The following is a 57,671-nucleotide window of genomic DNA, read 5'->3' as shown; positions in this document are numbered from 1 at the left end:
ACGCGTTTTCATTAGCCTTTGGACCGCCTTTACCTGCAAATCTTCCAGTATAGCCACTTCTTCATACAATGTTTTTGATTTCTTTATCCTGCTGATTTCTTCGAGCTTCCATAGTAAATCGTATACCAATTTGTCCATAACGGGCATAAAATAGTCAATGGCAGCATTCACCCTTTCGCTGATGAAATTAAAGTCCGCGGTTTCATCCCGGAACAATTTGTCGAGTTGGGATTTGAACTTTCCCGCCGGCTCTAATAGCTTCCAGATGATACCTGACATCTGTGCAGCCCATTCGGCATGACCGGTTTTTGTGGACTTCTCCGCATCCGGCTGGTAGCTGAATTGATGGTTTCGCCATTCCTGAGCCAACTCATCCCAGGTAAAACCTGATTTTAAATAGTCGTGAATGAATTTCCTGGTTTCAGATTTTAACGTATGCTCTAACACGGTGTCGTCGGCTTTGTGCGTCGCATAGTCCATCACATCCTGGTCATTCGAAATACCATTCATCTGCAGTGGAGAAAGCAAAATAAGCCCGTTTAACGAACGAAGTCGCGACAAGGCGACATAGGCCTGCCCGGGCAGAAAAACCTGCGATACGTCAAGCGCTGCCTTGTCAAACGTCAATCCCTGGCTTTTATGGACCGTGATTGCCCATGCCAATTTAATCGGATAATGGACAAAGGTTCCTAAAATCTCTTCTTCTATTTCCTTACTCTCGTGATTGACAGCATATTTAATGTTTTCCCATTCATAGCGTTCAATTTCAATCGTCTTATTTTCATCCGGAAAATGGACAAGGATTTCAGCCTCCGACAGCGATTGGACAACGCCCATCTTTCCGTTGAAATAATTTTTCTCTGCAGACGGATCATTTTTCACGAACATTACCTGTGCGCCAACCTTAAGTTGCAGATTGGCATCTACGGGAAAGATCTTTTCAGGAAATTCCCCGGTAATCTCTGGTGTATATGTAAACACTTTGCCTTGTAAATTGGCTAGTGAACGCGCATTTATTTCATCGGCTTTGGCGTTGTGTGTTGTCAGGACAATATAACCCTTGTTTTTTTCAAGATCGAAATCGCGCTTTACGAATTGGTTTAAAACGCCGACATCTTCTTTGGAAATGCTGTTGTTCCGCAGGTTATTCAATATGCCGATAAATTCGCCATCGGTTTGCCTGAAAATTTTTGACAACTCAATGTATAACGGCGGATATTGCTGAACCACATGGGAATGAAAAAAGAATTTCCCTTTGTAATATTGCTTGAGGATACGCCATTCGTCTTCCTTAATGACCGGTGGAAGCTGTAAAAGATCCCCGATGTATAAGCCCTGAACGCCTCCGAATGGCCGTTTGTTGCGGCGGACACTCTGCATCATAAAGTCTATCGCGTCAAGCAAATCTGCGCGAAGCATGCTCACTTCATCGATGATCAGCAGTTCCATATTCTGGATCACTGCCTTCTTTTGACTGCTCATCCTGAAATGCCTGTTCAGCGTATTTTTGTTTTCGAACTTTACTGTTTCGGAAAAATGGGTGTTTAGGTGATCCGGAATGAACCCAGCGAAAGGAAGCTGGAACATGGAATGAATGGTGACTCCACCTGCATTTAAAGCGGCGATGCCCGTTGGTGCCACCACGACGGTGTGTTTATGGGTAGTCCTAATGATTTCCCGAAGGAGTGTTGTTTTCCCGGTTCCCGCCTTTCCGGTAAGGAATACCGATTGTTGGGTCTGGTTTATGAAATTCAGCGTGTAAGCAGCGGCGTCTGTAATGGTATGCATGGCGTATATTTAAGGATATAAAACTATAAAAATATCTGTAAAATACTGTCTAATAACGCCATAAAAAAAGCCTTTACGCTGTGATCACGTAAAGGCCGGTATTTTATCCGTATAAAAAATTACTTAGTCTCTTTCTTTTCTGATACCAATCCTTTTTTTCCAGCTGCTTCATACTTGTCATTCAGCAGCTTAACGATATCTTTTGTAATGTCATACTGCTCTTTGGAGTACAGCAACGCCCCTCCATCCCCTGCTACATAGATGTAGTCGTAACCGTTTTTCTTCCCATAATCCGTTATGAAACTCTTGATGCTTTTCACCAATGTGTCCATCTCAGAACCTTGCTCCTGACGCAATTTTGCATCCACCTGCTGCGCCATATATTGCAGCTGCTGTTGTCTTTGCTGAAGCTCTGCGCCCTTTTGCTCATACCATTCCTGGCCATTCGCTTTGGCGTTTTTCTTGAAATAATTTACGTCTGCATCAAAACTTGCCTGTAATTCGTCCAGTTTTTTGCCTTCTTCCTGTGATTTAGCCTTAAATTTTTCGGTAAGGTCTTTCGCTTCGGTATATTCCTTCATTAATTTTTCAGAATCTACACTGGCTGTTTTTATTCCTTTAGCTTCTGCAGCTGTAGTTTCTTTATTGCAGGAAATAAATGCTGCTGATAACAACAGGATCGCAATTGATTTTTTCATGTAAGTCATTTGTTAATTTTTTCGTTGCCAAAAATAGCAAATTTTTATGAGCTTCGGTAGCTGCGATTTTGCAATAACATTTACCTATAAAGATTTACTATCGATAATTAAGTACTTATTGTTTCCAGCTATAAAAACTGACGCAATTAAAAAGCTTTTAGGACACTATTAAAAAACCGGCGGGGCAAATTATACTTTACGCCATAAACGTTAAATACAGCGTCTAATTTTGCTTTTTAGTGCTTCTAAACACATAAATGTGTGATGAAAATTCAAAATTTCGCTTTGCGTGTCGGTTTGATCTCAATCCAATCAAAAAAGCTTTAAAAAAGTTCATTGATCCTGTTTTGTACTTTTCAGAAAGCAAGCTGACGTAAAACGCGTCAAATTTCATCGGTAGTATTTTCTCCAACCTGAATTCCTGCGTTTCAAAAAGTCCCTTGACAGCTGTTTTGGAAAAATGTGTGAGATGCCGGGGCACATCGAACGCTGCCCAATATTCGCCGTAATATGCTGCATCGAAGGATTTGAAATTTGGAACAGCAATCACAACGGCGCCATTGGGTTTAACCAGCCGCGACAAATCGCTGATTTGCCGTTCAACATCAGGGACATGTTCTAAAACATGCCACATCGAAATGATATCAAAATCGCCGTCGTCCAAATCACTTTCAGCGTTGACGAACTGGGCGCCTTTGGCTATGGCGGTATTTTTTGCCTTTGCGTTTGGCTCAATCCCGACAACGTCCCATCCATTCTTCTTTGCGGTTAGCAGAAATTCTCCTGTACCAGCGCCGATGTCCAACAATCTCCCTTTCGATTTTCCCAATGCGTTGATGAGCGAGAGTTTGTTTTGTAGCGCAATAGATTTTACAACATGGTATGCTTTCTCAAACAACGAGCGTTTCGCGTCCGTGTGGGAAATATAGTCTTCACTTTCATAATACCGTCCCAGCTGCTCTGGTTGTGGCTTGGGAAGTGTAACCAGCATGTCGAGGGAATCATCCCGCCATAGTTCGAAGGTTTCTCCGGAAACGGAGTGGTCTTTAACGGAAAGATAATGTGTAAGGTTTGGTTCCATTATTGTTTGTAGTACGCTTGTTTAAGGTTTTTGAGATAATTTATGGCAACATTTCTGTAGAGCGATGTTTCGGATAAACAGTCTTCGTTGCGATCATTAATCATTGAAATTGCGATGAACTTTGGCCAATTTGCGTCATCCGAGTCGGTATCAAAATGTGTCTGCACAAAGTCTGAGACGCGGAAATACTTTTCGAATTCGACGTTATCATATACGATTACTTTGTATTGCGACCCATCGATGGTCACAGAAAACTCAGGCGCCTTGATATCAAGAACAGCATATTTGTTCGAAAGATAATTCTGAAAAGAGGTCTCTTTGTGGATATTCTCAAACACAAATGCATTCAAGGAGTCGTGGCCTAAAATTTCCTTCCCGTTGGGGAGCACGAGATATCCTTCAATTACAATCTTATTTCTGGAAGCGCATGATACCGCAACCGCAAACATGAAAAATATACAAGCTGTTTTGAATACCATTCGTTTGATGGGTTCCACGTGAAACATCGCCGTCATCTTCCCATGTAAATTAGCAATACTGAAATATCACTTGGTGAAACGCCGCTGATGCGGGAAGCTTGTGAAATGGTAACCGGACGTATCTTAGCCAGCTTTTGTCGTGCTTCTATTGACATCGACTTGATCACACTATAATCAAAATGATCCGGGATTTTCATGTCCTCTAACCGGGTTAATTTATTGGCGTTGTTTCTTTCTTTGTCAATGTAACCAGAATACTTCACCTGAATTTCTGCCTGTTCCAAAACTTCCCTATCGATTTCGTTCTGGCTCAAATACTCCTGAACCTTTGACAATTTAAGCATGTCTTCGAGGTCAATCTGCGGCCTTGAAAAAATCTTAAACATTTTATCTGACTGGTTTACTAGCGCGCTTTCTTTAGATTCCAGTATCGGGTTAATCTCTGCTACTGTGACACTGGTTTCTCTGTAAAAGTTAACCATTTTCTCAGATGCCGTTTGCTTAAATTCCATGCGTTTCATCCGTTCCGCTGAAGCGAGCCCTATTTCAAACGCCTTTGGTGTCAACCTGAAATCGGCATTATCCTGGCGAAGGAGCGTGCGATATTCAGCACGGGAAGTAAACATCCGGTAAGGTTCCTCGGTACCTTTGGTAATCAAATCATCGATAAGCACCCCAATGTAGGCTTCGTCTCTTTTTAAAATTAAAGGATCCTTCTCGTTGATTTTTAAGTGGGCATTAATCCCAGCCATCAAACCTTGCGACGCCGCCTCCTCGTATCCGGTTGTCCCGTTGATCTGTCCGGCAAAATAGAGCCCTTCGACAAGTTTGGTTTCCAACGTGTGTTTTAGCTGTGTCGGTGGAAAATAATCATATTCGATTGCATAACCCGGTCTAAAAAACTTCACCTTCTCAAACCCCACGACACTCCGCAGCGCTTTAAACTGGACATCCTCCGGCAATGACGTAGAAAATCCATTTACATAAACCTCTACCGTATTCCATCCTTCCGGCTCTACAAAAAGTTGATGCCTTTCCTTATCAGCAAAACGATTAATTTTATCTTCAATAGATGGACAATACCTTGGGCCTATACTTTTAATTCGTCCGTTAAACATTGGTGAACGATCAAAACCTTCCCGTAAAATATCATGAACAGCATCAGAAGTATAGGTCATATAGCACGATTTCTGATGCGTCAATGGCTTCGTTAAGTCAGAATAAGAAAATTTATCCGGTCGTGCATCCCCTTTTTCCTCATTCATTTTTGAATAATCAAGCGATCTGCCATCTACCCTTGGCGGCGTTCCTGTCTTCATTCTTCCTGACTCAAAACCTGCAGCAACCAAATCCTCGGTAATGCCAAAAGCCGCACTTTCGCCAGCCCTGCCGCCACCAAACTGCTTTTCCCCAATATGAATCAATCCATTAAGAAAAGTGCCGTTTGTAAGCACAACAGCTCTTGACCGAATCTCTACGCCCAACGACGTTTTAATGCCTTTTATCCTGCCGTTCTCTATGATTAACCCCCTCACCATCTCCTGATAGAAATCGAGGTTCGGTGTTTGCTCCAGCATCAACCTCCATTCTTCAGCGAACCGCATCCTGTCGCTTTGAACCCTCGGAGACCACATTGCTGGTCCTTTAGATTTGTTCAGCATCTTAAATTGAATGGCTGTCCGGTCTGAGACGATCCCTGAATACCCGCCCAAGGCATCAATCTCACGCACAATCTGTCCTTTCGCGATTCCCCCCATTGCAGGATTGCAAGACATTTGTGCGATATTCTGCAGACTCATAGTGACCAAAAGTGTCTTGGATCCCAAATTGGCCGAAGCAGCCGCAGCCTCAGAGCCCGCATGGCCAGCCCCAACCACAATTACATCATATTCTTCCTGAAACATTTGTTATGTTTTAATATTGTTCCACGTGAAACATTATACGCGATAAAACAATCTAGCGTTCCACGTGGAACATTGCGATTTTCTCATTTTCTTTTTGGCGCATCAGCAACACGTCCTCGTCAGACTTGTCTTTGTACCCGCTGAAATGGAGTATACCATGCGCCATCACTCTTAAAAGTTCCTCTGTAAAAGAAACGTTAAATTCAACCGCGTTCTCCCTAACACGCTCCACCGAAATAAAGATATCCCCGTGCAGCTCGTTCCCGAGCGAATAGTCAAAGCTAATAATGTCAGTAAGCGTGTCGTGGTTTAAATATTGCACGTTAATTTTATGTAGGTACGCGTCGTCACAAAATATGTAATTAACATCACCCTCCTTCTTCGACTCCGATTGGATAACTGCTGAAATCCAGCTTTCGTGTCGGGGTTCATCTTCCAGGGAAAATGCGGTCTCGTAATTAAAACTAATCATCTTTCTTAAAATATTCCTGAACCTTCTGGTTAAAATTGGCGCGCAAAGGTAAGCTTTGTCGGTTTAAAATCTCCACACTATTTAAATATTGTTGCAATGCTGGGCTCAACGCATTGGTCTGGTTATTAAAGTCCTTTTTACTGGTCTCTGACTGGCGCTTCTTTTCCTCGCCCTGTTGCTGCATTGCTTTATCAAGCTTCAGGAGCTCCTGCTTGACGTTTAAGATCTTCTGTAATACCTCGTTCTTAAACCCTTTGTTCAAAAGCTGTTTTTCAATGTCCTTCATCTGATCGAGCGTTTTCTGGCCATTGCTGCCCATTCCATTCTTTTCAAGCTCTTTTTGCAAGGCTTCGCGAAGCTGTCGCTGCTCCTTATAAATCTCCATGATTGCTTTGGCATTGCCCTCGCCTTCTCCCCCTTCACTTTCAGTATCGCCCCCTTTGCCATCCTTTCCACCTTTGTCAGGTTTGCCGTTTTGACCGGGCTTGCCACCTTCACCAGATTTTCCTTTGTCGCCAGATTTGTCTCCAGGCTTATCACCTGGTTTATCACCTGGCTTTTCACCCGGTTTATCCCCAGGTTTGTCTCCAGGCTTCATTCCCTGTTTCATCTTTTCACCCAAATCACCCTGCTTCATAATGATATCCGGAAGCTGCATTCCTTCTCCCTGTCCTGGTTTCGGTTTGCCAGCGCCCATACCCGACATCGACATCTGCATACCGTTAAGGATATCGCTTAACATGTCGGCTAATTTGTTGGCAGAACTGACCGCGTATTGCTGATGAGAAACCCCTTTGGGCACCATACCTTCCACCAGCGTTTCCAATGATCGGTCTAAGTTGTAATGTACATTCCCAATTTCCTTCGTAATATTCTCCCCAATTTTCGGGTTGCGAAGCGACATCGCAAACAGGCTGTCGTCTACATGCCTAAACTGTTGCCTAAGGTCTTGCTGGATCTTCAGGCTCTTGTTAAATGACGGCGCTGACCGCTTTAAATCCTTAAATTGTTTCATCAAATCTTCTTCCGAAAACGAGAATGCAAGTAGATTATCTAAAATCTGCCGAAGCATTTTCAGGTCCTCATCCATCTGCTCCATTTCGCCCCCTTCCATACTTTCGCTCATCTTGGCCCCCATCTCCCGCATCTTCTTTGACGCACTCTTTTGTTTTGGCTTAGCTTTCGATTTATTGTTCTTTTTCAATTCTTCGGAAGCATTCTTCAAATCCTCATCGATATCTTTTTGTTTTTGCGCATCATTTGGGATGTCCATCGGGGACTTCAACTCCTTGTTCCCCTTATCCAGTTCTTTCATGTCCTCCTGGATCTTATCAAACTCCTTGTTGATTTCCTCTTGCCTCTCGGCATTATTCTCCTGGTCCTTTTCAGAAAGTGCATCCTGCTTCTCGGCAAGTTTCTCCAACTTGTCCGCCAACTGCTCCGCTTTCTTCTGGACATAATAACGTTTGGTCAATTCCACCAATTGCTGTAAATTCTTCGTCTGATTTTTTGAATTCTGTTTGAGCTTATCCATTTTCTCCATAAGGTCCTCCTGCTTAATCTTGTCATTCAGTTCCTTCAATTCATCCAGTAGCTTCTGCGTTTCTTCAGACACTTTCTGAACATTCTCCATCTTCTCCAGCAAATCTTTTTTATCCTGATCTTTGGGATCCGATTTAAACTTTTCAAGATTCTCCTTCATCTTTTCGGAAAAACGCTTCATCATCTCATCCTGCTCTTTCTGCTTCTTGATGAAATCGTCCACCTTCTTTTGGTCTTTAAAATCGAGGTTGTCTTTCTCTTTCGCAAGCTTTTGCAACTTCTCCAATTCGCTAATCTGTTTGTCCTGGTTCTTTAGCGATTTCTCCATTCCGTTGATATTGCTGTTTTGCTCCTGGAACATTTCGTCCTGTTTTTCTTCCTCGGTAGTAATCCGCTCTGAGAAAACAGACGACTTCGTGCTCTTGTAGTGGTGCACAGCGTCATTGTCAAAAACTTCGAAATAGTATTCGTACGACACGCCTTCTTCTACAGGAAGATTACCGGGGAAACTAAAAACGAATTGATCAAAAACGTCCTTCTTGACATTCAAACCAGCCTTCGTGCCATTTTGCGGACTGTTTTTCGGATAATACACGATCTGTAGTTTTGAGACGCCGTAATCATCCGAAACCTGTCCAATAACCACATTACGGTCTACTTTAAGGCTGTCAGGCGCATTTCCAGCATTGATGGTCGGAAACTGATCCTTGATGACTGAAATCTGATAATTCAGTTTTTCATAGTGCTTCACTTTCGAATTCGACGTAAGTATCTGGTAATCTATATTTTGAGATATCGTACGCGTCAGGCTGAAGTTGTTTTCATCCGCAGCGAAAGGCACTGCAGCGTTTGCGTCCGACCACTCTACTTTCTGTGTAGCCAATGTCGCAACCTTCCATGTAACGCGGGTACCTTCCGGTACAATGGCGTTGCCAGTTCCCTGCACCAATTCCGCTTTTTTTCCAAGATACGACGGAAAATTCAACACCATCTGAAAATTTGCAATCGTGGGAACCGCAACGACATCAAGCGTGTAATCCAGTGACGAAATCTCATTTGCCTCCACGTGGAACGAAATGTCCCGAACCGGCTTTTCGAATCGGAATTGAAAGATGCCCGGTGCTACCGTTTCCATTGAATAACTTTCATCGCCGATAAAGATCATCGAATTTTCAGGAACGATACTGCCTTCCGTCTTTACCTGCAAAACAAAATCGTTTCCCTGCTCTGTCTGCAAACTTTTGTTTTCCACAGTGAACTTAAACGGCGCCGGCGGAAGGAATTGCTGTTTAAAATGCACCACGCGATTTAAACTTTGGGAAATCATCCCACTATTGCCTGATATGTAGAAAAAAATAAAAAATAAAATCGGGATAATGGCAAGCGGGAGGTATTTTTTATTCTTTCCAAAGTTTACGGCATTGCTGAACGGCACAGGCTTCAAAGAATTGGCTTTCTGTTCTATTGAGGCCAGCAACAATTCAGATTTGTTATTATCATTCGAAAGCTGCAGAAAATTCGTGAGTTTATCGCTGACCTCGGAAAAATGACTTCCAATGATTCTGGAAGCATCATTATAGTCGATTCCCTTCCTGATGTTTAGTAATTTTGACACTGGAAAAAAGATGTATCGGACCAGTAAAAAAACCTCCACGGCGACAAAAAGCCAGAAAAGAACCGTACGGCCCACTGGTTTAAGCCAAAGGAAGTACTCTACAAAAAGCGTGAACAGCAGATAAATCAGTCCAAGACCTGTAAAGAAAATCAATCCCCGGAGCAGTTCGTTGGTATAGTATTTTTTAATAAAGACTTCTAACTTCTGGTAAATGAGCGACGTAGTTTCCAATTCTTTCGGCATTTTATTTATAACCGATAAAAGTAGTAATTATGAGGTTAGCAAAATGTTAAAACAATTGGTCAATTAGCAGATCATAAAATAAGCGAATGAGCACAAATTTGCTAATTCTCTAATCCGCTAATTATCTAATTGAAACCGTATCTTTGCCAAAAATTTCTAAAAAATGTCGAAGCCCATCCGCGTGCGTTTTGCACCAAGTCCCACTGGCCCGCTTCATATCGGAGGCGTCAGAACAGCACTGTTTAATTACCTGTTTGCTAAAAAACATGGTGGTGTTTTCTACTTACGCATCGAAGACACCGATCAGAATCGCTTTGTACCCGGCGCTGAAGCGTATATTCTGGAAGCGCTGGAATGGCTGGGAATTGCTCCATCTGAAACCGTTGGTAAAAATGAAAAATTCGGACCATACCGACAAAGTGAAAGAAAACACCTTTACAAACAGTATGCAGACCAATTGGTGGATTCTGGCTGGGCGTATTATGCCTTTGACACACCGGAAGCTTTGGATACGCACCGTAAACAACACGAAGCGGAAGGGAAAACGTTCATTTACAACCACCACAATCGTGAGAAACTGGACACTTCCCTCGTGATTTCGAAAGAACAAACGGAAGCAAGAATTGCTGCCGGAGAAGATTTCGTGATCCGATTTAAAACACCTGTTGACGAGACATTGCATTTAAACGATATCATTCGGGGCGATATTAAATTTGAAACGAACCTGCTTGACGATAAAGTGCTGTTTAAAAGCGACGGCATGCCGACCTATCACTTGGCCAATATCGTAGACGACCATTTGATGGAAACCTCTCACGTGATCAGAGGGGAAGAATGGCTTCCGTCTATGCCATTACACGTGTTGCTTTACCGTGCTTTTGGTTGGGACGCTCCTGAATTTGCTCATTTGCCTTTAATCCTGAAACCTATCGGCAACGGAAAATTGTCAAAACGTGACGGTGATAAAATGGGTTTTCCCGTCTTTCCTTTGGAATGGAAGACAGAAGAAGGCATTTCATCAGGCTATCGAGAAAAAGGATTTTTCCCGGAAGCGGTCATAAACTTTCTGGCGCTTTTAGGCTGGAATGACGGCACAGACAAAGAATTGTTTACTCTGGAAGAATTGTCTGAAAGTTTCGACCTGAATCGTGTGCACAAAGCCGGCGCCAAATTTGATCCGGAAAAAAACAAGTGGTTCAACCACCAGTATTTAATAAAGCAGGACGACGAAACGTTAGCCAAAGCTTTCGCCCCTATCGTTTACGAAAAAGGCATTGACGTCGATTATAGCACTTTGGTAAAAATCGTTTCTTTGATTAAAGAACGTGCTCATTTTGTATCTGAATTTTGGGATCTCGCTGATTATTTTTTCATCGCTCCAATGTCTTACGACGAAAAAGCGGCCAGGAACTGGAAAGAAGATACGCCGGAACTTATGAAGCAACTGATTTCAGTATTGGAAAAAATGGAAGGTTTCCACTCCCAAAACATAGAAGAGGTTGTAAAAGATTGGATGGCGAAGAACGAAATTGGGATGGGTAAGATTATGCAGCCGTTCCGACTCAGCCTTGTCGGCGCGCTAAAAGGCCCGCACCTTTTCGATATTGCTGAAATTATCGGAAAAGAAGAAACGATAAAACGCATTGAAAACGCAATCGACAACATATAAAAAAGGCTCCGTAAAGGAGCCTTTTATTTTAAAAGTACAAAATAAGATTGGCATTCAACACACCTGGATGCCCGCTGATGTGGCTTCCGTAGTCTTTGTTCACTTTTTCAAAGGTATTCAACACACCGTACTGGTACGAAATGTTTGCCCTGAAGTTCAGGAAGCCACCCGTAATTCCGACACACGGTGAGGCGTTAAACTTCGAAATATCGCGCAGCTGCTCTGCCATCAATGGAGTACCAATGATGATATTGCCCTTTTTATCGCGCTCATATTCAAGCTTGCCTTGAAAGTGCAATGCAGGACCAAATTCAATACTTAAATGCCGCGGAATAATCTTATAACTGGCTTGCAATGAAATCTGTCCGCCGGACATTGTATAATCGACATCCTGGGGAACACCTATTGCGTTTGAAGTCGCCACCTTAAAATGATTTTCACTAAACTGGAATGTGTAGACCATATCCCAGTTGTTGTAGAAATTTCCGCGCACAGACAGCCCGGCGTTCCAACCGGTTCCTCCCTTAATATCAATGCCATCTGAAAACATGGTGGTCTGGTTTACGCCGCCGATAAGCCCAATCATATTGGAATCTTTATAATCGTATTGTGCTGAAACGGCCATCGATAATAAACCGGTGATTAAAAATGCAATTTGTTTCATGGTGTAGATTTTTAAGCAAACGTAAAATTAAATACAACAACTGGCACAATTCCCGACAAATATTATTTGTAACATTTAAAACTTCTGTCCGTATAAACAGTATTCAACCTTAAAACCCAGAAACAATGGCATTTGAAATTTCATTAGCGCTGATCGGATTTGTTTTCCTATTTATTTTCTTCTCCTCATTCTTTACCGTCAAGCAGCAGTCCGCTGTTGTCATTGAACGCTTTGGGAAATTTCTTAGTGTACGAAACTCTGGGCTTCAATTAAAAATTCCCGTTTTCGACCGAATTGCGGGCCGTGTGAACCTGCGCATCCAACAATTGGACGTCATCATCGAAACCAAAACAAAAGACAACGTGTTCATCAAAATGAAGGTTTCGGTGCAGTTTAAGGTGATCCAGGAAAAAGTGTACGATGCGTTTTACAAATTGGAATATCCACACGATCAGATTACGGCTTATGTTTTTGATGTTGTCCGCGCAGAAGTACCTAAACTCAAACTTGACGATGTTTTTGAAAGAAAAGACGATATCGCAATCGCCGTTAAAAGGGAATTGAATGATGCGATGATGACCTACGGGTACGACATCATCAATACATTGGTGACCGATATCGACCCGGATATTCAGGTAAAAAACGCCATGAACAGAATCAACGCTGCCGATCGCGAGAAAACTGCCGCCGAATTCGAAGCGGAAAGCTCCAGGATCAGGATTGTCGCAAAAGCAAAAGCAGAGGCCGAAAGCAAGCGTTTACAGGGACAGGGTATCGCGGATCAAAGGCGTGAGATTGCACGCGGACTTGTAGAAAGTGTCGAGGTTTTAAATAACGTAGGTATTAATTCCCAGGAAGCCTCGGCGTTAATCGTCGTAACACAGCATTACGACACATTGCAGGCGATTGGCGCAGATACCAATTCGAACCTAATATTATTGCCAAATTCACCTCAGGCGGCTACCGACATGCTGAACAATATGGTGGCCTCTTTCGCGGCATCTAACCAGGTGGGCGAAATGATGAAGTTAAAAACACCGAGGATAAAAAACGATAACAAGCCTAATAAACAGCTTCCTCCTGCACCGGAAACGCCCGACGCACCCGATACGCAAATTTAAACCATAAAAAAAGAGGCTTAACGGCCTCTTTCTTTTTTAAAACCTAAATAGTTTCTTCATAATAAACGATAAGGCCATGCCTTTGATCGGGCCTGAAAGTCCGCTGAGAATATTCACGGCCACTTTTGGTAAACTACCACCAATGATGTGGCCCGGCGACAAACTGTCTTTGGTCTTGCCGAAACTCTGTGAAAGCTTTTTAAACTGAATTTCCTTTTCCAATTTCAGGATTTCAAGATCGCGGTCGATTTCCTCGTAAGAGCTGTATCTTTTATTTTCCATTTCGTTAATCGTTAAAAAAGAATTCAGAGAATTTCTCCAGAACAGGACCTTCGACAATTTTATCCTTGATGCGATAAACAAAAATCCCAATGATTACGTAAAAACCACCGACAATCAGGAATCCGTAGGCAAAATTGTGGAATGCATATCCCAATGCCAATGCACCTGCAATGGAAAAAAATAAAATCACCATGACCAGCACAACGCTTAACAGAAAAATCTTCAGCAACATCGTCGTTGATTTCATGGCTACTTTAAACAGCCATAATTTGTAATACGACACATTGCTCTCCAGAAAAGCCTTGGCTTGTTCCTGAAGGTCTTCAGCGTTTTCTTTTATTTCATCAAAAGCCATTGGTTATTTTTGGGTTTTTGCCGCTGCTGCAGATTGTTTCAGCTCAGCGAGTTTTTTCTCCAATGTCGCAATGACATCTTCCGTCTGATCATCCACATTTGCAACCAGGTGATCAAAACTTGATTCAAGGTCTGCTTTGGTGGCTGAAAATTTCGATTTTACTTTTTCCGAAAACTCATCGAATTTATTCTTGAGTTCGTCCTTTTTGTCGTCAAAACCGCCTTTGATTTTTCCGCGGGTATTCGCTCCTTTATCCGGTGCAAACAAAATTCCAAGCGCCGCTCCGATTGCTGCACCTGCCAAAACGGCTATGATTGTATTTCCTCTGTCGCTTGCCATAATTTTTATATTTAAAAGTTATTAGTTTTTTTAAAGTTACAAATATTAACATTTCTGGCTGTTAACTTGCCGTTAAAAAAATGAAGGCGTGAAAACCGACATCCAATTTGTGTAAAGTTAAAATAAAGCCTCGTATTGTCTTTTTGTTAGGTGACCTATATCAATTATTATAAAAATCATTATTCTTTCTTAAATCCAATATATGAAGGCTGGTTTTAATTAGTAAAATCAATACATATATAAAATTTGATAGGATTTGGATATAATAAGAAAACCTCCGGATTAGAGGAGGTTTTGATATGTAAAATCTATTTGAGGTTTACTGCATCTTATCGATTTCTGTTTGGAATTTCTCGAAACTCAAATCGTCATTTTTCAGATTCCTGATTACTTCGTTTCGGACAAAAGCGGATTCACTTCTTAAAGACATCGCATATAACTTTTCGAGCACTTCGGCATCAACATCTGAAAACTTAATTTTATCTGAATATTTCAAAATGAAGTTTGTGAAAAGCAATGACGATTTGTTGTTGTTTACATTTTTGCGGATGGCATTTTGCAAAAGGCTGAAATTCGAAATTGATTTAATATTTTCAGCGATCATGTCTTCAACCGCCTGGCGCTCTTCTTCTGTCGCAACTTTAAAGTATTTATTAATTTCCTTCAGCGAATTGTTGATGGCATTTTCCTCTTTCTTGCCTTTTTCCTCCCAGGCATCTTTCAATCCAACCGTCTTATTAAAAACGGGTTTTTCAACCGTAGCATCCTTATCCACAGTGAAATACCCCAGCCTTTGAAACTGGAATTTATCTTCGTACTTTGCGTCTTTAAGGCTTGGTTCAAGGTATCCTTTGACAATTTTCAACGAATCCGGATTTACGAATTCAAGGAAATCCTTCTCTTTATGAGAATCGGGTGCCTCATCGGTAAAAAGCCGGTCGTACAAACGGACTTCCGCTGGAATCGCGTGTGCAATCGACACCCAGTGCAATGTGCCGGAAACCTTCCTTTGGCTGGCTTCAGTACCACTTCCGCTTAAACTGTCAACGTCGTATGTAGCGTGGATTTCAGTGATATTACCGTGGGCATCCTTCACTACATCTGTTCCTTTGATGATATAAGCATTCTTAAGCCGGACTTCACGATCAATACTCAAACGGAAGAATTTTGCCGGCGCATTTTCCATAAAATCTTCCCTTTCGATATAAATCTCCCTCGAAAACGGCACTTTTCGGAAACCGGCAGATTCGTCTTCCTGGTTATTTTCAGCATCCAACCATTCTTCCTGGCCTTCAGGATAATTCATAATGATCAATTTCACCGGGTCCAATACCGCCATGACACGCGGCGCTGTTTTGTTTAAATCTTCCCGAATACAAGCTTCGAGCCTGGAAACATCAATCAGGTTGTCACGTTTTGCAATACCAATCACTTCGGCGAAATTCCTTAAAGCTGTTGGCGTATACCCTCTCCGCCTCAATCCGGAAATCGTAGACATCCTTGGGTCATCCCAGCCCGCAACGTGTTTGTCTTCTACCAACTTCAGCAATTTTCGTTTACTGACGACGGTATGGCTTAAGTTCCTCCTTGCAAATTCCCTTTGTTTTGGGCGCACTTTGGTCTCATCATAAATCTGATCCAGAAACCAATCATACAATTCGCGGTGCGGCAAAAACTCCAGTGTACAAAACGAATGTGAAATCTGCTCGAGGTAGTCGCTTTCGCCATGTGCCCAGTCATACATAGGATAAATGCACCATTTGTCCGCGGTACGGTGGTGGTGTTTATGTAAAATACGGTACATAATCGGGTCACGCATCAGCATATTGGTTGACTTCATGTCGATTTTTGCCCTAAGGATATGTGCACCTTCTTCAAACTCACCATTTTTCATGCGTTCGAAAAGGTCCAAATTTTCTTCGACGGACCGGTTTCTAAACGGACTGTCGGTACCTTCTGTAGTAGGCGTTCCCTTTTGCTCCGCCATCGCTTCTGAAGTTTGGCTGTCGACATAGGCTTTGCCTTTCTTGATAAAAATTACTGCCCAATCATACAACTGCTGGAAATAATCTGAAGCATACCGTTCCTCAGCCCATTGGTAACCAAGCCATTGTACATCGCGTTTGATCGCATCGACATACTCCTGTTCCTCTTTCGCAGGATTGGTATCGTCAAAACGAAGGTTTACAGGCGCATTGTAACTTAAGCCCAAACCAAAGTTCAAAGCGATCGCACTGGCGTGACCAATATGAAGATAGCCATTGGGCTCCGGCGGGAAACGGAAACGAAGTTTATCATCGGCGAGTCCGTTTTCACGATCATGCTCGATAATCTGTTCTATAAAATTCAGCGATTTCTCTTCAGTTGACATCTTTTTAGTAATTTCGGGCAAAGATAGAAAATGAAAGCTTATAGTGTAAGGTTTGCCATTATAACCTCGTTACTTTAAAGTATAAAACATCAAAAACAATCGACATGGGAACTATAAAGCTTAAAAACATCAGGACACATTCGTTTCACGGCTGTCTGCCGGAAGAGGGCATTATCGGCTCTGATTACTTCGTAAACCTGGAAATCAAGACCGATTTAAGGAAATCTTCCGTAACCGATGCACTCGAAGATACGGTAGACTATGTGCTTTTAAACCGGATTGTGATGGAAGAAATGGCGGTCCGATCGAAGCTTTTGGAACACGTAGCCCATCGGATTATCAAACGCATTTTCAGTGAAATAGCATCTGTTTCCAGAATTATCGTAGCAGTTTCTAAAGTAAATCCGCCCATAAATGGCGACGTAGAGCAAGTCACTATTGAAATGGAAGAATACAGGAATTGATGAATATTTTGAATGTAGGATGATGAATTTTAAATGATTTTATTTACATTTGCCGTCCATACAAATTATGGCGTCGTGGCCGAGTGGCTAGGCTGGGCTCTGCAAAAGCTCCTACTGCGGTTCGAATCCGCACGATGCCTCAGAGAAAGCTTCCTTTTTAGGAAGCTTTTTTATTTTCTCTTCCTCGATCTTTCTAATAACTTTTTGTCCTTTTTGATTTTATCAAGACTGTCTTTTACAAATTGCTGACTTTCATAGTAAGCAATTTCCGGTTCAACTATCATTATTTTTATAGGTTCTATTGGTGGGTAACATCCATTACCGCCCCGAATAATCCTTGAAATTTTAAAAATGCTTCCAATTTTTAACTTGTTTATTATTTTCAAAGTTTCAGCGTTAAACTTATTTCCTTGGTTGGTGCGTATGATTTTATCCTGGTAATTAAAATCAAATCCGTATACATGAAAAGCGGGAGGATCTATATCAAACGCAAAATTTTCAACCGCTAATGAAATAATTGCTTGTTTTAAATCCTCTTTAGTCATTTCAACAATACATCCAACGCAATTTTTCCCATCAATCAATCCAGAAAAATATCCTATATTTTTGATTCTGAAACGGTGTTCTTCAATTCGTTCAGAGTCATTTTTTAACTTTATATGTAAAATTATAACACTCTCCAACCCCACTCCCGGCGATAAAGTATAGTGCCCTTCCGAGACCTTCGTCAACCCGGGTGCCTCAGCAGTAAAGGATTTACAGTCCGGAACCGAAATTGAGATGGGGTTCGCTACCCCGCGATACACCACATTCATCCGATCGGCGGCAACCACGCCTGTCGGCTTGCTGATGCTGTCATGCTGTGCATAGGAACATGAAAAAATGAAGAGTAAGATGAAATGCCATTTTTTCATTGGGCGAAATTTTAGCGGCTTTTCTCGTGCGGACCGATGATGTCTACCGCATCCTTCACAAACTTCTGGTCGCTTGGAAACCAGCCCTGCAGCATGATTGAAATCCCAAAAATGATTAAAAGGATGCTCGTGATTTTCTTGATTTTTAAGATGTTTTCAGGGGTCATCTTATTCTTGAGCTTTTTCGCCAACAACATTTTCATGATGTCTACCACAAGATACGTCCCGATGACAGATGCAAAAAACAAAGACATCCGTGAGTAATCCAATTGCAGTGAAGGCCCAAAAGTGATGAAGATCAACACCCAGAATCCCAGTACACCCACATTGATGAAATTCAGTAAAAAGCCCTTTAAATAAAGGCTTCCATAGTTTTTCTTTATGATCTCAAGTTCCGGTTCTTCTGTTTGTACTTTGGCATTCCTGCGTAATTTAAGAAACGAAATAATCCCATAAGTTACCATAATCAATCCGCCAAAAATGAATAAGGCCGGATCATCTTTTATCCTGTTGATCAACCGGTAACTGCTGAAAAAAGCGATCGCGATAAATACAATGTCCGCGGTGACGACACCCAGGTCAAAAACCATTGCCGCTCGAAAACCTTTGGTAGCGGCAGTTTCAAGCAATACGAAAAACACCGGACCTATCATGAAACACAATAAAATGCCTAAAGGAATGCCTAATAAAATGTCATGAATCATCCGTTGGAAGTAAATTTTGTTTGTGCCTGTTTTTGTCTAAACACAAATATAAATCAAAATTTAAATAAAAACCGAATTACTGTTTTGATTCGACAATGTCGCCACCAAGTACGGTTTTCTTATTAATTTGTTTCGGGCTGCCATAAATGGTAATCGTTCCGCCTGCCCTGACTTTGGCATCTACAAGTTCCGTCGCACGCACATCCGCTTCACCACCCGTCGTAATCGAAACCGTAGTCTGCGTCGTTTTCAGGTCTGCGGCTTCCAAAACACCGCCGGTACCTAAAGAAGCTTCCTGATTATCAGCACTTCCCTGAATGCGTACAATGCCTCCGGTAACAGATTTTACTTTCGCTTTGGAGACATTCAAAGAGAGCCTTATTTCAGCGCCTTCCTTTGCGATAATCTCAAAAGAAGTCTGTTTAAAAGTGGCATCACTGACAATGTATGACCCTTCACTCGCATCGACACCTTCTATTTTTTTGAAGTATAATTTGGCCGTAATGTCGTCACCTTTGAGCAACTTACCAAACTTCATCCGGATTTTTAATTCGCCGTTGCGATTGACAACTTCAACTTCTTCGCTGCGTTTTCCATTGATTTCAATCTTGTTTTCCGCAGCTGGAATCAGTTCTACATTGATGCGGTCAAAAACGCGCACATTATCAAAATCGCCAAGATCTTTACTGACCTGTGCAAAAGTGAAACTGGTAGCCAGTGACATCAAAATAAAAGCTAACTTTTTCATGGTAATCAATTTTTTATTCTTGTTCGTTTCGCCTGATAAAATGAAAATCAAGCTGTTTTTTAACCAAATCTGCATTTTTCACTTTTACAAAAACCTCGTCTCCAAGCTGTAAAATATTTCCGGAAACTTCACCCACCAGTGCATATTGCTTGTCGTCAAAGGTGTAATAATCGTCTTTAATTTCGCGGATACGGCACATGCCTTCGCATTTGTTCTCCATGATTTCAACATAAATGCCCCACTCGGTCACACCGGAAATCACCCCAAGGAATTCCTGGTCCTTGTGATCCTGCATGTATTTGACCTGCATGTATTTCACACTGTCACGTTCTGCACTGGTTGCCAATCCTTCCATGTTGGACGCATGGCCACACTTCTCTTCGTAAACTTCCTCGCTGACAGAATTTCCGCCGTCGAGGTAATACTGCAGTAAACGGTGCACCATCACATCGGGATAACGGCGAATAGGCGAAGTAAAGTGTGAATAATATTCAAAAGCCAAACCGTAATGGCCGATATTGTGTGTGGAATATTTTGCCTTGCTCATGCTGCGGATCGTTAGCGTATCCACAAGGTTCTGTTCTTTTTTACCGTTTACGTTTTCCAATAATCTATTCAAAGACTGCGAAATATCCTTTTTAGACTTAAAGTTAATGCTGTATCCAAACTTAGAGATAATGCCCTGAAGGTTAATTAATTTGTCTTCGTTTGGTTCATCGTGAATCCTGTAAACAAAAGTCTTTTTCTGCTTTCCGATGAACTCTGCCACTTTTTTATTGGCCAAAAGCATAAATTCCTCAATGAGGTGGTTGGCATCTTTTGATTGTTTAAAGTAGACGCCTATTGGTTCTGCATTTTCGTCTAGATTAAATTTAACTTCCACCTTATCAAACGAAATCGCACCATCAGCCATCCTTTTGTTTCGTAAAATTTTAGCGAGATCATCGAGTTTCAACGTGGCAGTTACGATTGGATCAGGAACTACATAGGCTTCGCCGGTAATCGAAATCTCCGCAGGAATGGTTTTATCTTTGGTCTCGATAATGTATTGCGCTTCCTCATAAGCAAAACGCTGATCGGAATAAATGACAGTTCTTCCAAACCACTGGTTCACCAAAACGGCTTTTTCGGTCAATTCAAAAATGGCAGAAAATGTATATTTTTCCTCATGCGGGCGCAGTGAACACGCAAAATTTGACAACACCTCAGGAAGCATCGGTACCACGCGGTCTACGAGGTAAACTGAAGTACCACGCTGGTAGGCTTCATCATCGAGGATGGTGCCTTCTTCAAGATAATAGGACACGTCGGCAATATGGATACCGATTTCGTAATTGCCGTTTTCTAGTATTTTAAACGACAGGGCATCGTCAAAATCCTTGGCATCTTTCGGGTCAATTGTAAACGTGAGGGTATCGCGCATGTCACGGCGCTTTGCAATTTCCTCCGGATGGATTTCTGTATCCAGCTTTTGCGCAAAAACCTCTACTTCAACCGGAAAATCGTAGGGTAAACCATATTCTGCTAAAATCGCGTGAATTTCAGTATCGTGTTCCCCTGGTTTTCCTAAAACTTTGATTATCGATCCGAAGGGGCTGTCGGCTTTCTTCGGCCAGTCTTCGATCTTCGCTATGACGACATCGCCTTGTTCCGCTTCGCCAATTTTATCCTTTGGAATGAAGATATCGGTGTACATTTTGGCATTGGCGGTAGAAACAAATGCGAAGTTCTTTTGGATGTCAATCACCCCCACGAACTCTGTTTTCTTGCGTTCCACCACTTCAATCACTTCACCTTCCGGACGTTTTCCTTTACGTCGATTATAGACATAGACCTTAACGGTATCACCATCTAATGCGCGGTTCAGGTTATTGGTAGGAATAAAAACGTCTTCTGCAAACTCATCCTTGCAGATAAAATAGGCAGTTTTCCGGCTGGTCATATCAATTGTGCCTTCGTAATAATCCTTACTAATGGCTTTCACGAGATATTTTCCGGGTTCTGATTCGATGATTTTCTTTTGTGAGGCGAGGATTTTGAGATCTTTTATAATCTCGTTCCTGCTTTTGGTATCGTCTACATCGAGAATGGCTGCAATTTGCTTGTAATTAAAGGCTTTATTTGCATGTGTAGCGAGAATCTTTTGTATTTTTCCTGAGAAGTCTTTCTCTTTTTTCCCAAACTTTTTTGGTGTATTACTCATAAATCTTTTCTTAAAAACGGAAAATTACAAATAAGAATCTACAACACTCCCATTCCGCTTTAACATTTATAAAAAATATAACGATTACAAAAAGCGTTGAAACGAGATATTCAAAACATAAGTTTTCAACAACAACTAAAAACATCAGAAAAAAAGAAAATTGAAATTTAAAATTTTGATGGTTATTATAGCGTGTTAATAGTGACAATAATTTTATCGGCAGGAGCGCCAATATCCCAATTTAAGTTGTTATAACAATTTACTAACATAAAATTTACATTCCAAAAGCTTGTGGATGAGCCTATTTTAATATTTAATTAACAAGTGTTAATAACCAAAAACAAGGCATATTTGTTCTTAAATTGTTTTCCGAAACCTGTTGATAAGACATAAAAAACTATGGATAACTCTTCAAAAAATTCCGCAAACATTTCTTGCGTTTCTCATTTCTATTTTGGATTAGCAATTAAATTGATACCACAAAAAAAAACTTCTAAAATTCCATCTGAACTTATAAACAAAATATGTTAATTTAAAGTTAGTTGGATATCAGCAATTTATAAAATGTATTAACATTGAAGTATTTTAACATTTATTTCAAATAATTTGTGGTAAACTTAAAGGAGGATTCAAATTGTTGTTGTAAAAGATTGTAGTTAACTTTGCAAGACACAACTAATCTCACAAAAATGAAAATCTCCATCGGAAACGACCACGCAGGCCCTGACTACAAAAAGGCGATCGTCGAAATGCTTGAAGCAAAAGGACATCACGTAACCAACCACGGAACAGATACTTTTAATAGTGTGGATTATCCTGACTTTGGGCATCCCGTTGCTGATGACGTAGAAAGCGGCAAATCTGAATTCGGGATTGTCATCTGCGGCAGCGGAAATGGCATCAATATGACCGTCAACAAACACCAGGGTATCCGATCGGCTTTGTGCTGGACGAAAGAAATTTCGGCGCTGGCGCGCCAACATAACAATGCGAACGTCATCAGTATTCCAGCGCGGTTTACTTCCATACCACAGGCAGTCGAAATGGTCGATACTTTCTTGAATACGGCTTTTGAAGGCGGCCGACATGCAAACCGCGTCGATAAGATAGCCTGCAGCTAGATGGCACACGATCACCACCACCATCATTCCCACAACGGCGATCAAAATCTCTCGGTTTCAATTGTGCTTAATATTGGGATTACGGTGGCGCAGATTGTCGGCGGCATTATTTCCGGAAGCCTGTCTTTAATGTCGGATGCCCTGCACAATTTCAGTGATGTGATTTCGCTGTTCCTAAGCCTGGCAGCACATCGACTGGCCAAAAGGAAAGCAAACGCGGCAAGCACTTTTGGCTATAAACGTGCCGAATTATTAGCGGCCTTCATCAACGCGGCCACATTGATTATTGTGGCATTTTACCTGATTTATGAAGCGGTTTTGCGTTTTTCAGATCCTGTTGCCATTGGTACAGGATTGGTAATCTGGTTGTCTTTACTAGGAATATTATTCAATGGTTTTTCTGCTTTGTTACTTCGGAAAGATGCTCAGAAAAGCATCAATATGAAATCGGCGTATCTCCATCTTTTTACAGATATGATGGCCTCGATTGCTGTTTTGGCTGGCGGTTTGCTGATGAAATATTTTCAATGGTTCTGGGTAGACAGCGTGATTACTTTTGGCATTGCGGTTTATCTGATCATCATGGGTTTTGGCTTACTAAAATCATCCACTAAAATGCTGTTGCTCTTCACTCCCGAAAACCTCAAAATAGAGTCGATTGCGGAAGCGGTTCATCAAGTGACCGGCGAAAACAGACTGTACCACATCCATCTTTGGCATTTGAACGATAATGTGCTGCATTTTGAGGCACATCTGGACTGCCGCAGCGACATGAGCATCTCAGCATTTAACGAATTGGTCAGTAAAATCGAAGAAGTTTTATTCCATGACTTCCAAATCAGCCACTGTACCATCCAGCCCGAATTTGAGAAAGCCTGTCCGAAAGATTTTATAATCGAAGAGTAAATTCCCAATGGAATAAGCGTTTCGACACAAATGCCGTACAAATGTCATATAAAAACCGTCATCAAATGCCACGCTCCGGTTCTAATTTTGTCCAAACCTTAAACAAGAAAAACATGGAATCTATTGGAGAAAGAATCTTAAAAGTAAGAAAGCAAAAAGGGATGTCCCAGGAGCAGTTGGCAGATTTATCAAAAATCAATTTGCGGACGTTGCAACGCATCGAAAAAGGTGATAACGAACCCCGCGGAAATACCTTAAAACAAATCTGTGAAGTGTTAAACATCAACATTGAAGAGCTGGTGGATTATGGAAAAATAGACGACCGAAAGTATATTATTTTTCTCCATTTGTCGGTAATGACCGGAATGATTATTCCCTTGGGAAACATCATTCTCCCCGCAATTCTATGGCTTAACAAACGCGACAGGATCATCAATGTCGATGTGCATGGAAAAAGCATACTCAACTTCCAAATCCTTTTTACGATATTGGTAAATGTATTTTTGGTCATCGGGGTCTATGGGAAAATATCGCATGAATACTATATCCCTTCCTTTTTTTACATCTATTACCTGTTGATCATAGTGGCGTTGCTGTACCCCATTTTTATTGCCGCAAGAATCAATAAAGGAAATAATAAAAAATTCTACCCGAATCTGATTAGATTTGTGAAATAGGAATCATTTTTTTTATTTTAAATTTTAAATGCTGAATTATAAATGATTGTTTTGTACTACGATGCCCACAGCCATTTAAAATTTATAACTCACAATTCAAAATAATCCATGACCGCTGTCCAATTCATACAAAATCAGGTAAATACTGCGCCTAAGAATATTGAGAACACGCTGAAACTTTTGGCAGAAGATTGTACCATTCCTTTTATTTCGCGGTACCGCAAAGACCAAACCGGCAATCTGGATGAGGTCGTGGTCGAGCAAATTGCGAAACTGAATTCCAATTACGAAGCCATCCTGAAGCGCAAGGAAACAATCTTGAAGTCCGTTCTGGAACAAAATGCACTTACGCCGGAATTCCGCCAGAAAATTGAGCAGAGTTTCGATTTGCAGGAGCTTGAGGACTTTTACCTGCCGTACAAAAAGAAGAAAAAAACCAGTGCCGATGTCGCACGGGAAAATGGTTTGGAACCCCTAGCCAAAATCATCATGGCGCAGGGAAATGACGATGTTGATTTCATCTCTACACGTTTCCTGAACAAGAACGTCAAAAACGAAGACGAGGCGTTGCAGGGGGCGCGTGACATCATTGCAGAATGGGTGAATGAAAACATATACGTCCGGAAACAGCTCAGGAGGCTGTATCATAAAACCGCGCAGATTGAAGCCAAAGTGTCAAAATCAAAAAAAGACGACGAAGCCGCGCAGAAATTCAGCCAGTATTTCGACTGGTCCGAAAGCCTTACCAAGGCGCCGCCGCACCGTTTGCTGGCGATGCTGCGTGCGGAAAGCGAAGGATTTGTAAAGCTTAAGGTCGAATCGGATCCGGAAGAGGCGTTTCACCTTGTAAGGGAGATCATCATTAAGAAGAACAACGATACCACGCCGCACATCGAGCAGGCCATTGAAGACAGCCTGAAACGTTTACTGGCACCGGCCATTTCGAATGAAGCCCTGCAGGAAGCCAAAGCCAAAGCCGACGCCAATTCCATACAGGTATTTGCCACCAATTTAAGTCAGTTGCTTCTGGCGCCGCCATTAGGCGAAAAACGCATACTCGCAATTGATCCGGGTTACCGTAGCGGCTGTAAAATTGTTTGCCTTGATGAGAAAGGGGATCTGCTTTACAATGAGACGATTTATCCGCATGCGCCACAAAACGAAACCGGCATCGCCATGAAGAAAATCAAGTCGATGGTCAATGCTTATAAAATCGACGCCATCGCCATCGGAAATGGAACTGCCTCAAGGGAGACCGAATTCTTCATCAAAAAAATTGCTTTCGACAAGCCTGTGCAGGTTTTTGTGGTGAGCGAAGCCGGCGCTTCGGTGTATTCGGCTTCAAAAATTGCGCGCGAGGAATTTCCGTCTTATGACGTGACGGTGCGCGGTTCGGTATCCATCGGAAGGCGGCTGTCCGATCCGTTGGCAGAGTTGGTTAAAATTGACCCGAAGGCCATCGGTGTCGGTCAATACCAACACGATGTTGATCAGGGAAAGTTGAAAGGGGAGCTGGATACGGTGGTGGTGCGCTGCGTAAATTCGGTGGGTGTCAATATCAACACGGCGAGCAAACACCTGTTGTCGTATGTGAGCGGAATTGGGGAGAAACTCGCAGAGAACATTATACAATATCGCTCTGAAAATGGACCCTTTGAAGACCGAAAACAGCTCAAAAAAGTACCACGCCTGGGGGACAAAGCTTTCCAGCAGGGCGCGGCATTCGTCAGGATTGCTAACGGGAAGAATCCGCTGGACAATTCGGCTGTACACCCGGAAGCCTATCCCATTGTAGAAAAAATGGCCAAGGATTTAAAGTTGTCTGTACATGATCTGATTGCGAACAAGGAGAAAACAAAACTGATTGCGCCGGAAAAATACATTACGCCTGAAATAGGACTGCTTGGGTTGAAAGACATCATCCGCGAATTGGAAAAGCCGGGACTTGACCCCCGAAAATCGGCGAAGGTATTTGAATTTGACAGCAATGTCCGCACGATGTCCGATTTGAAAACAGGGATGGTGTTGCCGGGAATCGTAAATAACATTACGAATTTCGGCTGTTTTGTTGATATAGGACTTAAGGAAAGCGGGCTGGTGCACATTTCACAACTGCGCGCAGGCTTTGTTTCCGATGTGAATGAAGTCGTGAAATTACACGAGCATGTTCAGGTTAAAGTAACTGAGGTGGATGAAAGCCGGAAACGAATTCAACTGAGTATGATACTATAAAAAAATCCCGGTCAGTAGCCGGGATTTCTTTAAATTTTTTCTTCTTCCCTGCGCGGAGCAGGTGTTTCGTCTTCACCTTTGGCGGCGTTTTTAAATTCTTTTACGCCACTTCCAAGTCCTTTCATCAGTTCCGGAATTTTCTTTCCACCAAACAACAAAAGTACAATCGCAAGGACCAGGATTACTTTCATAGGAGTGATTTCTCCCATAAAAAAATATAGTGCATTCATAATAAATATTTTAGTAATACCAAATATAGGTATTATAGTTGTTAAACTGAGGTTAAAAATTACGCTCTATCGTCTTCCTGTGGCGAAGGCGGTGGCGTCAGGGGTGAGGTGGGCGCAATGGGATCCGTAGAAACTGGTTTGTTCGGAACAGATTTATCATCCTTAGTAGCGTTTTTAAATTCTTTAACACCGCTTCCCAAACCTTTCATCAGCTCCGGGATTTTTTTACCACCGAAGAGCAGCAATACAATTATAAGTACAAAAACTATTTCCTGCATTCCAAAGTCACCCAGGAAAACCATTGAAGATATCATAATAAACAATTTAATTAAAGGCAAAGTTATGAAAAAACTTCCCCGAATGTCTAAACCGGATTTTAATTTGTGATTATTTTAGACTTTACGAACAAACGTTTCGTTATGTTAACAGCCTATTTCCGATAGGCCATGATAAATTTCTATATTTGTAACACAAATAAAAACCATGTCTGAAAAACGGCTCAAGAGACAGCGCATCAAGAAAAAACTGTTTGCCAAAAACAGGCTTGTCATCCTGAATGACGAGACTTTTGAGGAGATTTTCTCATTGAAGCTCACACTGATGAACGTTTTTGTCGTGGCGACCGTTGGTGCCGTACTGATTATTTTTATCACCACTTACATCATAGCGTTTACCCCGCTCCGCGAGTATATCCCGGGTTATGCTTCCTCGAAATTAAAACAGGACGCCACCGAACTGGCACTCAAGTCTGATTCGCTCTCCAATGCTTTGCGCAAAAATGAGGCCTACATCAATGCGATCAGGAAGGTTTTGACGAACAACCTCGACTATGCGAGACTCAATAAAGATTCTATCACTGCAGGCGACATTGTGGATGCCTCAAAGCTGAATATGCAGCCGGGTGAAGAGGATCTTAAACTGCGAAAGGAAGTGGAACAGGAAGACAAATACAATCTTTTCGAACAGGCCTCTTCCAGGACGGGAATTGTCCTTTTTTCGCCTGTTAAAGGAATGGTGACGGAAGCCTATAGTGTTAAAAACAGGCATTATGCCGTCGATATTGCTGTTGCAAAAGATACTCCCATTAAAGCAGTGGCGGCTGGCGCCGTGATTTTCGCAGACTGGACGCCGACAAATGGAAACGTCATCATCCTGCGCCACAATGACGGTTTAATCTCCGCCTATAAGCACTGCGAATCACTGACCGCGGAACAGGGCGATAAAGTCAAGACCGGCGAAGTGATTGCAGTGGCCGGTTCGACAGGAGAACAATCAACAGGCATACACCTGCATTTTGAACTTTGGAAAGATGGCTATCCGATCGATCCGTCACAATTTATCGAATTCGAATAACTATGGCTTCAATCAAGGCGTTAGCCGCAAAAATTTTCGCTTCGCGGGTTTTCAGGAATACACAAAAGTGGTCGCGCAATCCGGAGGCCACGCAGCAGAAGGTTTTCACCCAGCTCATTCAGAAGGCCAAAAATACCGATTTTGGCAGGGACCATCATTTTGATCAGATCCAAAGCTTTGAAGATTTTTCGAAACAGGTTCCCATCCGAGATTATGAACAGCTCAAAGACTATGTGGAAAAGGTGGTGAAAGGACAATCAGACATACTCTGGCCCGGCAAGCCGTTGTATTTTGCCAAAACTTCAGGAACCACTTCCGGTGCCAAATACATTCCGCTAACAAAGGAGTCAATGCCATTTCACATCCAGGCTGCGCGAGATGCTATCCTGCATTATATCCATGAAACTGGCCACGCCGACTTTGTGAACGGGAAAATGATTTTCCTTCAGGGAAGCCCCGAACTGGAGGAAAAAAACGGGATAAAACTGGGAAGGCTTTCCGGAATAGTGGCGCATTATGTCCCAAAGTATTTACAGAAAAACCGGCTGCCCTCTTTGGAAACCAATTGTATCGAGGATTGGGAGACCAAAGTCGACGCCATCGTGAAAGAAACCATCCAAGAAACCATGACTGTAATTTCCGGAATTCCGTCGTGGGTCCAGATGTATTTTGAAAAATTGAGACAGCAGTCCGGAAAGCCCGTCGGGGAATTGTTTAAGGACTTCAATCTATTTATATACGGAGGCGTCAATTACGAACCATATCGGGCAAAATTCGAAAATCTGATTGGGCGGAAAGTAGACAGTATCGAATTGTTTCCTGCATCTGAAGGTTTTTTTGCCTATCAGGATTCACAGCAGGAAAAAGGCATGTTGCTGCTATTAAATTCCGGTATCTTTTATGAATTTGTAAAAGCGGACGAATTTTTCACTGAAAACCCTAAACGGCATACGATTGGAGAAGTGGCGTTGGGTGTAAATTATGTAATGATCATTTCGACAAACGCCGGGCTTTGGGCATACAATATCGGCGATACGGTTCAATTTACGTCACTGAAACCGTATCGGGTCATTGTTTCCGGGAGGATTAAGCATTTTATTTCGGCGTTTGGAGAACATGTCATTGGGAAGGAAGTGGAAAGTGCCCTGCAGGAAGCCATGGAACATACCGAAATCCGTGTGAATGAGTTCACCGTTGCACCACAAATTAATCCACAAAAAGGATTGCCGTACCACGAGTGGTTTATCGAATTTGAGAATCGGCCAGACGATATTGAAGATTTCGCCTTGAAAATCGACGCAGCCATGAGGAAGCAGAATACCTACTACGACGATTTAATTTCCGGAAGTGTGTTGCGGACGCTTGTCATTTCACAAGTGCCCAAAAACGGCTTTCAGGAATACATGAAATCCATAGGGAAACTGGGTGGGCAAAATAAGATTCCGCGGTTATCGAATGACAGGAAGATTGTGGAGGAATTAGCGAATGGGATAATTAGATAATTAGCAAATGTTTAGGATCGCACTATTTTTTTTGATCGGTATATCGGCCAATGCCCAAATTCACGGCATCGTAAAAGACAGCATTTCCGGACAACCGATTCCATATGTGAACATCTGGGTTGAAAACGGGAACATTGGGGCGACTTCGGAACAAGACGGAAGTTTTAGGATTGGCGCAACGCAAACCGATAAACTTGTTTTTTCGGCGGTTGGATATCAATCAAAAACAGTTAAAACCTCAAATACTACCATTGTTAACCTTCAGGAATCAGTGCGGCAGCTTGATGAAGTGCAGGTTTCAGTAAAGAGGCCTGAAGCTACCAAAACAATTGAAATCGGGGGTTCAAAAGAAATAGCGCATACTTATTTATCTGGCGCAACACCGTGGATTTATGCCAAATTTTTTCCTTCAGATAGTTTGTACGCCGCCACACCATTTATAAAAAATGCGATTGTGTTTACGAAAAGCAACATCCGGAATGCGACATTTAAGTTAAGGATTTTTTCTGTGAGTGATGAGGGTTTTCCGGAAAATGATTTGATCGGTGAAGACATTGTCGTCAGCGTGAAAAAAGGATGGGAAAAAAACACGATCGATCTCACCAAATTTCACCTCACCGTACCGGACAATGGGATTTTTATTGGGTATGAGTGGATGATCATCGCAAAGAATAAGTATGTTATGAAGTATAAGAACCTGGAGGGTAAAATGGAACAATTTGACACGTACGCTCCGGTGGTAGTTTGTAATCCTGTTGATGCGGTAAATACCTTTCATTTCATCGGAGGAAATTGGTATAAAAAGCAACCTTCAAAACAGGGAAGCGAGGATACCGGAAAAATCACTGAACCCGCGATAAACCTTACATTAACCAACTAAAAGATAAAAACCCTACATTTGCGGGTTAGAAAATAATATTTAATGAGTGAAGTTAAAAACATTTCGCGCTCCAGGGCGCAAGAATCGTCAGCAGCTATTGAACGATTGTACATTACCATCAGGCACCTGTTCAACCGCGGTTTCTACAAGCCGATGGGTGTTTCAGGAGAAACATTGCGGGAAGCCCTGCTGGATTTAAGACCAGAAATTTATGGCTCCATAGCCGAAGAAAAAGTAGAACTCAGCGGCCTTTTATACGTTATTGAAAGGCTTCCGGTCGGAATTGAGGAATGCCGTTTCATCAACCTGATTTCAGATGAAGGGTATTCGAAATCACATTTCAAGGCCATCATCCCGCCAAAAAGGAAACGAAACTGTTATCGCATAGACGACGAGCAGATGAATGTTGAAATCACGCGCGGTCGCTCAGATATCTATGATATCCTGACACACCTCACGTTTATTTTCATTGAATCACATAAGATTAAAAACAGGATTTTGCTGGATGAGAGCGGTGAAGTGTCGCGCGATTGGCAGAAATTGGAACAAACCGTCCTGCAAACCAAAAAGCTGGCACAAATTGAAAAGGAAAAGGCAATATCCCATACGGCCAATATCCTTGGACGTTCGTTTGCAGAGATTCTTGCGATTTATGACGGATTTGGAACTGCCGAGAAACCGGACCGTTTCCTGCACATTATCTATTGGCTTGGAAAAGGCGCTTTGGAAGAAGTACTCGAAAGCAACAAACGGACCATCACTTTCAGCCCCATCTTGAGGGAAAGGCTGGGGCACCACATTCACGGGGAAATCTGGGCAAACAACATTAAGCAGACATTGAAGGAGAACGACCTTCTGGACAGGCCGATACACATCATCAGTGCCAACATGCACAGTGTGATGAATTCGATTTTTGCGCCATATGTACACCGTTTAAAATACAAGGATAAACCTGATTTTCATGTGTATGAGGAGTTAAGTAAGCCAGGCGCACACGACGTTCGGGATAAGGTTGAAGATTTTGCAAAATTGCATGGGATGATTTCGCTTCCCGATACATCAGGTACCAACATTGATGTACAGATTTTCGACACGGCTAAAATCGACTGGAAAAAATCGGCATTTTCAAAAGCAAAACCAAGCGGCAGCCCTGTGATCATTGTGATGGATTATGCGTTTGGCGAGCAGGCTTATGAAACCATTGACGAATTACTGAAACCTTACCAGGAATCAAAACACAAAAAGCATTTCCTTAATGTCGAGTCGGTGTCCATCATGGGAAAGGCCGGAATTTTAGAGGGCGGCAAAGGCGATATCATGATTCCTTCAGCGCATATCAATGAAGGAACCGGCGACAATTATCCATTTGAGAACGAGCTTACGGCCGCCATGCTCGAAGGCAATGACATCCCGGTTTTCGCAGGCCCGATGGTGACCGTTTTGGGCACATCACTTCAGAACAGGGATTTATTAAAATTCTTCCACGAATCGACCTGGGGCGTGATCGGGCTTGAAATGGAAGGTGCCTATTACCAGAAAGCGATACAATCAGCATCAAAAATCAGGAAAAGCATCAATCCCGATGTAAAAGTAAGATACGCGTATTATGCTTCAGATAATCCCTTAGAAACAGGAAGTACTTTGGCTTCCGGAGGACTGGGAACGACGGGTGTAAAACCGACTTACCTGATTACAATCAAGATATTAGAACAAATTTTTAACGTAAACAAAATTTAAGTATGAGCCAAGTAAGTAAAAATTCTGGCGATCCGGAAATCGACCTATCGGTAATTTCTAAAAAAATCGGAGATTTTTTTAGCAGTATTGCTACAGCTGCTTTTGAGGCGATCCTTTTCGTAAAACGAAACCTGATTGTTTTCAGTTTCTTAGTACTCGCTGGGGTTGTGATAGGTTTTTTTCTGGATAAATCCGAGGATAGATTTAACACTAACATTATTGTAGGGTCTAACTTTGGCAGCACAGAATATCTATATGGAAAAGTGGAACTATTGAACTCCAAGATAAAGGACGGCGATACAACGTTTTTGAAATCAATCGGAGTCAAACATCCTAAAAAACTTCGGATTATTGAAATTGAACCCATAGTCGACATATACAATTTTGTGAACAATAGTAGTCCCAATATGCCCAGCGGTGCACAAAATACCCAAAATTTTGAACTCGTAAAGCTCCTATCGGAAAGCAGTGATATCAATAAGGTAATCAAAGAAGAAACCACCAGTAAGAATTATACAAAACACATGATTCATGTTGAAAGCAAAGGGATGATTTCGAATTCCGATAGTGTAGACCCTATATTGAAATATCTTAATGAAAATAGTTATTACAATGCCATACAAGCGTCGCTTGTAAATAATATTTCAAAAAAAATGGTCGAAAACGAAGGAATAATCCGGCAGATTAATGCATTGTTGGATCAATTTTCCAACGAAGCCGCGAACAACCAAAGAAATGATAAATTGGTATATTACAATAATGAAAATAATCAAATTAACGATATCATAAATACAAAAAACGGACTGATCGCAGAGCTCGGAAATCAACGAATTCAGTTAATTAATTTTGATAAGACTATAAAAGACTACAGCAGAATCATTAATTTCCGAAAGAAGCAAGGCACGCTTGGAAAAATGAAGGTTGTTTTGCCGATTCTATTGATGATTTTATTCATTTTGTTTGTCCGAATTAAGAGATTTTATAGATATCAAATGCGTAAAAGAACAACATAATGAAAGGTATAATTTTGGCAGGCGGATCCGGGACCCGGCTCCATCCGTTGACATTGGCGGTCAGCAAACAGTTAATGCCGATTTATGACAAACCGATGATTTACTATCCGCTGTCAACATTGCTATCCGCGGGAATCAGGGAAGTACTTATCATTTCAACGCCGCATGACCTGCCGCTGTTCAGGCAGTTATTGGGCGATGGGTCACGACTGGGATGTCGTTTTGAGTATGCAGCACAGGAACATCCAAACGGACTCGCGGAAGCGTTCATTATCGGAAAGGATTTTATTGGTAACGATAAAGCCGCATTGATCCTTGGCGATAATATTTTTTATGGAACGGGACTTGCCGAACTGCTTCAATCCAACAACAATCCGGACGGAGGTATTATTTATGCCTATCATGTGCATGATCCTGAAAGATATGGGGTTGTTGATTTCGATGTGGACGGAAAAGTACTTTCTATTGAAGAAAAACCAAAATGCCCAAAATCCAATTATGCCGTTCCCGGTATTTATTTTTACGACAACGACGTTATTGAGATTGCAAGTAAAATCAAGCCAAGCCATCGAGGAGAGATCGAGATTACGGACGTAAACAAAGAATACCTCCGCCGCGGAAAACTGACAGTCAGTATCCTGGACAGGGGCACGGCCTGGTTTGATACCGGCACATTCAACTCGCTGATGCAGGCGTCACAATTTGTGCAGGTTATTGAAGAGCGCCAGGGTCTTAAGATTGGATCAATTGAAGAAGCCGCTTATAAAATGGGCTTCATAAATGCGAAACAGCTGCAGGAAATTGCCCAACCACTGCTCAAAAGCGGGTATGGGAAACATCTTTTAGATATAATTTAGTGCGACATGAATTTTATAGATACTCCACTTGAAGGTTGTTTTATACTTGAACCGAAAATTCATTATGATGATCGCGGCTACTTAATGGAAAGCTACAACGAAAGACTCTTTTCGCAAAAAACAGGGCTCGACTTTCATTTTGTGCAGGACAACCAATCTTTTTCAACGAAAGGCGTGTTGCGTGGATTGCATTACCAGACCGGTGCACATGCCCAAGCCAAACTTGTGCGGGTTATTCAAGGGGAAGTACTTGATGTTGCAGTAGATATCAGGCCCGGCTCGAAAACTTACGGGAAGCATGTGTCCGTAGTATTATCGTCAGAAAATCAAAGACAGTTTTTTGTTCCCAGGGGATTTGCCCATGGGTTTCTTGTGCTCAGTGACACGGTAGTATTTTTTTACAAATGCGACAATTTTTACGATAAAGCGTCTGAGGGAGGAATTATTTACAACGATCCGGAAATAAACATTGACTGGAATTTTGACGCATCAGAGATGATTATTTCAGATAAAGACCGAAAGCTTCCTAAACTTTCAGAGGCAAGACAAGCATGGTAGTATTAGTCACTGGTGCAGATGGGCAATTGGGGAAGTCCCTGCGGTATATTGCGGAGGACTATCCACAGATTCAATTTCTGTTTTTTAATTCTCAACAATTGGATATTACGGATAGCCGCGTCGTAAATTCAGTTTTCGCAGTTGCACATCCCGACTTTTGTATCAATGCAGCGGCTTACACTGCAGTTGACCGGGCTGAAAATGAAGCGGAAACGGCACATCAGATCAATGTGATAGGACCTCAAAACCTTGCTTACGCCAGTAAAAAGGAGGGCACCATTCTGATTCAAATTTCAACCGACTTCATTTTTGATGGAAATAGTCAGGTTCCCTATACCGAGCGCGACCGTCCAAACCCTATGAGTGTGTATGGGCGTACCAAGCTTGAGGGCGAAAAAGCGGTTGAAAAAGAAATGGAACGGTTTTTCATTATACGGACGTCGTGGGTATATTCACAATTTGGAAATAATTTTATGAAGACGATGATGCGGCTGGCTTCTGAAAGGGAAAGTCTGAACGTCGTAGACGATCAGGTTGGAACACCTACACATGCTGTTGATCTGGCGAAAACACTCTTACGTATAATTATATCAACAAAGGAGAAACCAGAACACAAATTGTTCGGAATATATAATTTTAGCAATGAAGGACAATGTACGTGGTACGAATTCGCAAAAAAGATTTTTGAAATTAACCACGTTGAAATTCAGTTAAATGCGATTGTGACGGAACGTTATCCCACACCCGCAAAACGGCCAAAATATAGCGTATTGAATAAAGATAAGATCAAATCGTGTTTTGGAATCGTGCCAGAATATTGGGATGTTTCCCTCGAAAATTATAACGGCAGGTTGTTGTAATTAAATTTCCGGTTTGTGATGGAAATTCACACACAAAAAAAATTGGTACCGGAGAAGAATAGTTTATTTTGCCGCTGCTAAATCAGAAAATTCGCCGGGCAGGTTTTCAGGCGAACAGAATTTTGTAAATCGGTTTAATCGGTTTAAAGTTTGTAATTTTGGGAGCTATTTTTAACATATAAAATTTAAAAAATGCGGGAAGCACCCCATATTTCAATTGTGAGTCCAGTTTACAAGGCTGAGGCTATTCTTGAAAACCTGGTTTCCGAAATACATTTGGCGATGAAGCTTGTCGGAAAAACGTACGAAGTCATTTTGGTTGATGACCGTAGTCCGGATAACTCATGGGATTTAATGACCAGGATTTCTGCCAATGACCCCAATATAAAAAGCGTAAGACTGAGTAGGAATTTTGGCCAGCATCCGGCGATTATGGCTGGCTTAAGCTGTGCTTCCGGCGAATGGATCGTGGTTATGGACTGTGATCTGCAGGATCAGCCTAAAGAAATTACAAAGTTGTACCACGAAGCAACCAATGGATATGATATTGTTTTGGCCCGTCGGAAGAATCGAAAAGACGGTTTTTTAAAGAAAATCTCTTCAAAGCTTTTTTCAATAGCCTACAGTTATCTAACTGAAACAAAATTTGACAATACCATTGCTAATTTCGGAATTTTTAATAAAAAGGTCATTTCCGAAGTTTTATTGATGAACGATTATATTAAATCGTTTCCATTATTTGTAAACTGGGTCGGGTTCCGGTCAACTGTTGTTGATGTTGAACATGCGGGACGGGAATCAGGGAAATCTTCGTATACTTTCAGCAAGCTCCTTAGCCTGGCATTTAACACCATTATATCTTTTTCAGACAAGCCATTAAAGCTTTTCGTGAAATTTGGGATGATCATGTCGTTGTTTTCCTTTGTATTTGGACTGGTGACGGTCTACCGTTATTTTGATGGTGAAATACAGGTACTGGGATACAGTTCGCTGATGGTTTCCATTTGGTTTCTATCCGGAATTATTATTACCACTATCGGGATTGTTGGAATTTATGTGGGGAAAATATTTGACCAATCCAAAAACAGAAAGCCTTTTATCATTGACCAGATCTTAAATTAAACAAAAAATGAATGATTTTATCTTAAGGTCTCAAAAGGAAAGTGCCCGTTTCAATATGAACATCCTTCGTATCGGCATGCAATCAATCAACATCAGGGAACTTGGCAATGCGCTGATTTCCAATGACACCGATATTGCGATTTTGCGCATTCCCTGTGAGAAATTATCCCAGATATCAAAACTGTCGCTTTTGGGATTTACGTATTTCCAAGCCGACACACTGGTATATTACCATACGGACCTCTCGAAATACGAGCCGAAAGAATTGGTCAACAAAGACCTGGAGTTTGTTCGTGCTGTAAAAGATGATGCTTCGTTACTCGGTGCGTTGGTTGAAAGGATTTTCCCGGGCTACACAAACCATTATAATTCAAATCCCTTCATAGAAAAGCAAAATATCCTGGAAGGCTATAAGGAATGGGTGGTCGATTTTATTACACAGGATGATAAAAGGGTTTTCCTTGTCAACAGGAACGGTACCACGATTGGGTTTGCGACGTGTGCGATTGAAGGAAGTGAGTCAGAAGGTGTTTTGTATGGAGTCCTCCCTGAAGCCTCAGGCGGTGGCGTTTACTCGGATATCATCAGGTTTACGCAAGCTTATATGAAAAACCTGGGTATTGGTAAGATGAAGGTGTCAACCCAGGTCCAAAACTATGCTGTTCAGAAAGTTTGGAGCAGGGAAGGTTTTTTTATGACGGAATCTTTTGCGACCATTCATATCAACAGTTTATTAAATTATTCGAGGCTGCCCAAAATAGCGTTCAGTATTTTTATTACTGATGAGGATATTAAAAACTATGGAAATTTAAGTGGCGACATTAATCCGGTTCATTTTGATGATCTGTTTGCACAAAAGCTGGGTTTTACACAAAGGATTTCGCATGGACTGATTGCGAATGCCGAAATGTCAAAATATTTTGGCACCGAATTCCCCGGGAATGGCACGCTTTTCATGTCTTATTACTACAAATTCCTGAAACCGCTATATCCAAACCGGCACTACAAAGTGACGATCTCGACGCCTTATTTTGATGAGGAGAAGCATATTTATATCTGTCTGGTAAAGATTTTGGATGCCGATGATAATCTTTGCTTACTATCTTATAATGACCTGATTAAAAAATAACAATAATCAAATGGCAATCCCATTCAATAAGCCCTACCTGACTGGAAACGAAACGCGTTATATCGAAAACGCTGTCAAAACCGGCAAAATTTCCGGCAACGGACATTATACTAAACTTTGCCAGGACTATTTTGAGAGAACATATGGAATCCATAAATGCCTGCTGACCACTTCCTGTACTGACGCACTCGAGATGGCAGCTATTTTAATCGATATACAGCCAGGCGATGAGGTAATCATGCCCTCGTATACCTTTGTGAGTACTGCCAATGCGTTCGTACTTCGTGGCGCGAAAATCGTGTTTGCTGATTCGGGAGAGGACAATCCTAACATGAATTGTGAGCTGATTGAAGCGCTGATTACAGACAGGACCAAGGCAATAGTTCCGGTTCACTACGCCGGGATGGCATGCGATATGGATAAAATCATGTCGCTTTCTGTAAAATATAATTTATTCGTAATTGAAGATGCTGCCCAAGCGGTTGATAGCTTTTATTTAGGTGAAGACGGAACAAAAAAGGCGTTAGGGACTATCGGCCACCTTGCAGCATTTTCCTTTCATGAAACCAAAAACATTATTTCGGGAGAAGGGGGTATGCTGGCTATCAATGACGTACAGTTTTCAAAAAGAGCTGAAATAATCTGGGAAAAAGGCACAAATCGTTCTGCTTTTTTCAGGGGCGAAATCGACAAATATGGTTGGGTAGATGTGGGAAGTTCATTTCTGCCATCGGAGATTATTGCGGCATTCCTGTGGGCGCAGCTGGAAAATCTGGAACGGATTCAGGATAAAAGAAATTCATTATGGCGAGATTATTTTGACCGCCTTGGAACATGGGCTGAAGCGAATGGTATTTTGTTGCCTGTGGTCCCGGAGTTCGCTACCAATAACAGCCACATGATGTATTTAATCTGCAAATCAGCAGCACAACGTACTTTGTTAATTGAGTACTTAAAAGCGGCGGATATTCTTGCGGTATTCCATTATATCAGCCTCCATCGCAGTCCGTTTTATTTAAAAAAACATGACGGCCGACTTTTAGCGCAATCTGACAGGTACAGTGATTGCCTGCTGCGATTGCCCTTGTATTTCGAATTAGACGTCAATCCAGTTATTGAACGCCTGATACATTTCAAGGATGAAGGTTGATTTTTTCAATTTTATAGGCAGGAACAAATGGATTCTGTTGATAATTGCGGTCGGGACAGCATTTCGGGTATTTCGGCTGGATTTTCAAAGTCTTTGGCTTGACGAGATTTACACCATGAACATCTCGAATCCAAAGCTATCCTTGTTACAGATGCATAAGCAAATTCTGGCACGGGAAGGTTTTCCGCATTTTTATTTTCTGACGCTGAGGGGACTTTACTTTTTATTTGGTTACACGCCGGTTGTCGCACGTGCACTTTCAGTAGCAGCCGGTATCGGATCGATTTATGCCATTTACCTTATCGGAAAAGAGCTGTTACACAAAAATGTGGGATTGTTTGCCGCATTGCTTGTATCTGTTAATTTTTATAGTATTCAGTCATCTCAGGATGCACGGCCGTACAGCCTTTATTTTTTCTTTGTGATAGTGTCTTTCTGGCGCCTCACCCTTTTTCTTAAAAACCAAAGCTGGCGCAATGCGGTTTGGTATGGTATTACTTCTGGTTTGGTGTTGAACGTAAGCTTTTTTGGCATGTTTAACGTTTTGACGCAATCATTTATAATACTCTTTTTCCTTTTTATTTTACCTGCGGCGCAAAGGGCAGCGTTTTTTAAGAAAGCTGCGGTTTCGGGAATTATTATACTCGTTTTGCTGGCACCGAATTACCTTATGATCTTAAAACTGATTCGTTTTCCTTCTTTTTGGGTACCCAGTCCTAAGGCCGATACATTTTCAAATATATTTAACTTATTGACTGGAGACTCGGAGGTTGTCCGGTTTATAATTACCCCACTTATCGTTTATTATTTTCTGACCGTTTTCAATAACAGCAACCATAAAATTAATTATAAGGATATTGTCGACAATAAGTTGGTTTTCAGTTTTTTAATTCTGTTTGGCTGGTTTTTTGCGTTTTTTGTCATCATCTATACTAAGTCATTTGGAAAAATCTCATATGCACTGGCACGATATTTTATAAGCATTACGCCGGTGATTTTTATTGTACTGGGCATTTCGCTCTATAGCATCAAGAACAACCTTATCAGGGCGCTGGTGTTAATCAGTCTTGTTTCATTTATGACAATTAACCTGGTATCGGTCAAAAAGTATTTTACCAAAGTCAGTAAGCCCCAATTTAGGGAAGCGTCTCAATTTGTAATCAGCAACCACAAACCGGGAGAGAAAATTTATACCAGCCAAAAATATTGGTTCGACTATTATTTCACGAACGATAAGTCCAATATCCAGGTCACGAACATTGAATTTGAGAAATTGATTTCGGAAATGGGTAAAGACTCGGCGAAGGTGAAAGCATTTTGGTTTGTAGATGCATTTAAAAAGGGCTATAAACCTTCTTTGCAAGCACAGCGTTTCATTGATGATAATCTGTATGTCGACAAACAGTTTACAGGATATAGGGCTTGGGCAAAACATTTTATTCGGCTTAAAGACAAACCAACAAGCCAGAGGATCAAGAAAAGAGTTAAAAAAACATTTTGAAATGGTCTACCCAAATCTGAATCGCGATTCAATGGCTTACCGGCAACCATTTTTTTTTTAACCATTAACTCTTTTTAATTATAAAAAAAACATACTTTTGTCCAAAAATTTATTTAAATAATGAAGACAAACGTTATTCTTACCTCCGTATTTTTATCATTGGCGCTTTTTTCATGTAAAAACGACGATAAAAAAACAGATGAATCGGAGAAACCAAAGGTTGAGACATTTGATGTATCAGTTGATTTAATCATTAAACAGCAGGATGAATTGATTTTGTTTTATAGAGATGGAAGCAATCAATGGTTTGATGAAGCCCACGCGATTTGGTATGGGGTGAAAGCAAAAAATGAATTACAAACGGCTAAGTTTAGTCTCCCTGAAGAATCCCTTGCAACAGATCTTCGTCTGGATATTGGGCGCAACGAATTTAAAAATCAGGAGCCGGTAGAAATAAAAAAGATAACGATTTCTTACAAAGGAAAGTCCTTTGAGGTTAACGAGGACACCATGGAAAATTACTTTAAACCAAATGAGTTTATGGTTTATAATCCCGAGACAAAACTTTATTCATTTAAGAAAAATGCAAAAGAGGAGTACGATCCGTATTTTGTTGCCACTCCATTGCTTAACCAAGAGTTAGCGAAAATCACAGGGGGTATTAAATAAAGAAATGTATCGTTATAGTTTTAAACAGTTAGTCGCTAGATTAACTGTTTTTTGTTAAATATACATGCAATTTTTGCTTGCATTGCCGCTTGTACGGCTGCTTAACTAATCTGAATGTTATGAATGAACTATATACCGCGGAAAACGGTGAATACCTGAAAAAAAATCCAAACTGGCACGTTGAGGATTCATCATGGAAAGCTTCGAAAATCCTTAAGATATTAAATCAAAATAATATCGTCCCCGAGAGCGTAGCTGAGGTCGGCTGCGGTGCGGGTGAAATACTCCGCGAACTTCAAAATAAAATGCCGAAGAACGTGAATTTTAAAGGATATGATATTTCTATCGATGCCTTGTTGCTGGCGAAAGAAAAACAAAATGATAAATTGACATTCCTGCAAGAGGATTTTACCAAGCTTGAAGAGAATTTCGATTTGGTATTGATGATTGATGTTTTCGAGCATGTCGATGATTATTTTGGATTTATAAGGGCATGTCGCTTAAGAGCTAAAAATTCCGTCTTTCATATTCCTTTGGATTTGTCGGCACAAGCGGTTCTAAGAAATCAAATGCTGAAAAACAGAAATGCTTTTGGACATATCCACTATTTTACCAAGGATACTGCGCTCGCTACGCTAATTGATTGCGGCCATGAAATAATGGACTATTTTTATACTGGCGCCTCGACAGAACTTCCTCCTAAGGCATGGAGGACCAAAGTTGTTAACGTCTTTCGAAATTTAATGTTTAAGATTAACAAGGATTTAACCGTTAAATTGTTCGGTGGTTATTCTCTAATTGTTTTGACAAAGTAATAATAACAAATTTTGCTGTGCTTAAACAGATATATAGAAGGAGTTTCAAACACTTGTCGCTTGCTGTAATCATAATTGGTGCCGGAAGCTTTTTTGTTTCAAACATCCTTTTAAAGGGCATTTTCACTGCAACCACTTATGGTTATTATTCTATTGTCGTAACGTATATCTCGCTTGTATTCGTCGTTGGGATATTGGGCCTGGATCAGGTATTCATACGATTTTCCAAAAATGTGTCGAAAAACCGAATTGAAACTCAAAGAGCACAAATTGTACTTGCGGTAATATCAATATGCGTTACTTCTGTGTTATCATCCGTTTGGTTTCACAATTATTTCCCTCAGATTCCAGTCAATAATTATTTGCTTTTTTTTTCGAGCCTCAGTATGATTGGACTGTTATTCCTTTTCAGTATACTGAGGCTTAATTCTAATTTTGTTCTTGCACAGCTGGCATCAAATTCATGGAAAGTGGTAATGTTGGCATTGGCGGGGTTTTATTATTTCCGTTGGCTTAGCGGTTTTACAAACTTTGTCAATATCGTATTTATAAGTACTATCGTATTCTTTGTCATTTGCCTCTGGTATGTTTTACACTTTATAAAATTTCACTTTAACAACGAAATTTCCAAAAAGCAAATCGTGGTATCAGCATTCCATTTTTTTATTTCATTGTTGTCGGCATCCCTTATTCTATTTGCAGATCGATTTATTATTGAAAATAAATTTAGTATCGAACAATTTGGAGACTTTTTTTATTTAACCAATTTTTTTCTGGCGCCATACTCTATACTACAAAATTACATTTCGTTTAAACAGTTAATCATTTTCAAGAAGAAATTCGATTTAGATTATTTTGCCAGATACAACCGGCGGGTATTTTTGATTGGAATCGTATTTGGGCTTTTTTTATTAATTACGGCGATTGGGATGCAACAATTTGGACTGGTAAAATTTGATTTTAAGAATCATCTTTTGGTTGTTATACTCTTATTGTTAACGGGAACATTGCGGATATATTCATCGTCAATAAATTCAGCCTTCGAGGCAAGGGTTACAATTAGAATTCTTCAGAAATCAAATGTTTATATTATTTTTGTTACAATTGCAACCCTTTTGGCAGCCTATTTTGTTGCCAGTTCCATTAGCATGATATTAATTTGTGTAATGTTTATATGGCTGTTTCGTTGTTTCATCCATCAAAAATTTCTAATAAAATAGCCTGATGAAAATTAACTTAGCGAATGTATACACTAGTTTGTTTTTTGTGGGATTATTTTTTTTCCCTTTCAATTGCTTCACTGGGATTAAAGCTTTAGGCGAGTTTAAGAATGAGTCGGGCGCATATTTTTTTCTGGCGGGATTTCTTATACTATGTTTTTCGAAGAAAATAAGAATCCCTGTTTCCAGCCCGGTATTTAGGATTATCATGATTTTTCTTTGTTGGTGCGTTATTTCGACAATTTTAAATGCAGGTGCTGTCAACAGCAGTTTTTTTAAGCATACGACAGGATTGAACCGTTTTGTGCGGCAGTTTTTTGCACTTTGCATCTCAGCCTTGATTTTTTTCCTTTTTTACTACAATGTGATGGTCAAAATGTCTCTCCGGGATATCCTTACAAAAATAAGGAAGATTTTTCTTTACTCTTTGATGCTCGCATGTGTATTCAGTTTTTTCGAAGCCCTTGTTGGATTTTATGGAATTGGTATTGCGAGAAAGGCGTTTGATATTTTTAATTACTTTCCTTTTTTCGAGAAGAGGAACATACAGGATAGGATTTCCGCATTCGCCGATGAACCTCCCTTTTTTGCGGTGTATCTTATAACGGTGTCGGGATGGATGTTTAGTTACATTATTACAAATAAGGGAGTGACAAAATATTTGCCGACTTTAGCAATTTTGATATTGACCTTTTATTCGGGTTCCAGGACTGCTCTTATTGTAATCCTGATTCAGGTACTAATATTTTTTATCACGATAATTCCGAAAAAAAAGTTTGTTCGATATGGTATCAATACCGTTTTAATAGTATCCTTTTTCACAATTGGCCTTTTCGTGTTTAAGGGTGACAAGATTATCAAAGCCTTCGAGGAAAAGATTGAATCGCTTGATTTTAAAAGTAATCTTACTAAAACCGTTTCAAATCAATCCCGTTTTGGGATGCAGTATGCTGCACTTCAAGTATTTTTGGAACACCCTCTAATCGGGGTTGGATATGGACAACAGACGTATTACAGCAGGTTTGAATATCCGGGTTGGGCAACAAAGCATAATTATGAATTTTCCTTATGGTATAGAAATCCTAATCTGCCTGCATTTCCCCCAAGCTACAACATGTATACCAGATTACTTGCAGAAACGGGGCTTGTAGGGATTTCTATTTTTTTAATACTGCTATTTTTTTGCATAAAGAAAATCAAATATTTGATTCGAACACTCCATGGTGACGGGCGAACGCTCGCCGTGATACTTCTTGTAGTGCTTTCCGGGCTGTTCATAAATTTATTGCAGATAGATACATTCAGGTTATATGGGCTTTGGTTATCTTTTGCAATTCTGATAATTTTGTCCTCGAAACAAATTGCACATGAATAATATTGCCTTATTGATTCCGCATTTCAACAATCCAATTGGAATTGTTACGTCTCTTCAGTCAATTAATGAAACAGAGAAGATTGATGTCGTTATCGTCGATGATGGAAGCATTGAAAAAATTGACGAATTGGCGTGTGTACAAGCCTTTAAAGGATCTGGAAACATAAAGTTTTTATACCTGGAGCAAAACCAGGGAATCGAACACGCATTAAACCATGGACTTGAATACATTGTGGACAACGGATATCAATACACTGCGAGACTTGATGCCGGCGATATATGTATAGGAAAGCGATTTGCAATTCAGTATGACTTTCTTATGAAACACCCGAGTATAAAATTGCTTGGAACTAATGCCGATGCACATGACATAAACGGAAAATTTTTATTTAAATACGATTTTCCACTGAAGCATGATGAGATTAAGAAAAAAATAAGTGTGAATGCAGTATTTGTGCACCCGTCTATTATGTTCAACAACAACATTCTTGATGTGGTTGGATATTATCCGGTGCACTACAAAGCAGCAGAAGATTTTGCTTTTACTACAAACATTGTAAAGCACTTTGAAACCGCTAATCTTAGCGATTCGTTAATTCACGTAGAAATTAATGAGGGTGGAATCTCGCTTACCAGAAGGAAACAGCAGATTATGAGCCGGATGAAGGTAATTTGGGATAATTTTTATCTTGGATATTATCCGATTTATGGGCTATTCAGAAACTTAATTCTGTATTTAGTACCGGATCAACTTACTTTTTTTGTAAAGAAGATAAAGAACCAAATGCTTTACAGACAAAACGATGAAAGAAAATTAGATGAAAGAGAAAATTAAATCGGAATATTTTGACTGGTTATTTTGTGGACTAGCCATTATTCTGCCGTTTTCTACTGCAATTCCAAACATATTGATTGGCGTAATGCTGGCGCTCTTTATTTCTCAGAGGGAGAAATTAGATTTCAGTCCCCTTAGGACACCTTTAGTATACCTTCTCTTCAGTCTATTTGCGTATCTATCTCTGAAATCATTGATAAACGGAACTTTTTACGTCGATTCTGCAATTTATAGCCGGTATTTCTTTTTTCTTGTTCTTCCGGTGTTATTTTTAAAAGTAAAGGCACTCGATAAGGTCAAAATTGCTGTAATTGTTGGAGCATCGGCTTTTATCATCAAATCACTAGTACTTATATTGAATTTCTACTTTATTTTTCACACTTTACCCTTGGGGAATGGAGAAATGATCAATAAGCTTTTGATTTTGGAGCGACCGTACGCCGGATTTCTTGCATTATTAAGTATTTTGCTGTCTGTAGAGCAATTCCAGAACAAGTCAAAACACAAATGGATCTTTATCATTTCCGGGATCTTAGGCTTCGGGTTTATTCTGTTCATATCTGCGAGGAATTCACTATTGACACTGTTGTTGCTATTTTTTATTTATCTGTTTTTCTATTTGCGCCTTCCATTGGTGAAACGGATTTTTCTTTTGGGATGTATATTGATCATGATCGCGTTGACCGCGATTTATAATAGGAATTTCTTAACCCGTTTTAATATTGGATCAGATTTGAAAACAACACTCAGCATGTCTTCAGATCTGGAGCCAAGATTTATTATCTGGCCTTGCGCCTATGAATTGTCTAAACAACAAGACTTTAGTCCTTTTTTTGGCTTTTCAGGTGAAAGCGATATTCGTGACCGACTTGCAAATTGTTATGGAGTATCAATAAAGGGTAATGACGTAAAAAGGGATTGGTTCGTAAAAGAGAGATTTAACACCCATAGTCAGTTTATCGCAATCTTTCTCGGGGGAGGATTGTTAGGACTACTGGTTTTTTGCGCTTTTTTATTTATTTCCTTGAAGAATGCATTCAAGGATTTTTATCAGTTTGCGATCGTGCTTGCGATCGGATTATTTTTTGTTTTTGAAAATGTTCTTTTTAGGCAGTTTGGTTGTTATATTTTTGGATTTATACTCTGTTTTTACTTTAGAGATGCGGACAAAAAATATATTTCAAAACTTAGCCGGCACGAAGTTTCAGACTGATGGTTATTAAAAATTCGCATATATTTACATTCGATGAAAAAGATTAAAATTATTCATGTTTTACATTGTGTCGGTGGAGTTGAGACGTCATTGCGATTAATATTAAAAAACATAGATCCGGAAAAATATGAAAGTATTGTTATCCACGGATTAATGGACACTAGTTCACCGTTTGAGGACAAGAACGGAGCTTCAGTAAAAGAGTATAAAATTCCGATCTATCGTAATATTTCTTTGTGGAATGACCTCATAGCCTTATATCGCTGCTATAGTATCTTAAAACATGAAAAACCTCGCGTAATACATGCACATAGCGCAAAGGGCGGAATTATTGGAAGAGTCATTGGCCGGCTTTTGGGTATTAAAGTATTATTTACGCCACAGGCGTTTTCATATTTAAGTGAAACTAAAGGTTTAAAAAGAAACATTTTCCTGAAAATTGAGCGTTTTTTTGCTAATGCCAATAGTTTGCTTTTGGCATCTTCCCAATCTGAATTAGAGAGAGGGATTAACGAGGTTGGTTATAAGAGGGAGAATACATTGCTATTCAACAATTGCATCAATCCAATTTTGTCAGTTTCGCCTTTAACAATAGAAAAAACATGGCCAGATCGCTACATTTGTACTGTGGGGAGGCCATGTTATCAAAAGAATATAGACTTCATGATTAAAGCATTTAGTGAAATCAAAGACAGTGAAATTCATTTGGTTGTTATGGGCGTAGGCCATCACGTCGATCAACTTGATATCGTCGAAAGGCTTATTGCAAAACTTGGCCTGAAAGATAGGGTCACGCTACTAAAATGGACTTCTCGGGAAGACGTGCTCCATATAATTAATAAGGCTGAACTGTACATTTCAACCGCACGTTATGAAGGTTTACCTTATGCTGTGATTGAAAGTCTCGCCTTGGCAAAAGCCTGCATAGTTACTGATTGCGATGGAAATCGTGATCTTATTTCAAATGGCTTCAATGGCTATGTTGTGCAAGGTGATGATTACAAAGTATTCGGGGAAGCAGTATCAGGTGTGTTAAAAGATGATCATCTTAAAACAAGCTTTGGAAATAACGCAAAGGAACACTTCATGAAGTATTTTAATATAGAAACCAATGTCTCAGCAATCGAGTCAATTTACGACACATACAAATAATCTTCAATCGTTTTCATGATAAATTTTATCCGCGAAATAATACAGAAAGAGAAATTCAATCCGGGCATCATAGGCCTGTTTATCAACCATAATTTCCTTATCAGAAAAGCGCTTAGAAAGGCTATAAAAAATAATGCCCAATACCTTTCCGGTTCCGTCATTGATTTCGGATGTGGCAGCAAACCGTATATAAAACTGTTTAAGGATGCCCAAAGTTATATAGGAGTGGACTATAAGATTGAGGGAAGGGAAGAGAAGCAAAAAAGGGTAGATGTTTTTTATGATGGAAAGCAGATCCCCTTTGATGCCAACCATTTTGATTCGATGCTCTGTACAGAGGTTTTAGAACATGTTTTTAATATTGATGAATTGCTTAGAGAATTCCATCGCGTGCTTAAACCTGGGGCATATGCTGTAATCACCACACCTTTCATGTGGGAAGAGCATGAAATGCCATATGATTTTGCGCGATATACCACACCAGCGCTACAGCATCTTTACACCAATAATGGATTTGAAATTGTCCACAACTTTAAAACAGGCAATTACATACAGGTAATTTATCAATTTAGAATAAATTATATTAAAAACATATTGCCGGAAAATAAAATTATCAGACACTTGATCCTGCTGCCTTTTATTTTCCTGTATAATCTTTTCGGTGTTATTTTCAGCAACGTGCTTCCAAAAGACAAAACAGCTTACTTTAACAACGTATTCATTCTGCGTAAAAATCAGATTTTCGCTAAAACAAACGGGAGTCAGGAAAAATAGATATAAATTGCAATTTTTTAAGGAGAAGTATTGCAGCCTCCAACCGCAATGATAATGAAATTTAGTACAAATTTTTTAAAGGAGAAATATTTTAAAATCAGATACTTGATAGAGAAATATGAAATTATTACAATTGCTCTAGCCACTAGCCTGATTACCATCCCCTTAAATTTCGCGTACGGATCTATTAGTTGTATGTTACTGCTTGCCTCGACATTGTTATCTGTACGGAAAGAAAATCTACGCCTATCAGGTGAATTGCTGCTGCCAGTTTTGCTATATGTTTTGATGATATTGTCGTTATTCTGGACCTTTGATTTTAATTCTTCCGTTTCGGGAATCAGAAAGGAATTATTGTTTTTGCTTATGCCAGTCGCCTTCTTTTTAATGCCAAGGCCGAACAAAGAGGGTATCAGGACCATTTTAAGGGTTTATAGCTTTTCAATGGTTTTATACACAATTTATTTTATTTGTCGCGCTATTGCGCACTACCTTCGGGACGGAAATTCGGATGTTTTTTTCTTCCACAATCTTGTAACATTGGATTTAAGCGCAATATATATGGCGTGCTTTGCATCGTTTGCACTTTTTCATTTCGTTGCGGAGAAAAAGAAGGGGCTTTTGGAAAAGGGATCTATAGCACTGCTTATTACTTTTGTCATCTTATTGTCTTCGAAAAGCATCATTTTTATAGATGTATTGCTAATAATCTGCTATTATATTTATTTTTCTAAAACACCCAAAAGTGTGAAAGCGCTGACAATTGTTGTAAGTAGTCTGTTTTTAATTTTTTCAATTGTTTACATAAAACAGGTTAGAGAGCGGGTTCTGTTAGAATATGAAACCGCTTTTGTGGACAACACAATAAGTAAAGACGCGGGAAACGCAAGGTATAAAATGTATAACATAAGTCTACATCAGGCCTGGAACGAGGATAAGTTTCAAAATAATAATTATCTGCCGGGGACCGCTCTCCGAATTTTCCAAATAAGGATTTTTAAAGAAATGCTTTACGAACAGGACATATTTTTTACTGGTTTCGGATTAAGCGCGTCTCAGGACCAGATCAGAAATAAAGTGAAAGAGCATAACCTTTATCCGGGCAATGGGGAATTTAACTTTCACAATCAGTATGTCCAGACCTTTGCGGAATTAGGGGTTTTTGCGTTCGCAATTTTGTTACTAATGATGTTTCTGAATATTAGAAATGCCTTTTTAAAAAAAGATTTCATACATATTGTTTTTGCGTTCACAATGATAATGCTATTTTTGACAGATTCATTTTTGACCCGTCAAAGAGGAATCATTTTTTTTCTGACCCTTTACTGTCTTTTCAATACTTTAAACGGTTCTAAACGACTTTATATCTTAAATAACAAAATATGAAAAGAGTTCTTATCACAGGAGCAGCAGGGTTTTTAGGTTCCCACCTTTGTGATCGATTTGTTAGCGAGGGCTATCATGTTATCGGAATGGATAATCTGATAACAGGAGACCTGAAAAATATCGAACATCTTTTCAAGCTGTCAAACTTCGAGTTTTATCATCACGATGTTACAAAATTTGTACATGTTCCGGGAGAGCTGGATTATATCCTACATTTTGCTTCTCCTGCAAGTCCAATCGACTATCTTAGGATCCCAATCCAGACCCTTAAAGTTGGATCTTTAGGAACCCACAATCTTTTGGGACTTGCGCGTGTAAAGAAGTCCAGAATACTCATTGCGTCTACATCGGAGGTATATGGAGATCCGCTGGTACATCCTCAGACCGAAGATTACTACGGAAATGTCAATACGATCGGACCACGTGGCGTCTACGATGAAGCCAAACGATTTCAGGAGTCCATTACAATGGCGTATCATACATTTCACAATGTCGAAACCCGAATTGTAAGGATTTTTAATACTTATGGCCCAAGAATGAGACTTAATGATGGCCGCGTTATACCGGCTTTTATCGGACAGGCCCTTAGAGGTGAAAATCTGACAATATTCGGCGATGGAATGCAGACGCGTTCTTTTTGCTACGTTGACGATCAAATCGAAGGTATTTTCAGGCTACTGCATTCTGACTATCATTTTCCTGTTAATATTGGTAATCCAGACGAAATTACCATCAAAGATTTTGCGGAAGAAATAATTAAACTGACAGGAACAACGCAAAGAGTCGTTTACCATCCACTTCCCATGAATGATCCGCTACAGCGTCAACCCAACATTACCCGCGCAAAAGAAATTTTGGGTTGGGAACCAAAGGTAAACAGAACAGATGGGATGAAAATCACTTTTGATTATTTTAAATCATTATCAGCAGAAGAACTGCAGAAAGAAGAGCACAAGGACTTTTCTAAATATATTTTGTAATGAAAAATAAAACAGGAAGATATTCCGGTTACATCAGGCCTTTTTCCTACATATCGGACCTGTTAATAATCAATATTTTTTCCTATTTTATTCTATCCGAAATTTTCTCGCTGTATTTTGAGGTATTTATCTCCCTTTCTTGGATTATAATCGCTTTAAACCTAAATTTCTATGAGGTTTATCGTTTTACAAAGATTGTGGCAATTCTGAATAATCTGATTAAACAGTTCGTGTTATTTACGATATTATGCTACTCTTTTTTAGGTATTTACACGACTGATCCAAATCCCAGGGTTATTTTTTCCTTTACGGTTCTTTCAGTACTAACTGTTGGAACGCTTAAATTTCTGGTCTTTTTTTCATTGAAAAAATACAGGGCTTTTTTTGGAGGGAATTATAGGAGGGTAATTATAGGAGGAGATGGCGCAAACATTAAGAATCTTTCCGGATTTTTTGTCAATAACCCTGATTATGGTTATGTTCTGGTAAAAACTTTTAGCTTTTCCAGTAATAGGCATCAAAAAATCGAAGAGACCTTTCAGTTTGTATTGGATAATCATATTGATGAATTATATGTGTCAATCCATGAGCTCACGAGAGATGATATTGAAATGCTGATTGATTTTTCCGACAATAACCTCAAAGTAGTAAAGTTTATACCAGAAAATGAAGAAATCCTGTTTGCAAATAATTTAAAGCTTGATTATTACGGATACGTACCAGTATTATCGATGCAACGAACAACATTGCACGACCCGATTACAAAAGTTTTTAAAAGAACATTTGATATTATTTTCTCCCTTGCCGTCATAATTGGATTGTTGTCGTGGTTAGTTCCAATTTTGGCCATTCTGATCAAATTGGAATCCAAAGGCCCCGTGTTTTTTAAACAAGGGAGACCGGGAATCGATAAAAGCGAATTTTTCTGTTATAAGTTTAGATCGATGCAGATAAATAAAATGACCGAAAAGGAAGCTTCTAAAAACGACCCAAGAGTTACCAAGGTCGGCAAGTTTATTCGTAAAACCAGCCTCGATGAAATGCCCCAATTTTTAAACGTACTGTTGGGCGATATGTCTGTGGTTGGACCAAGGCCTCACTTATGGGCTCAAAACAAAGTGTATGGTAATAAGATAAAAAAATATATGGTCCGCCATTACGTAAAGCCCGGAATTACCGGTTTGGCACAAGTAAAAGGTTTCAGAGGCGAAATCGAGACTGATGAGGACATGATCAACCGAATCAAATTTGATGTCTTTTATATCGAAAACTGGTCGCTTCTATTGGATTTAAAGATCATCGTGCAGACCGTCATCAACATTTTCAAAGGCGAGGAAAAAGCATATTAAAATGGAAAAAGCATTGGTTTCCATTATTACACCCTCCTACAACTCCGGAAAATTTATTGCGCAAACCATCTATTCAGTGCAGGCACAAACCCACCGCCATTGGGAACTCCTGATTACTGATGACTGCTCTACCGATACTACCGTAACGATAATTGAAGCTTTTGCCGCCGCCGATCCCAGGATCAGGCTTTTTCGGTTAAATGAAAATGCGGGTCCCGGGGTGGCCAGAAATCATTCCATACAAAAGGCCAGAGGAAATTATATCGCATTTCTTGATGCAGATGACCTATGGAGACCAGAAAAACTCGAACGGCAGCTAAAATTTATGCATCAAAACGGCGCGCATTTTACCTTCAGTTTTTATGATTGTATGGATGAAGACGGAAAGCCGCTTGACAAGCGTGTAGCAGCGCCGGAGTTCCTTTCATACCGACAGCTGTTCTTTTGCAATTATGTAGGGAACCTCACCGGAATCTATGATGCCGACTTTTTTGGAAAAATACCCATCTCATCGATTAAGAAAAGACAGGATTGGATCGTATGGCTGACAATACTCAAAAAAATACGATTTGCCCAACCTGTTCCGGAAAGTCTCGCAGTATACAGAATCCGGAAGCAGTCCGTTTCTTCGTCAAAATTGGATTTGCTGCGGTATAATTTTAAAGTGTATCGTGACTTCCATCGGTTAAATGGGATATCCGCATTTTGCTGCATGGGTATTTTCCTTTTCACGCAATTATTAATCAAACCGCGCTATACCAAAAGCTTAAAGTAAAGACTTAAACTGTTTCAGTTTTCCGCGGCTGCTTCGGTCAAGCACTGTTTTGCGCTCAAAATCAAAATGCAGCCCAGGCTCCAGGTAAATGGAAATAGCCTCCGCAATGTTTTTAATCTGTGGCGCACTCAGCGGCTGCTCACTAACGTATTCAATCCGGAATCGCTCCGGCGCGGTTTGGAGAATGATAAATTCTTTCACATTTCCATCGTCTTCAATAATACTTTTGGTAACATAATAGAAAGTCAGGCCCGGTGATTTTTTTCCGCTGGGTAAAATGGCAACGTCATTGGTACGGCCGGTTAGCTTTTTCAGAATTGGTTTTTGAAGTGTGCTGCTTTCGTCTAAAACCCCGATGTCGCCAATATCGTATCGGATAAACGGATGTGCCTTGTTAAATAGCGATGTGATGACCACACGGCCTTCTTTTCCATAAGGCAGTACATTATTTTCATCGTCCAGAATTTCAACATACAACGTTTCGGCGTTTACCTGCCATTCCCCTTCAGGATTTTGGAAGGCAATCAAATCAAGCTCCGATGCCCCGTATTCATTGACTACCGGAATGCCGAACTGGGACTCCAGCAGGAATTTATCACTTTCAAAAAGCATTTCGGAAGTCACCATACACACTTTCAGCGTAGGGCAAATGTCTTTTAAAATGAGGTTTTTCTGCTTAAGAAACTTCGCAAACAACACAATCGAACTCGTGTAGCCGTTGATGTAATCGAATTTTTTTACACGGAAATGGTCCAGAAAACCCTCGAGCACTTTGTCTGAAAGATCAAAAATCGGAAACCGGTATCGGTGCGACAACAGGTCTTTAAAACGCTCTTTCCTGTAACCGAAAGAATCCAGTGGAATACCGTAAAACCTGGCCTGTAGCGAATGGTTGAAGTTAATGCCGTACCACCCAAAACGGTAGATGTTTGAAGCCCATGTGAGCGCATGGCTGAATTTGTCCTTCGCGAAAACAAACGGATCCCCAGAAGACCCGGAAGTTTTATTAATGTAAATGTTTTTATTGGAGAACCCTTCGGAAAGCCGTTCGTTTAAGGGGCACTGTAGGTTTTTCTTTGTGAGTACCGGCAACTTTTCCCACGCGTCAGAGGCAGCCGACCCATGCAGGCTTCTATAAAAAGTATTGTGTTTCAAATGAAAATCAACAATTTCGTTTTTTTTGTTTTCCACAAATTCACGGTGCTCTTTTTCATTCATCCCCACAATGGCAGACAACGCGGTTTTGGCTTCCTTCATCGGGAAACCATTCAATGCAAGCGTAAGGTCAAAAAGTCGGAACACAGCGTCTAGTTTGACCAAAAATACTAAAAGCAAACGCAATTAAACACAACCGTTAAACTTTTTGATTATTCGTTTCTGATTCTTTCGAAAACAGCCTATTTTTGCGCAAACACAACGAAAACACAACAGATGAGAATTCTACTTTTAGGCTCCGGAGGCAGGGAACACGCACTCGCTTGGAAAATGCTTCAAAGCCCGCTATGCTCAAAACTATTTATCGCCCCCGGAAATGCGGGAACGGGATTGATTGCCGAAAATGTCAACATCAACCCCACTAATTTTGAATCTATAAAGGCCTTTTCTATCCAGGAAGAAATTGAAATGGTTGTTGTGGGTCCGGAAGATCCGCTGGTAAACGGGATTTTTGATTTCTTTAGGGATGATAAGGAACTGGAGCATATTTCAGTGATTGGGCCATCGAAATTAGGGGCGCAATTGGAAGGCAGCAAAGAATTCGCCAAGGAGTTCCTGGTAAAAAATAAAATCCCAACGGCGGCTTATGAAAGCTTTACCGCTGAAACCGTTGCAAAAGGATGGGCATTTCTTGAAACGCTGCAACCACCATACGTTTTGAAAGCCGACGGGCTTGCTGCTGGGAAAGGCGTCTTAATCATCAACGATCTTGCTGAAGCAAAAAAGGAATTACACAACATGCTTGTTGATCAGAAATTTGGCGCGGCGAGCACAAAAGTTGTCATTGAGGAGTTCCTGGACGGCATTGAGTTGAGCTGTTTTGTGATTACGGACGGGCACAGCTATAAAATCCTCCCGACAGCAAAGGATTACAAACGCATCGGTGAAGGCGATACGGGATTGAACACTGGCGGTATGGGTGCTGTTTCACCAGTTCCTTTTGCAGATGCTGTTTTGCTTGAAAAGATAGAAACACGTATTGTAAAACCAACCATCGCCGGCCTGCAACGTGACGAAATTACATACAAAGGCTTTGTGTTTATAGGGCTTATCAATGTGAAAGGGGAGCCGATGGTCATTGAATATAATGTCCGTATGGGTGATCCGGAGACGGAGGTTGTTATTCCAAGGCTGAAATCGGATTTAGTGGCGCTTTTTAAAGCGGTTTCAAACCACGAATTGGAAGATTTTCCACTCGAGATTGACGGGAGAAGCGCCGCTACGGTCATGTTGGTTTCCGGCGGATATCCTGAAGATTATGAGAAAGGGAAGGAAATTACAGGCATTGAAACGGTCGCAGACTCCATAGTTTTCCATGCCGGAACGATTGAAAAAGACGGAAAAACATTGACCAACGGTGGGCGCGTATTGGCAGTAACGTCTTATGGAGCAGATTTTGATGAAGCCATAAAAAAATCTTACCAAAATATAGCAAAACTAGATTTTGATAAGATGTATTTTAGAAAGGATATCGGCTTCGACTTATTTTAAGAACGAGTGGGCCGTGGTGTCCTGGTTTTCCTCGCCATTTTTTTCATGCAACTGCAATTGCTTGATCCAGTAAATCATAAAGTAAGCGCAAATGCCCATCAGGATCCAGCTAATTCCATTTGAAATCCACCAACCGTACCAGCTTTTCTGTTCCAGATGCCTCATGAAATCAAGCGGCAAAAAAAGGACGTCTACAAAAAGGAACTGGATCGCTTCAAAAAATGCTTTAAACATGGTTACAAATATTATATTTACAGCTACAAAAATATAAAATATCCGCATGATTACAACTATTTTTAGCAAATCAAGACCATTTAATTATATTTTGGTGACTTGCCTGCTGACAGTATGCTTTGTGGTAATCCAGTCAGGGCAGGTCGACGGGATTGGTTTCGGGTTGGCGTTGGCTAAAAAAGCGGCATTCCTCGTTATTCTTGTCGGGTCACTCTTCATCACAAATTTTGTAACAAAACGCAACGGACTGAGTAAAGACAGTACTTATCCGTTCCTTTTTTTCTTCCTGTTCCTTATTTTGTTTCCTTCGGTGCTGTTGGATTCCAAGATTGTAGTGTCCAATTTTTTTCTGTTGCTGGCCATGCGGAGACTCGTTTCGCTGCAGTCGCTGATCACACCCAAAGAAAAAATATTTGATGCTTCGCTATGGGTTTTTGTAGCAGCACTGTTCCATTTTTGGGCCATTTTATTTATCCTGCTCGTTTTTATTTCTATTTTCTTCCACGTTTCGAGGGATTACCGCAATTGGATCATACCCTACATCGCTTTTTTTGGTGTGGCTACGACTTATCTGCTGTTTGCTGTAGTTTTTAACAAGACGCTGATCAGCGACATGATTAGTCAGGCGCAGATTGACCTGACATTTACGTATTTCAGGAATAAATTTGAAAATATTGCTTTTTCAATTTTCACCGCTATTGCGTTCCTGTTCTTTTTCGCACAATTGATTTCGCTCCCTGGGAAACCGCTAATCCTGCATGCCTCTTATAAAAAAGTGGTCTTTTGCTTTGTCATAGCGGTGGTTGTTTTCGTAATCTCTCCCGAGAAAGACAATAGCCTGCTCGTATATACTTTTATGCCGCTGTCCATTATGGCTACGAGTTATATTGAAAGCCTGCAGATTAAAACGGTACGCGAGGTAGCGCTGCTAATCCTCATTGCCGCATGTCTGTTGTCCTATTTCGCGCAATTATAGTTTATTGCCGTACGCCAGGTCACCGGCGTCGCCCAATCCCGGAACTATATAATTCTTTGCATTTAGTTTTTCATCAAGCGTTGCCACCCATAGATGACAGTTGTCAGGAAGCTGGCTTTCCAGAAAAGCAACTCCCTCCGGAGCAGCGATAACAACCGCAATATGGATTTCTTCAGGCGTGCCTTTTTCAAGCAGCGTATTGAAGACAGCGACCATAGAGTGCCCGGTGGCAAGCATCGGATCAATAAGCAATAGCGTTTTCTTATCGATATTAGGCACAGCCTGGTATTCTACTTTTATGACAAAATCATCATCGTTATTGTAGTGGTGCCTGTAAGCAGAAACAAATCCGTTCTCGGCACTGTCAAAGTAATTCAGAAAACCCAAATGCAATGGCAAACCGGCGCGAAGGATAGAGCACAATACCAACTCGTTTTCAATTTCCGTCGTCTTTTTAATTCCGAGTGGTGTCGTGATTTCTACGTTTTTGTATTGCAGGTCCTTGCTCAGTTCATAGGCCATAATTTCGCCAATACGCTCGATATTCCGCCTGAAACGCATGCTGTCTTTCTGCACATGGATATTCCGGATTTGTCCCAAAAAATGGTTCAGGACGCTATTCGCTTCAGAAAGGTAATGGATTTGCATAAAGGGTTCAGGGTTTTAGAGTTCAAGGTTGGCTTTCGACTTTCGACTTTCGACTTTCGACTTTCGACTTTAGACTTTCG

At 40.6% G+C, this 57,671-nt stretch carries 52 protein-coding genes, 1 tRNA gene and 1 pseudogene (1 of these 54 running past the window's edge); 33 read left to right on the top strand and 21 right to left on the bottom strand.

What is annotated here, in order from left to right; genetic code table 11:
- The 7 genes from CFE23_RS04535 to CFE23_RS04505 form a co-directional block, all read right to left on the bottom strand.
- Positions 1-1,788: the 5' portion of a helix-turn-helix domain-containing protein gene (locus CFE23_RS04535; protein ID WP_291084674.1), read on the bottom strand. The gene continues 489 nt to the left of window position 1, outside the view; 1,788 of the gene's 2,277 nt are visible here — the first part of the coding sequence; its start codon is at positions 1,786-1,788; the stop codon falls past the left edge of the window.
- A gap of 119 nt (positions 1,789-1,907) precedes the next feature.
- Entirely contained in the window at positions 1,908-2,486 is a 579-nt protein-coding gene (locus tag CFE23_RS04530) for an OmpH family outer membrane protein (protein WP_291084671.1), read from the bottom strand.
- Between the two features lie 223 nt (positions 2,487-2,709).
- The gene (locus CFE23_RS04525; RefSeq protein ID WP_291084668.1) at positions 2,710-3,567 is read right to left on the bottom strand and encodes a class I SAM-dependent methyltransferase; all 858 of its coding nucleotides are present in this window, start codon (positions 3,565-3,567) and stop codon (positions 2,710-2,712) included.
- Positions 3,567-4,082 (bottom strand): hypothetical protein, encoded by a 516-nt coding sequence (locus CFE23_RS04520; RefSeq protein ID WP_291084665.1) that lies wholly within the window; start codon positions 4,080-4,082, stop codon positions 3,567-3,569. The genes CFE23_RS04525 and CFE23_RS04520 overlap by 1 nt, the downstream gene beginning before the upstream one ends.
- Positions 4,079-5,950: a tRNA uridine-5-carboxymethylaminomethyl(34) synthesis enzyme MnmG gene (mnmG, locus tag CFE23_RS04515; RefSeq protein WP_291084662.1), complete on the bottom strand. Its 1,872-nt coding sequence runs from the start codon at positions 5,948-5,950 to the stop codon at positions 4,079-4,081. The genes CFE23_RS04520 and mnmG overlap by 4 nt, the downstream gene beginning before the upstream one ends.
- A 52-nt stretch (positions 5,951-6,002) precedes the next feature.
- Positions 6,003-6,422 (bottom strand): rRNA maturation RNase YbeY, encoded by a 420-nt coding sequence (gene ybeY / locus CFE23_RS04510; RefSeq protein ID WP_291084659.1) that lies wholly within the window; start codon positions 6,420-6,422, stop codon positions 6,003-6,005.
- Complete coding sequence (locus tag CFE23_RS04505; protein WP_291084656.1) at positions 6,415-9,822, bottom strand: DUF4175 family protein; 3,408 nt, start codon at positions 9,820-9,822, stop codon at positions 6,415-6,417. The genes ybeY and CFE23_RS04505 overlap by 8 nt, the downstream gene beginning before the upstream one ends.
- 163 nt (positions 9,823-9,985) lie before the next feature.
- Here CFE23_RS04505 and gltX point away from each other — a divergent pair, with 163 nt between their 5' ends.
- Positions 9,986-11,491 (top strand): glutamate--tRNA ligase, encoded by a 1,506-nt coding sequence (gene gltX / locus CFE23_RS04500; protein ID WP_291084652.1) that lies wholly within the window; start codon positions 9,986-9,988, stop codon positions 11,489-11,491.
- A 28-nt stretch (positions 11,492-11,519) separates the two neighbouring features.
- Here the strand turns inward: gltX and CFE23_RS04495 are convergent, their stop codons facing one another.
- Positions 11,520-12,155: a PorT family protein gene (locus tag CFE23_RS04495; protein ID WP_291084649.1), complete on the bottom strand. Its 636-nt coding sequence runs from the start codon at positions 12,153-12,155 to the stop codon at positions 11,520-11,522.
- A 125-nt stretch (positions 12,156-12,280) separates the two neighbouring features.
- Here CFE23_RS04495 and CFE23_RS04490 point away from each other — a divergent pair, with 125 nt between their 5' ends.
- Entirely contained in the window at positions 12,281-13,276 is a 996-nt protein-coding gene (locus CFE23_RS04490) for an SPFH domain-containing protein (RefSeq protein ID WP_291084646.1), read from the top strand.
- 36 nt (positions 13,277-13,312) lie between these two features.
- Here the strand turns inward: CFE23_RS04490 and CFE23_RS04485 are convergent, their stop codons facing one another.
- The 4 genes from CFE23_RS04485 to CFE23_RS04470 all read right to left on the bottom strand — a co-directional run bounded on the left by CFE23_RS04485 (position 13,313) and on the right by CFE23_RS04470 (position 16,623).
- A complete protein-coding gene (locus tag CFE23_RS04485) occupies positions 13,313-13,558 on the bottom strand; it encodes a DUF6327 family protein (protein WP_291084642.1) in 246 nt (81 codons plus the stop codon).
- 4 nt (positions 13,559-13,562) lie between these two features.
- Positions 13,563-13,913, bottom strand: coding sequence for a competence protein (locus CFE23_RS04480; RefSeq protein WP_291084639.1), 351 nt, complete (start codon positions 13,911-13,913; stop codon positions 13,563-13,565).
- A 3-nt stretch (positions 13,914-13,916) separates the two neighbouring features.
- Positions 13,917-14,252 (bottom strand): YtxH domain-containing protein, encoded by a 336-nt coding sequence (locus CFE23_RS04475; RefSeq protein WP_291084636.1) that lies wholly within the window; start codon positions 14,250-14,252, stop codon positions 13,917-13,919.
- Positions 14,253-14,571: 319 nt separating this feature from the next.
- A complete protein-coding gene (locus CFE23_RS04470; protein WP_291084633.1) occupies positions 14,572-16,623 on the bottom strand; it encodes a glutamine--tRNA ligase/YqeY domain fusion protein in 2,052 nt (683 codons plus the stop codon).
- Positions 16,624-16,727: 104 nt separating this feature from the next.
- On the opposite strand from CFE23_RS04470, the gene folB reads away from it, so the two are divergent.
- Together folB and CFE23_RS04460 are read left to right on the top strand one after the other, a co-directional pair.
- Entirely contained in the window at positions 16,728-17,087 is a 360-nt protein-coding gene (folB, locus tag CFE23_RS04465) for a dihydroneopterin aldolase (RefSeq protein WP_291084630.1), read from the top strand.
- Between the two features lie 69 nt (positions 17,088-17,156).
- Positions 17,157-17,227 (top strand) — tRNA-Cys (locus CFE23_RS04460).
- A 30-nt stretch (positions 17,228-17,257) separates the two neighbouring features.
- Here CFE23_RS04460 and CFE23_RS04455 read toward each other — a convergent pair.
- The 4 genes from CFE23_RS04455 to rnr all read right to left on the bottom strand — a co-directional run bounded on the left by CFE23_RS04455 (position 17,258) and on the right by rnr (position 21,656).
- A complete protein-coding gene (locus tag CFE23_RS04455; protein WP_291084627.1) occupies positions 17,258-18,001 on the bottom strand; it encodes a GldM family protein in 744 nt (247 codons plus the stop codon).
- Positions 18,002-18,012: 11 nt separating this feature from the next.
- Positions 18,013-18,705: a LysE family transporter gene (locus CFE23_RS04450; RefSeq protein WP_291084624.1), complete on the bottom strand. Its 693-nt coding sequence runs from the start codon at positions 18,703-18,705 to the stop codon at positions 18,013-18,015.
- Positions 18,706-18,781: 76 nt separating this feature from the next.
- Positions 18,782-19,453 (bottom strand): head GIN domain-containing protein, encoded by a 672-nt coding sequence (locus CFE23_RS04445; RefSeq protein WP_291084621.1) that lies wholly within the window; start codon positions 19,451-19,453, stop codon positions 18,782-18,784.
- 13 nt (positions 19,454-19,466) lie between these two features.
- Positions 19,467-21,656, bottom strand: a complete 2,190-nt coding sequence (rnr, locus tag CFE23_RS04440; RefSeq protein ID WP_291084618.1) for a ribonuclease R — start codon at positions 21,654-21,656, stop codon at positions 19,467-19,469.
- Between the two features lie 689 nt (positions 21,657-22,345).
- On the opposite strand from rnr, the gene rpiB reads away from it, so the two are divergent.
- The 4 genes from rpiB (at position 22,346) to CFE23_RS04420 (ending at position 26,592) form a co-directional block, all read left to right on the top strand.
- Complete coding sequence (rpiB, locus tag CFE23_RS04435; protein WP_291084615.1) at positions 22,346-22,777, top strand: ribose 5-phosphate isomerase B; 432 nt, start codon at positions 22,346-22,348, stop codon at positions 22,775-22,777.
- Entirely contained in the window at positions 22,778-23,683 is a 906-nt protein-coding gene (locus CFE23_RS04430; protein ID WP_291084612.1) for a cation diffusion facilitator family transporter, read from the top strand.
- Positions 23,684-23,724: 41 nt separating this feature from the next.
- On the top strand, positions 23,725-24,360 hold the full coding sequence (locus CFE23_RS04425) for a helix-turn-helix domain-containing protein (protein WP_291084609.1): 636 nt from the start codon (positions 23,725-23,727) through the stop codon (positions 24,358-24,360).
- 108 nt (positions 24,361-24,468) lie between these two features.
- Positions 24,469-26,592, top strand: a complete 2,124-nt coding sequence (locus tag CFE23_RS04420) for a Tex family protein (protein ID WP_291084606.1) — start codon at positions 24,469-24,471, stop codon at positions 26,590-26,592.
- A 29-nt stretch (positions 26,593-26,621) separates the two neighbouring features.
- Here the strand turns inward: CFE23_RS04420 and tatA are convergent, their stop codons facing one another.
- Entirely contained in the window at positions 26,622-26,822 is a 201-nt protein-coding gene (gene tatA / locus CFE23_RS04415; RefSeq protein WP_291084603.1) for a twin-arginine translocase TatA/TatE family subunit, read from the bottom strand.
- A gap of 149 nt (positions 26,823-26,971) precedes the next feature.
- Positions 26,972-27,136: pseudogene (locus tag CFE23_RS04410) on the bottom strand (twin-arginine translocase TatA/TatE family subunit); the annotation flags it as partial.
- A gap of 169 nt (positions 27,137-27,305) precedes the next feature.
- Here CFE23_RS04410 and CFE23_RS04405 point away from each other — a divergent pair.
- The 23 genes from CFE23_RS04405 to CFE23_RS04295 all read left to right on the top strand — a co-directional run bounded on the left by CFE23_RS04405 (position 27,306) and on the right by CFE23_RS04295 (position 53,027).
- Positions 27,306-28,175, top strand: coding sequence for a M23 family metallopeptidase (locus CFE23_RS04405; RefSeq protein ID WP_291084600.1), 870 nt, complete (start codon positions 27,306-27,308; stop codon positions 28,173-28,175).
- A 2-nt stretch (positions 28,176-28,177) separates the two neighbouring features.
- Positions 28,178-29,677, top strand: a complete 1,500-nt coding sequence (locus tag CFE23_RS04400) for a GH3 auxin-responsive promoter family protein (RefSeq protein WP_291084597.1) — start codon at positions 28,178-28,180, stop codon at positions 29,675-29,677.
- 7 nt (positions 29,678-29,684) lie between these two features.
- On the top strand, positions 29,685-30,557 hold the full coding sequence (locus tag CFE23_RS04395; protein WP_291084594.1) for a carboxypeptidase-like regulatory domain-containing protein: 873 nt from the start codon (positions 29,685-29,687) through the stop codon (positions 30,555-30,557).
- Between the two features lie 42 nt (positions 30,558-30,599).
- Positions 30,600-32,294: a hypothetical protein gene (locus tag CFE23_RS04390; protein ID WP_291084591.1), complete on the top strand. Its 1,695-nt coding sequence runs from the start codon at positions 30,600-30,602 to the stop codon at positions 32,292-32,294.
- A 2-nt stretch (positions 32,295-32,296) separates the two neighbouring features.
- Positions 32,297-33,307, top strand: a complete 1,011-nt coding sequence (locus tag CFE23_RS04385) for a hypothetical protein (RefSeq protein WP_291084588.1) — start codon at positions 32,297-32,299, stop codon at positions 33,305-33,307.
- On the top strand, positions 33,307-34,164 hold the full coding sequence (gene rfbA, locus CFE23_RS04380) for a glucose-1-phosphate thymidylyltransferase RfbA (protein ID WP_291084585.1): 858 nt from the start codon (positions 33,307-33,309) through the stop codon (positions 34,162-34,164). Before CFE23_RS04385 ends, rfbA begins: the two co-directional genes overlap by 1 nt.
- A gap of 6 nt (positions 34,165-34,170) precedes the next feature.
- Entirely contained in the window at positions 34,171-34,722 is a 552-nt protein-coding gene (rfbC, locus tag CFE23_RS04375; RefSeq protein ID WP_291084582.1) for a dTDP-4-dehydrorhamnose 3,5-epimerase, read from the top strand.
- Positions 34,716-35,582, top strand: a complete 867-nt coding sequence (gene rfbD / locus CFE23_RS04370) for a dTDP-4-dehydrorhamnose reductase (protein ID WP_291084579.1) — start codon at positions 34,716-34,718, stop codon at positions 35,580-35,582. The genes rfbC and rfbD overlap by 7 nt, the downstream gene beginning before the upstream one ends.
- 192 nt (positions 35,583-35,774) lie before the next feature.
- A complete protein-coding gene (locus CFE23_RS04365) occupies positions 35,775-36,704 on the top strand; it encodes a glycosyltransferase family 2 protein (RefSeq protein WP_291084576.1) in 930 nt (309 codons plus the stop codon).
- A 7-nt stretch (positions 36,705-36,711) separates the two neighbouring features.
- Positions 36,712-37,833 carry a GNAT family N-acetyltransferase gene (locus tag CFE23_RS04360; RefSeq protein ID WP_291084573.1) on the top strand — a complete coding sequence of 374 codons (1,122 nt, stop codon included), beginning with the start codon at positions 36,712-36,714 and terminating at the stop codon, positions 37,831-37,833.
- 10 nt (positions 37,834-37,843) lie between these two features.
- Positions 37,844-38,983, top strand: coding sequence for a dTDP-4-amino-4,6-dideoxygalactose transaminase (rffA, locus tag CFE23_RS04355; protein WP_291084570.1), 1,140 nt, complete (start codon positions 37,844-37,846; stop codon positions 38,981-38,983).
- Positions 38,973-40,484 (top strand): glycosyltransferase family 39 protein, encoded by a 1,512-nt coding sequence (locus CFE23_RS04350; protein ID WP_291084567.1) that lies wholly within the window; start codon positions 38,973-38,975, stop codon positions 40,482-40,484. The genes rffA and CFE23_RS04350 overlap by 11 nt, the downstream gene beginning before the upstream one ends.
- Positions 40,485-40,604: 120 nt before the next feature.
- Positions 40,605-41,153 carry a hypothetical protein gene (locus CFE23_RS04345; RefSeq protein WP_291084564.1) on the top strand — a complete coding sequence of 183 codons (549 nt, stop codon included), beginning with the start codon at positions 40,605-40,607 and terminating at the stop codon, positions 41,151-41,153.
- A gap of 119 nt (positions 41,154-41,272) precedes the next feature.
- Positions 41,273-41,968, top strand: a complete 696-nt coding sequence (locus CFE23_RS04340) for a class I SAM-dependent methyltransferase (RefSeq protein ID WP_291084561.1) — start codon at positions 41,273-41,275, stop codon at positions 41,966-41,968.
- A 1,587-nt stretch (positions 41,969-43,555) separates the two neighbouring features.
- Positions 43,556-44,563: an O-antigen ligase family protein gene (locus tag CFE23_RS04335; RefSeq protein WP_291084558.1), complete on the top strand. Its 1,008-nt coding sequence runs from the start codon at positions 43,556-43,558 to the stop codon at positions 44,561-44,563.
- On the top strand, positions 44,556-45,398 hold the full coding sequence (locus CFE23_RS04330) for a glycosyltransferase (RefSeq protein ID WP_291084555.1): 843 nt from the start codon (positions 44,556-44,558) through the stop codon (positions 45,396-45,398). The genes CFE23_RS04335 and CFE23_RS04330 overlap by 8 nt, the downstream gene beginning before the upstream one ends.
- The gene (locus CFE23_RS04325) at positions 45,382-46,611 is read left to right on the top strand and encodes an O-antigen ligase family protein (protein ID WP_291084552.1); all 1,230 of its coding nucleotides are present in this window, start codon (positions 45,382-45,384) and stop codon (positions 46,609-46,611) included. The genes CFE23_RS04330 and CFE23_RS04325 overlap by 17 nt, the downstream gene beginning before the upstream one ends.
- Before the next feature lie 33 nt (positions 46,612-46,644).
- Positions 46,645-47,763 (top strand): glycosyltransferase, encoded by a 1,119-nt coding sequence (locus CFE23_RS04320; protein ID WP_291084549.1) that lies wholly within the window; start codon positions 46,645-46,647, stop codon positions 47,761-47,763.
- 15 nt (positions 47,764-47,778) lie between these two features.
- On the top strand, positions 47,779-48,537 hold the full coding sequence (locus tag CFE23_RS04315; RefSeq protein ID WP_291084546.1) for a class I SAM-dependent methyltransferase: 759 nt from the start codon (positions 47,779-47,781) through the stop codon (positions 48,535-48,537).
- A 54-nt stretch (positions 48,538-48,591) separates the two neighbouring features.
- Positions 48,592-49,923 (top strand): O-antigen ligase family protein, encoded by a 1,332-nt coding sequence (locus CFE23_RS04310; protein WP_291084543.1) that lies wholly within the window; start codon positions 48,592-48,594, stop codon positions 49,921-49,923.
- Positions 49,920-50,903, top strand: coding sequence for a UDP-glucuronic acid decarboxylase family protein (locus CFE23_RS04305; RefSeq protein WP_291084540.1), 984 nt, complete (start codon positions 49,920-49,922; stop codon positions 50,901-50,903). Before CFE23_RS04310 ends, CFE23_RS04305 begins: the two co-directional genes overlap by 4 nt.
- A complete protein-coding gene (locus CFE23_RS04300) occupies positions 50,903-52,252 on the top strand; it encodes an exopolysaccharide biosynthesis polyprenyl glycosylphosphotransferase (protein ID WP_291084537.1) in 1,350 nt (449 codons plus the stop codon). The genes CFE23_RS04305 and CFE23_RS04300 overlap by 1 nt, the downstream gene beginning before the upstream one ends.
- 1 nt (position 52,253) lies before the next feature.
- Positions 52,254-53,027, top strand: a complete 774-nt coding sequence (locus CFE23_RS04295; RefSeq protein WP_291084533.1) for a glycosyltransferase family 2 protein — start codon at positions 52,254-52,256, stop codon at positions 53,025-53,027.
- Here the strand turns inward: CFE23_RS04295 and CFE23_RS04290 are convergent.
- Positions 53,019-54,329: a phenylacetate--CoA ligase family protein gene (locus tag CFE23_RS04290; protein ID WP_291084530.1), complete on the bottom strand. Its 1,311-nt coding sequence runs from the start codon at positions 54,327-54,329 to the stop codon at positions 53,019-53,021. The genes CFE23_RS04295 and CFE23_RS04290 overlap by 9 nt on opposite strands.
- Before the next feature lie 129 nt (positions 54,330-54,458).
- Here CFE23_RS04290 and purD point away from each other — a divergent pair, with 129 nt between their 5' ends.
- Entirely contained in the window at positions 54,459-55,733 is a 1,275-nt protein-coding gene (gene purD / locus CFE23_RS04285; RefSeq protein ID WP_291084527.1) for a phosphoribosylamine--glycine ligase, read from the top strand.
- Here purD and CFE23_RS04280 read toward each other — a convergent pair.
- Positions 55,725-55,967 carry a uracil phosphoribosyltransferase gene (locus CFE23_RS04280; protein WP_291084523.1) on the bottom strand — a complete coding sequence of 81 codons (243 nt, stop codon included), beginning with the start codon at positions 55,965-55,967 and terminating at the stop codon, positions 55,725-55,727. The genes purD and CFE23_RS04280 overlap by 9 nt on opposite strands.
- A 46-nt stretch (positions 55,968-56,013) precedes the next feature.
- On the opposite strand from CFE23_RS04280, the gene CFE23_RS04275 reads away from it, so the two are divergent.
- The gene (locus tag CFE23_RS04275; RefSeq protein ID WP_291084520.1) at positions 56,014-56,943 is read left to right on the top strand and encodes a DUF6427 family protein; all 930 of its coding nucleotides are present in this window, start codon (positions 56,014-56,016) and stop codon (positions 56,941-56,943) included.
- Here CFE23_RS04275 and upp read toward each other — a convergent pair.
- Positions 56,938-57,591, bottom strand: a complete 654-nt coding sequence (upp, locus tag CFE23_RS04270; protein ID WP_291084517.1) for a uracil phosphoribosyltransferase — start codon at positions 57,589-57,591, stop codon at positions 56,938-56,940. The two genes, CFE23_RS04275 and upp, sit on opposite strands and share 6 nt — an antisense overlap.
- Positions 57,592-57,671 lie beyond the last annotated feature (80 nt).

Source organism: Flavobacterium sp. BFFFF1 (genome assembly GCF_002256285.1).
Lineage (GTDB): Bacteria > Bacteroidota > Bacteroidia > Flavobacteriales > Flavobacteriaceae > Flavobacterium.
Note: the sequence above shows the minus strand (reverse complement) of the source record. Positions and strands in the feature narration are given on the sequence as shown.

Coding starts and splice junctions, on each gene's coding strand:
- purD (WP_291084527.1), top strand. CDS start 54,459: ATGAGAATTCTACTTTTAGGCTCCGGAGGCAGGGAACACGCACTCGCT.
- rfbD (WP_291084579.1), top strand. CDS start 34,716: ATGGTAGTATTAGTCACTGGTGCAGATGGGCAATTGGGGAAGTCCCTG.
- rnr (WP_291084618.1), bottom strand. CDS start 21,656: ATGAGTAATACACCAAAAAAGTTTGGGAAAAAAGAGAAAGACTTCTCA.
- CFE23_RS04325 (WP_291084552.1), top strand. CDS start 45,382: ATGAAAGAGAAAATTAAATCGGAATATTTTGACTGGTTATTTTGTGGA.
- CFE23_RS04405 (WP_291084600.1), top strand. CDS start 27,306: ATGTCTGAAAAACGGCTCAAGAGACAGCGCATCAAGAAAAAACTGTTT.
- CFE23_RS04430 (WP_291084612.1), top strand. CDS start 22,778: ATGGCACACGATCACCACCACCATCATTCCCACAACGGCGATCAAAAT.
- rffA (WP_291084570.1), top strand. CDS start 37,844: ATGGCAATCCCATTCAATAAGCCCTACCTGACTGGAAACGAAACGCGT.
- CFE23_RS04490 (WP_291084646.1), top strand. CDS start 12,281: ATGGCATTTGAAATTTCATTAGCGCTGATCGGATTTGTTTTCCTATTT.
- CFE23_RS04340 (WP_291084561.1), top strand. CDS start 41,273: ATGAATGAACTATATACCGCGGAAAACGGTGAATACCTGAAAAAAAAT.
- CFE23_RS04445 (WP_291084621.1), bottom strand. CDS start 19,453: ATGAAAAAGTTAGCTTTTATTTTGATGTCACTGGCTACCAGTTTCACT.
- CFE23_RS04320 (WP_291084549.1), top strand. CDS start 46,645: ATGAAAAAGATTAAAATTATTCATGTTTTACATTGTGTCGGTGGAGTT.
- CFE23_RS04385 (WP_291084588.1), top strand. CDS start 32,297: ATGAGCCAAGTAAGTAAAAATTCTGGCGATCCGGAAATCGACCTATCG.
- rfbA (WP_291084585.1), top strand. CDS start 33,307: ATGAAAGGTATAATTTTGGCAGGCGGATCCGGGACCCGGCTCCATCCG.
- tatA (WP_291084603.1), bottom strand. CDS start 26,822: ATGAATGCACTATATTTTTTTATGGGAGAAATCACTCCTATGAAAGTA.
- CFE23_RS04305 (WP_291084540.1), top strand. CDS start 49,920: ATGAAAAGAGTTCTTATCACAGGAGCAGCAGGGTTTTTAGGTTCCCAC.
- CFE23_RS04330 (WP_291084555.1), top strand. CDS start 44,556: ATGAATAATATTGCCTTATTGATTCCGCATTTCAACAATCCAATTGGA.
- CFE23_RS04300 (WP_291084537.1), top strand. CDS start 50,903: ATGAAAAATAAAACAGGAAGATATTCCGGTTACATCAGGCCTTTTTCC.
- CFE23_RS04495 (WP_291084649.1), bottom strand. CDS start 12,155: ATGAAACAAATTGCATTTTTAATCACCGGTTTATTATCGATGGCCGTT.
- CFE23_RS04360 (WP_291084573.1), top strand. CDS start 36,712: ATGAATGATTTTATCTTAAGGTCTCAAAAGGAAAGTGCCCGTTTCAAT.
- CFE23_RS04480 (WP_291084639.1), bottom strand. CDS start 13,913: ATGGCTTTTGATGAAATAAAAGAAAACGCTGAAGACCTTCAGGAACAA.
- gltX (WP_291084652.1), top strand. CDS start 9,986: ATGTCGAAGCCCATCCGCGTGCGTTTTGCACCAAGTCCCACTGGCCCG.
- rfbC (WP_291084582.1), top strand. CDS start 34,171: ATGAATTTTATAGATACTCCACTTGAAGGTTGTTTTATACTTGAACCG.
- CFE23_RS04520 (WP_291084665.1), bottom strand. CDS start 4,082: ATGACGGCGATGTTTCACGTGGAACCCATCAAACGAATGGTATTCAAA.
- CFE23_RS04400 (WP_291084597.1), top strand. CDS start 28,178: ATGGCTTCAATCAAGGCGTTAGCCGCAAAAATTTTCGCTTCGCGGGTT.
- CFE23_RS04295 (WP_291084533.1), top strand. CDS start 52,254: ATGGAAAAAGCATTGGTTTCCATTATTACACCCTCCTACAACTCCGGA.
- CFE23_RS04275 (WP_291084520.1), top strand. CDS start 56,014: ATGATTACAACTATTTTTAGCAAATCAAGACCATTTAATTATATTTTG.
- CFE23_RS04310 (WP_291084543.1), top strand. CDS start 48,592: ATGAAATTTAGTACAAATTTTTTAAAGGAGAAATATTTTAAAATCAGA.
- CFE23_RS04390 (WP_291084591.1), top strand. CDS start 30,600: ATGAGTGAAGTTAAAAACATTTCGCGCTCCAGGGCGCAAGAATCGTCA.
- rpiB (WP_291084615.1), top strand. CDS start 22,346: ATGAAAATCTCCATCGGAAACGACCACGCAGGCCCTGACTACAAAAAG.
- CFE23_RS04335 (WP_291084558.1), top strand. CDS start 43,556: ATGGTCAAAATGTCTCTCCGGGATATCCTTACAAAAATAAGGAAGATT.
- CFE23_RS04420 (WP_291084606.1), top strand. CDS start 24,469: ATGACCGCTGTCCAATTCATACAAAATCAGGTAAATACTGCGCCTAAG.
- CFE23_RS04395 (WP_291084594.1), top strand. CDS start 29,685: ATGTTTAGGATCGCACTATTTTTTTTGATCGGTATATCGGCCAATGCC.
- CFE23_RS04470 (WP_291084633.1), bottom strand. CDS start 16,623: ATGTCAACTGAAGAGAAATCGCTGAATTTTATAGAACAGATTATCGAG.
- mnmG (WP_291084662.1), bottom strand. CDS start 5,950: ATGTTTCAGGAAGAATATGATGTAATTGTGGTTGGGGCTGGCCATGCG.
- CFE23_RS04455 (WP_291084627.1), bottom strand. CDS start 18,001: ATGAAAAAATGGCATTTCATCTTACTCTTCATTTTTTCATGTTCCTAT.
- upp (WP_291084517.1), bottom strand. CDS start 57,591: ATGCAAATCCATTACCTTTCTGAAGCGAATAGCGTCCTGAACCATTTT.
- CFE23_RS04315 (WP_291084546.1), top strand. CDS start 47,779: ATGATAAATTTTATCCGCGAAATAATACAGAAAGAGAAATTCAATCCG.
- CFE23_RS04345 (WP_291084564.1), top strand. CDS start 40,605: ATGAAGACAAACGTTATTCTTACCTCCGTATTTTTATCATTGGCGCTT.
- CFE23_RS04350 (WP_291084567.1), top strand. CDS start 38,973: ATGAAGGTTGATTTTTTCAATTTTATAGGCAGGAACAAATGGATTCTG.
- CFE23_RS04475 (WP_291084636.1), bottom strand. CDS start 14,252: ATGGCAAGCGACAGAGGAAATACAATCATAGCCGTTTTGGCAGGTGCA.
- CFE23_RS04450 (WP_291084624.1), bottom strand. CDS start 18,705: ATGATTCATGACATTTTATTAGGCATTCCTTTAGGCATTTTATTGTGT.
- CFE23_RS04530 (WP_291084671.1), bottom strand. CDS start 2,486: ATGAAAAAATCAATTGCGATCCTGTTGTTATCAGCAGCATTTATTTCC.
- CFE23_RS04425 (WP_291084609.1), top strand. CDS start 23,725: ATGTCATATAAAAACCGTCATCAAATGCCACGCTCCGGTTCTAATTTT.
- CFE23_RS04505 (WP_291084656.1), bottom strand. CDS start 9,822: ATGCCGAAAGAATTGGAAACTACGTCGCTCATTTACCAGAAGTTAGAA.
- CFE23_RS04485 (WP_291084642.1), bottom strand. CDS start 13,558: ATGGAAAATAAAAGATACAGCTCTTACGAGGAAATCGACCGCGATCTT.
- ybeY (WP_291084659.1), bottom strand. CDS start 6,422: ATGATTAGTTTTAATTACGAGACCGCATTTTCCCTGGAAGATGAACCC.
- folB (WP_291084630.1), top strand. CDS start 16,728: ATGGGAACTATAAAGCTTAAAAACATCAGGACACATTCGTTTCACGGC.
- CFE23_RS04280 (WP_291084523.1), bottom strand. CDS start 55,967: ATGTTTAAAGCATTTTTTGAAGCGATCCAGTTCCTTTTTGTAGACGTC.
- CFE23_RS04365 (WP_291084576.1), top strand. CDS start 35,775: ATGCGGGAAGCACCCCATATTTCAATTGTGAGTCCAGTTTACAAGGCT.
- CFE23_RS04525 (WP_291084668.1), bottom strand. CDS start 3,567: ATGGAACCAAACCTTACACATTATCTTTCCGTTAAAGACCACTCCGTT.